Genomic DNA, 57671 nt, shown 5'->3' on the forward strand with positions numbered 1-57671 from the left:
CATCGGCGCTACTTCGGGAATACTAGCAAAGTTTCGACGAACGCGCTTACAACCGGTAAAAGAGCCGACTGTGGAAACTGTCATCTTGCGACCTCGACCTTAAAACGTGTGACCCAAAAAGAACTTAATAAATCTTCTTTGAGCAAAGCGGTTTATTTATTTTTTAAACTTCTACCAGCATCAAGCAAAAGCATCTTAGCTATACGCTGCGGTATCTTTTCTGCAAGCAAATCTGCTCCATAAGTTAGAGCGTTTTCTAATACACCTTACTAAATACAGATTCAATCGAGAACTTTAGCTGAGAGGTAGGAAGCTAGACTGGGAGTAAATATTAGACCTACAATTCTATCATAAATCTGCGCTAAAAAATTTAACCAGACTACTTAATCTCAATTACAGCGCCAGCTTCCTCCAGTTTGTTTTTGATTTTTTGGGCTTCTTCACCGGAAACAGCGTCTTTGATAAGTTGCGGAGCTCCTTCAACAAGATCCTTGGCATCCTTAAGACCAAGACCTGTAATAGCTCTAATCTCTTTAATAACATTGATTTTTTTTGTACCAGCAACAGAAAGTATAACGTCAAACTCGTTTTTCTCTTCAATTGCTGGAGTAGATGCGCTGTCAGTAACAGTAGCAGTTATCCCGATCGGAGCAGCTGCAGTTACATGCCACTTCTCTTCTAGAATCTTTGATAGTTCAGCTGCCTCAAGGACGGTCAGACTGGATAGATCATCAACCAGCTTCGCAAGGTCAGACATTTTAATTGACTCCACAATTTATAAACTATTGTTAATAGAGTACACTTTTGTTAATAGATATACTCCCTAAATTATACAAACTTTCTTAACCTTAACTATCACTGGTGCTATGAAATCTAAGTACTCGCGTTATTTTACTTGCTGGCGCTCCAATTATAGTTACCGTTTTACGATTTACATTTTGAAGAATACTTACAATATTTTTGCGTGATTCTTCGATTGAGGGGGTTTTAGCAAGAGCGTAAATCTCATTAGCGTTAAGTACTTGTTTTCCTATTCCACCAGCAATAATTGTAATTTTGTCATTTTTATTAGCAAACTCAACAATTACTTTTATCGCCGCTATAGGATTTTTCGATATTGTTAAAGAAGTTGGGCCAATGAAAAACTTACTTAAGTTCATATAGGTTGTACCAAGCAGCGCAAGACGGGCAAGTCGATTTTTGATTACCTTGTAATACCCTCCCACTGAACGTATTTTTGATCGCAAATCGTCGATTTCTTTCACCTTTAGATGAGCATGATGTGTGATAATAAGAACATCAGCACATTTAAGAGCAGAGTGAGTGGATTTGATTAATTCAGACTTTTTGGTTCGGTTCACCTAATTATTCTCCGCAATTTAGAATCTTCTTGTCCGTACGCTGACTTGGAGAGATGGCTCTTTAGGCTAGATGCATGTTAAAGACAGAATAGCAAGATACTGTTTTTACAGCTAACATAACCCAGAAGTTTAATTCAGCAGGCACAACCCAAACAAATGTCAGAGCTTCTTTAATATTGTGTGGGTGGAAATTATAATAGTAGCCCAACCTTAAAGAGTGGCAAACTAGTTAAAGTCACAACAACGAAATGACTCTCCGCTTATAAAATGTTAATCAAAATAGCGCTTGCAGTAAGCCTAACAAGCTCAGTGAAATCAGCCATTTAAAGCAAAAAACCTATGCAATATTTAAAACACCGGAATCAATTTTAATACTTGGTCCCATAGTTGAGCTAATTGATATACGCTTAATATAGCTACCTTTTAAACCTAAAGGTTTGGCAATGATAATAGCATTGACAAATGCCTTCGCATTATCGACCAAATGATTTTCAGGGAAGCGTACCTTCCCGATTCCAGCGTGTACTATACCAGCCTTTTCAACTCGAAATTCCAATTGACCAGCTTTAGCAAATCTAACGGCTTCGGCAGTGTTTTGAGTAACTGTTTTAAATTTCGGATTCGGCATTAATCCACGAGGGCCAAGCACCTTGCCAAGCTTGCTAACCATAACCATCATTTCAGGTGTAGCAATAACTCTATTAAAATCAATACGACCGTTTTGTACTTCTTCTATTAAATCTTCAGCACCAACCACCTCAGCTCCAGCTAAGCGAGCTTCTTTCGCTTCGAAATCTTTCGCAAATACAGCCACCCGAACAGTTTTACCAGTACCATATGGTAGAGATACAACGCCACGTATCATCTGCTCAGAGCGTTTAGGGTTAATGCCCAAATTAACTGACATTTCAACCGTCTCATTAAACTTAACCCTAGAATTAAACTTAATAATTTGTATTGCTTCTGGAATACTACTTAGTTTGGTGCGATCTATACTACTATATATGTCTCTAAGACGCCTACTAGGTTTTACCACGACTATCTCACTCCACAACCTTTATGCCCATAGAACGAGCAGAACCTTTAACCATCTTAACGGCACCTTTTATGTCAATTGCGTTCAGATCAGGCATTTTAATTGCAGCTATCTCCTCGATCTGGGATGAAGACACTTCACCAATAGTAGATCGACTAGGTGTTTGCGAACCTTTTTTCAAACCTAATGCTTTCTTCAAAAAATAAGATACAGGAGGAGTCTTTGTGACAAAAGTAAAAGTACGATCAACATAAGCAGTGATTACTACTGGTACTGGCATTCCATTTTCCATTTTCTCAGTAACAGAATTAAAAGCTTTACAGAATTCCATAATATTAAGTCCGCGTTGACCAAGAGCGGGGCCAATTGGAGGAGATGGGTTGGCCCCTCCTGCTGGTATTTCAAGCTTAAAAGAACTAGCTATCTTCTTGACCATATGCTAACCTTAATGAATAATTTATACCGAGACGGTGTACTTTAAATATTGTATAAAATACCTTAATTACTTTCGGCTTTGGCGCGCTTAACCCTCATTCTACAGCATTGTAGTGTAATCCACAATCAAGAAATCTAATGAAGAACACAATCATTATTAAATCCCTGATTACATAACCGCAATATACAAATCAAAAAGAACTCAATTTTTTTCAACTTGATTAAAATCCAGATCGACCGGCGTCGATCTGCCAAATATTGAAACGGCAACTTTTAAACGAGATCGCTCGTCATCTACATCCTCGACTAAGCCGTTAAATGTTGCAAATGGACCGTCAGCCACGCGAACTTGCTCACCTATTTCAAAAGTAACAGAAGCTTTTGGTCGATCAAGACCTTCAGATACTTGTTTTAGCAAGCGTTCTGCTTCGATTTGAGAGATCGGTGTAGGCTTACTTTTACCGCCAACAAAACCCGCAACCTTGGGCTGTGATTTGACTAAATGCCAAACTTCATCAGTCAACTCCATTCTAATCAATATATAACCAGGGAAAAACTTACGCTCCGTTGTCGCTTTTATGCCACGACGTACTTCAATAATTTCTTCGGTTGGTACAAGAATTTCGGTAATCAAATCCCTAAAATCATTTTGCAAAAGTTGCTCATTAATAGACTGAGCAACTTTTTTCTCATATCCAGAGTAGACTTGAACCACGTACCATCGGTGTGCCATGTTAATTTCCGAGGCCCAAAATGATTTGAACACCCCAAGCGATAACTTGGTCTACCACAAAGAGAAATACTGAGGACAAAAAAACCATAAGTAATACCATGAAAGTAGATAGAAGAACTTCCTTACGACCCGCCCAGGCGACCATAGCCCCCTCTTTTCGAACCTGACGTATAAACTCGGATGGACTTAGTTTAATTACCAATCGTATCCTCCATCACCTAAGCACCAATAGCATAAACTAAAATACTCTCTAGTATTAAAATGCTAGCAAAAGCAATCCCAATTAAAATATAAACGTAAACCTAATGAAAATTTCACTAACTATAGTATTACATACGGCAGGAGTGGAGGGTTTCGAACCCCCAGCCCCCGGTTTTGGAGACCGGTGCTCTACCATTTGAGCTACACTCCTCAATCTCAGAAAACACAATTGTAATACAAAATAGCCAGTAAAAATTATTTCGTCCTAGTCTATAATTTGAGAAACCAAACCAGCACCAACGGTGCGTCCACCTTCACGAACAGCAAAACGTAGACCATCATCCATGGCAATCGGCGCAATTAATTCAACAGACATCGTAACATTGTCGCCTGGCATAACCATGTCAGTGCCCTCCGGCAAAGTAACTGTCCCAGTAACATCTGTTGTGCGAAAATAAAACTGCGGGCGATAGTTAGTAAAAAAAGGTGTGTGACGGCCGCCTTCTTCTTTAGTCAAAATGTAAGATTCGGCTTTGAATTTTGTGTGCGGTGTGATCGTAGCAGGTTTTGCAAGAACTTGGCCTCTTTCAACATCCTCACGTTTAGTGCCACGCAACAAAACTCCTACATTGTCGCCTGCTTCACCTTGATCAAGTAGCTTGCGAAACATCTCCACTCCGGTACAGATAGTCTTGGCAGTTGTTTTAATACCTACAATTTCAATTTCATCGCCAATTCTCACAACACCACGTTCTACACGTCCAGTCACTACAGTACCTCGACCGGAGATTGAAAAGACATCCTCAATCGGCATTAAGAATGGCTGATCCTTTGGCCTCTCGGGCGTTGGAATATAATCATCTACTGTACGCATTAGTTCAAGTATAGCGTTCTTTCCAACTTTATCGTTATCGCCATCTTCCAAAGCTGCAAGGGCAGAACCTCTTGTGATTGGAATTTCTTCACCAGGAAATTCATAAGAAGATAACAGCTCACGAATTTCTAATTCAACTAACTCGAGAAGTTCATCATCGTCTACTTGATCTACTTTATTCATTAGCACGACCAAAGCCGGAACGCCAACTTGGCGTGCCAACAGGATATGTTCTCTAGTCTGAGGCATTGGGCCATCTGCTGCCGATACCACTAAAATAGCACCGTCCATTTGTGCTGCACCTGTAATCATGTTTTTTACGTAATCAGCATGGCCAGGACAGTCCACATGTGCATAATGGCGTTTGGCAGTTTCATATTCTACGTGAGCTGTTGAGATAGTAATGCCGCGCGCCTTTTCTTCTGGAGCTTTATCGATAGCGTCGTACGCCATAAACTTTGCACCACCAATTTCAGCAAGTGTCTTTGTAATCGCTGCTGTCAAAGTAGTTTTACCATGGTCGACGTGACCAATAGTTCCGATATTACAGTGCGGTTTTTTCCGCTCAAATTTCTCCTTGGCCATCTAGTCATTCCCATCGGCTGTATTATTAAGGCACCATATTAAGGAGATGCCAAAAAAAACAAATCCATAAATAATAATATGGAGTTGCTAGTTGATATAGTTTGTAGGTGGCTACAAATGTGTGGTAGTGGGGGTAGGATTCGAACCTACGGACGCACACGCGGGCAGATTTACAGTCTGCTGCCATTAACCACTCGGCCACCCCACCTCAAAAACCTACCGTAAACGTTGCCTTTATCGGCAAGCCCTCATGATATTTAATGAAATTCTCCTATACAGTTAATGGTAAAGATATACAGTTATGAAAGATTTTTAGCGGTAGGCTACAGGATATGTTAGTTTTTAAGTATTTGTCAACGAAGAATACGATAAAAATGCTTCTAAGCTTCACAGCTAAATTTCTTTGATATAAAGAATTAACTCTGTTTCTGGTGTGATTATGATAAAAAAAAAGTATCCTGGTTGCTCTTCACACGCTATAAGAGAGGATGTGGACAATTTAAAGAAAAGATCAGAGAAATTTTTAAAAATCTCTCGAAATGTTAAACATAAGAAGAACGATAATTCTTACTGGTTGTTTGGGTTCCATGCTGTGATGTCTGCTCTAGCCAATCCTTTACGTCGAGTACGCGCACTAGTATGCTCCCCCGAAATTGCTGAGAAAGTATTGATGTTATTATCTAACTTACCAGATGCAAGATATAGGACTTTGCCTAAGCCTAGGTTGAGTAGTGTTAAAGAGATTTCTGCTATGGTGGGCCAAAACGCGGTACATCAGGGGCTAGTAGCTTGGGTTGATTCGCTACGTAGTGTTACTCTTGATGAAGTCCTAACTGTTTCGAGCAAACAAAGACTTCTAATGGTGCTTGATCAAGTTAGCGATCCGCAAAATCTAGGAGCAGTGTTACGCTCTTCAGCTGCATTCGGTGCTGACGCTGTAATTGTTCAGAATCGCTACACGGCTAAAGCAAACGCCTTGGTAGCCAAGATCGCATCTGGTGCACTCGATGTTATTCCACTTGTGCGAGTCAGTAACTTAGTCTATGCTATGCATAAAATTAAAGAAGCTGGCTTTTGCTGTGTGGGTTTCGAAGAAAAAGGCTCGGTAAAGTTAGAAGATCTGCATTTGTCTGGAAAAGTTGCCTTAATTTTAGGTTCAGAAGAAGCTGGTCTTCGTCGATTGACTCGGGAAACTTGCAATCAATTGGCTTACCTTTCAACTAAGTCACCGATTCGATCACTTAATGTTTCAGCTGCCGCGGCGATCGTTTTGCATCACTTTGCCGTTTCTTTGCGAACAGCTGGTAAAATTCCGCCTAAGCTTTAGATTTCTAAATTAGAATTTCTATTTAGAAAAATATTGAGGAATAAATTAGAAAAATTTAAGGATTAAAATTTTAATTTATTAAATATTTTTTAGGTATTATTTTAATATGCTAAAGAGCCCATGTGATACAGCAAGTTTTTTTACTTTATCCGAGTCAAGATATTTCTAGCGTTAGTGTATACTAAAACCTAATTAGTGTATACTAAATTTAGGATATTTTTATTATTAAGTGTGCGTCAAAGGATAGCAGACCATCATCTTGCACTGAGTAGTTCGATGATCATGCTAATCTCAAAGTAAACTTACCTCAAAAAAATTGCTGTGAATATTGTCTTCTAGTGCTAGCATTAAGTTATAGTGTATGCACAAATAAATCAAGTGATTAATGTTCTTCGGCTGGCTGAAATCGCCAGCAATTTCCAACTAATAATAGTGACAAAACCATAATGAAGAATGGTATGTCACCAGTTATGCTAAACATCGGTTTTGCTAAAGCCGTAGGTAGAGGCGTATCAATACTAGCAGTTATACCCATTGATATGCTCGTTACAATTCGACCAGCAGCATCAATTACTGCTGAAATGCCGGTATTAGCTACACGAATCATTGGAAGTCTTTGTTCGATAGCTCTGAGACGAGATATTGCTAAGTGTTGATACGGCCCACTCCAACGGCCAAACCAAGCATCATTGGTGACGTTTAACAGCCAGGATGGCCTGCGCTTCGGATCCACTGTCTTACCAGGAAAGATTGCTTCGTAGCAAACCAGTAAAGAAACTGGTGGTGCGCCTTGCAAATTCATAGTTAGTGGGCCGATTCCCGGTGTAAAGTCCAACTTACTTCGTACCATTCTACTTATCGCGAGTTTACCGCTCAAAGGTGTATATTCACCAAAGGGCACCAGGTGGGTTTTATCGAAAGTCCAAACAACGTTTGCTTGGGAATCCAGCGCAAAAATACGATTATATAGCCTATATTTATTATCCGTTTGGGCTATATAAGGTGCGCCGAAAATTAGGTTACCTTTATGCGGTACGCTTAGGAATAACTCTCTCATCAGATTTGATTTATCATTCATTAAATAAGTAACTGCTGTTTCTGGCCAAACGACTACTGTAGGCATGTAATTACAAACTAAACCTGGAGCGCGAATACTGTCTTTTCGCCTTTGTTTACTCATGCTTAGATAGCGCTTTATGTGTTTTGATTTCAAAAGTGGGTTCCATTTATCGCGCTGAGGCACGTTTCCCTGAACGATTTTAACTACGACGCCAGGTACTACCCCCTTTGGATCGGTTAATTTAGGAATTGTCGCTAGTCGTAATGCACCCCAGCCTATTATTAGTATCAACAACAAGCAACTCGCGGCTGTTATAAGTATTCTTTGTTGAATTGATGTTTTTCGATCAATCCAAATTACAGGCAACATGGTAACTAATAGGACGAGCAAACTGAGTCCGTAGCTTCCGATCACGGATGCAGATTGCAATAGTGGTAACCATCCATCAACCGTAGCTGAAGGTAAGTTCCACGGAAAGCCGCTTAAAGCATGACCGCGGACCCATTCAGCACTTGCGTATGTGGCAGACAAGCCAATCCACAGTTGCCAACCGCACTTAAACAGGTGCTTCGCTAAACCACCTGCTACGGCAGCGTATACAGCTAATATAGCCGGTAGTCCTATATTGGCGAACGGTATTAACCAAGCATCTTCTTTAGGATTAACGAGCATTGCGTTAGCAATCCAATGCAGACCAGAGATATGGTAGCCGAATGCCCACAACCAAGCTCTCCAAGCAGCTAAACGCACGCTAGTAGAGTTAGCGACTAAAACTAGAATAGCAGCGTGCCCAAATGATAAGGGCAATAAGTGTAGAGGAGCTAATGATAAGGATGTAGCTGCTCCAGAAAACAAAGCGATAATTGCAACAATCCAACGATATTCTTTATGGGCATTTTTACTATGCTGCATAATTTGCTGCGTTTATTCCTCATTATGTGACCGTTCGTCTTGAGATGTTTTATTATAAAAAAGATTATTAATCTGATGATATAAAAAAGATTATTAATCTGATGATCAATTTTTTAAAAAGCATGATTATTTAGTGGCAGAAAAATTTTTCTAATCGTAATTGATCTGCTCTAAATAAGGAATAACTACGATATCGTAATTTTTTCGCATAAATGTGAATTTCTCGCCGAAGTGTAAAATTCCCTAAGCAAAAGCCTTAGGGGATTTTACATAAAGATTTTTAAGACATAAAAATTTTTAAGATTTTATTAAAAATTTAAATTTATAAATCTCTATGCAAATTTCATTAAACTCTTGCAAATCTCATATAAAAATACTTAGACTCTTTTTGACTTAATATTGTAACCCAAAGCTATAATGGGTTATTGAACATAGTATTTGATAATACTTGCATCTGATAATACTTGCATCTTTAAGATGAACTCTCTACCTTAGTTCTTGTTCAATAATGTTGTTCAATAATTAAATAGTTGTATCACTGATGAAAAATATATTTTTTAACTTTTGGGCGAGTAATTTAGATACTGTTTTTTTTGTTTAAATGCTAGCTATATAGTAAATTAATGCTCAGATTAGGAGCTTTGTGATTTTTCATTATTTTATTTAATTTTTCCTAAACTTCAATTAATTAACTTTTTAGAAACCTCACATGCCTAATGTGTTACTGAAAATAGAAAGAAATATCCATGTTTATCCAGACAGAAGCAACCCCTAATCCGGCTACTTTAAAGTTTTTACCAGGGCGGACTGTTATGCCGCATGGAACCGCTGAATTTAGGTCAATAGAAGAAGCTATTGGTAGTTCCCCACTTGCTGCCGCGATTTTAGGAGTTGATGGGGTAACTACAGTTTTTCTTGCTAGAGATTTCATTAGTATTAGCAAGAGGGAAGATAAAAATTGGTATGTTATAAAGCCAGCTTTGCTTGGTGTAATTATGGAGCATTTTGTTGCCGAAAAAGCAATAATTTCTGAAGACATTGATCAATCGGTCACTAGTCATATTAAACCTGAAGATCAAAAAGTTGTTTCTCATATTAAGGAACTGCTTGAGACTCGTGTAAGGCCGGCTGTATCGATGGATGGTGGAGATATAATTTTTCATAGATATGAGAATGGCGTGGTTACCCTCACAATGCATGGAGCCTGTTCTGGTTGCCCGAGCTCGACTGCGACTTTGAAAATGGGTATAGAAAACATGTTACGCCACTACATTCCGGAAGTTCAAGAAGTACGAGCTACCAATGAGCTCTATTGATGACTATTAATTTGATCTAAGAATATTGAATACGGACTAGAATATATTATTGCTATATTGGTGCAATGAATATAGTAGATTATTGCTATATTGGTGCAATGAATATAGTAGATTATTGCTATATTGGTGCAATGAATGTAGTAGAAAAAGAAATCGTTTTTTATTGTAGTTGTATGTCGGATAATTAATCACAAACTATTGTATAGTTTTAGCTGTCTTTAAGATATCATATAATGTAGAGCAGATGCTGTGTATCATATAATTCTTCACTTGAGTTATATTATTAGGTTGTAATGAGTGCTATGTCATTAGTAGTTTGTATGGTTTACCGTTGATACATTAGCTTCATACTTACAATGTGCTTTTATAAAACTAGCGATTTGCGCAATAATTTTACATTCTGGATCTTTTCTTAATTAAGACTGCTGGTGATATGGATAACGGAAGCGTTACATGAGCCTTGTTCTTGCCATTTCATGCTATACTAGTTCTTGTTCTGTAGCTGTGGCCAACTCCGGTAAAACGATAGCTTTTAAGACATTACATATAAGCCAGGGCCATGCCGAAGTGGTAATACCTATGATTGAGCTAGTTATGGCTGATGCCGGTTGTAAAGTTAGTGACATTGAAGCAGTTGCTGCTATGGTTGGACCTGGAAGTTTTACCGGCATCAGAATCGGTTTAGCGGCTGCTAAGGGAATTGCCTTGGCAATGGGTATGCCTACTGTGCCGGTAGACTCGATAACAGCTTTAGCCTATACCGCCGGCAACAGCGATATTCCCTTGTTGGTAGCTTTAGATAACAAGAATGGTAATTTAATATGCCAATGGTTTACAGACAACGGTAGCTCTATAAATGATTTGTGTTTATGCACCGCTACTGAGGCAGTATGTTTATCGCCAACTGTTTCTTTCAGAGTAGCGGGAAACGTTAGCGAAAAGGTTGTTTTAGCGGCTACCGAGGCCAAAAAAACTGCATATGTAGTTCAAAGATGCGATGTGCCTGATATTCGTTCGATAGCTATCTTAGCTAACGATCGACTAGCAATCGGAGCGTATGGTCCTTTACTTCCTATTTACTTGCGAAATCCTATATCCTTTAATTAATTGTGTGAAATGCTGTGAGTTATAGCGCGTTTTTTGGGGAGTTTTTTACTGTATTTCCTGTGGCCTTTTATAATCTAGGGTTATGCAATTAAGGGTTATTCCATAACCATTGCAAATACATCTTTGTAAAACGAAGTAAAAATTTATTAGTCCATTATTATTTAAATTTGAGCAATATGTACAGGATTCGTTTTTTTATCTATCTGTATTTTCCGTAGAAATATTCGAGTTGATTGCAATGTGTATAAATTATTGAGTTAATAATAGAAACCATTCTTAGATGATTAATACTTGTTGACTCTTTAGTGTAATTTATGTCAAGCAAGTAATAATTAATTTTTAAATTGACTGAATAACAATATATTATTTCTAACTTTTGTCTTATGCGGGTGCGTTAAGTTGCAGCCATTAGTGCATACTAGTATCTTAGTTATATGTATTTGACTGAATTAGATATTAAGATTTACGACTAACAATATATTACATAAGCTAGGATTTTTTGCGTAACTAGCGGCTAGGAATTTGTACTTGTCATGAAGACATGCAAATATACAATATCGTACAATATCGAGAGTTTATCCACTATCTTAAGTGATGCGAATTTAGGAAAAGGGTTTTGTACAAAACATCACTGTGGATTCTGATAGCAGCACATGATTGACACAAAAGAACACTATGAGATTGCTACGCCTAATCCAGATGCTGCCTTTTCGGCGATCAGCTCAGGCACTCTTGAGGTTCGCTTAGCTCAAAATGTTGAGGAGATCGATGCATCTCAGGCTTTGCGTTATAAAGTCTTTTACGAGGAGCGGGCTGCAAAGCCGATTGGTGATATGGGTGCTCTGAAGCGTGATTTTGATGCTTTTGATTCGATTGCCGATCACTTGCTAGTTCTGGACTATGATAAGGGCTCTGGGTGCAAAGCGGTTGTTGGTACTTATAGGTTGCTTAGACGCTCTCTTCTCCCATCGAACCGAGAATTTTATACAGCAGGTGAATACGATATTTCTAAGATCCTAGCTTATCCTGGGCAAATTATGGAGCTAGGTCGTTCTTGTGTTGATTTGGATCATCGCAACCGACCAACAATGCAGCTTTTGTGGCGTGGCATTGCTGCTTATGTATTCAAGCATAATATAACATTGATGTTTGGATGTGCTTCACTTCCTGGTATTAAACCAGATGCTGTTGGTACTGATCTTAGTTATCTTTATCATTATCATTTAGCTCCAGATTTGTTGCGGGTGCGGGCGCTGGATCATCTTAATCTAAACATGAATCGTGTACCAATTGATCTAATTGATGCTAAGCGTGCGCTTGCTACGTTACCGCCACTAATTAAAGGCTACTTACGACTTGGCGGTTTTGTGGGAGAAGGTGCAGTAATAGATCGCCAATTTAATACTATTGATGTTTGCGTTATTGTTCAGACTAGCTCAGTGACGAATAAATACTACAAACATTATGAACGTGAATCCCGCAGTGTCTAATTGCGATGATAGAAGCTGATCGGATTAACTGTAATATTGCCTAATGCTATTGTTAGGTGAAAAAGCAGTTGTTAATTGAGCTAAGGATATGGCTATTATTTGCTCGGAGACTAGGAGTGTTATACTACTAGTTACTTATGTCCTGTTGACGTTAGCAATAATACCAATTCAACTTATCGCAGTACTGCTGCGGATTCGCTTAGCTGAACTGTTGCCGAGGTTTTATCATCGTATGTGCGCTTCCCTTTTAGGGATCAGGGTTGTGGTGCGTGGTAAGCAAGTACGTGAACGCCCGGTACTATTTGTTGCTAATCACGTTTCTTATCTAGATATTATTGCTCTAGGCTCTGTTGTAAATGGTTGTTTTATAGCGAAAGCTGAAGTTGCTTTTTGGCCATTATTTGGCATTTTAGCAAAACTGCAGCGTACGATTTTTATTGTTCGTAAACGTTTTGCTGTGGTAGAGCATAGTGCTGACATAGCAAATCGCTTAGAGTCTGGTGATAACTTAATATTGTTTCCAGAAGGAACTAGTGGTGATGGTACTCGTGTCATGCCTTTTAAGAGCGCTTTTTTTGCTGTCGCTGAACATTGGTCTCATAGGCAGCCGCTTGTTATTCAGCCGGTATCAATAGCTTACACCATGTTAAACGAGGTTCCTCTTGGACGAAGTTTGCGACCTTTATTCGCCTGGTATGGCGACATGGATTTTTTGCCACATTTGTGGACTGTTGCCGCTATGGGTAAGCTAACTGTAGTTATTGACTTTCATCAGCCTTTGACAGTAGCCGAGGGTGGATCACGTAAAGTTTTAGCTTCCAAAGTTCAGGAGGAGGTAGCCATTGGATTAGCGCGAGCTAATGCTGGACGTTAGGCATTTTAATATAATTATTGGATTATTGTCTGTCATTATAGTAACAGTATGGCTTTTATAGAATTAAACTAGAACTAATTTAGACTATTTATTGGAATATTCTTGCATTGCTTTTAGGTTATTATTAAGTACCTACTCTTTCGTTGTTAATGTAAAAAAATACTTAATTTTGTTAGGTTTTATGTTTATGTAACTAGGAAGAATATTAAAGATTAAGTAAAATACCTTAAATGTTTCAGTACGAACGTTAAAAACTATTTTTATTATATTTTATCTAAAAAAATACCTGTTTATTCGTAAGCAGTAAGTTTTTTGTATATTACATGTCATAATCTAATTTAGATTTTAGCTAAGATAAACTCAACTAGTCTGGATAGTTATCTCTGTAATTAAATATTTATACTAGAGCTTTGTTTATCAAGGTTATGTTTATTTGGTGTGTGTTTCAGTACTTACAGTTAAGATTTATGCTATAAATCTTGTATTATTCTAATTTGTAATTAATAGCGGCAATCTATAATGCACTTGTTGTTTATTGCTTTAAAGTAAGATTTTAATTATTTGTTTGTATTATAAAAATTTAGCTTTAGTATTTTGCATTATCAAAGTTTTGCGATTAACTTTAGAGTTATTAGTTTGACAGCTTTTTAAGCTTTTGGGTTAATTAATTGGATTTATCATCCACTCATTATCAGCTAGAAGAGTAAATTCTTATTTAATTTATTTAAATGCTAGATTAACTATAATTAATTCTAGTCGGAGACTAAAAAGAATAAATTAATCGTAAATTGAGTATGCTGAGTATTTTTATTTTATGTATTGTATTTAAAAGAAAACAGAGTGGTAAAAATAAACTTGGTGTTTAGCTATTGATGTTAAATGAAACATTCATAAAATTACCTTTTTCTTTTATTCCTATCTAAAAATAAGTATGGCAATTTTTAGTATTATAAGATATTTATCTCGAGTACCGTATGAACAAAATCATTCCGTTCTGGTCAGCTTCTACCAAAGCAATACTATGAAGTGCTACATTAATAATACTAATCTTACTAAGCAGTTAGCTAAGAATAAAAATTAGCATGAATAATATACTTCCAAAGATTCTTGTATTATGTGAAGCAAATATGAAGTGTGATATGATTAGTTTTTTTTCTAAAGCTACTTTAATTGTATTAACGGTGGTGTGCATTTTGTGAATAGTGTCTAAATGTAAATTATGTAAAATACGTCTTTGGGTCTCAGATGTTACTTTAGTTGATACTTTTAAATACGAAATTAATTTTATTTTAGGAGTGGCGCAGTGTCCAACATGGCCTTAACTGATGAGTTATTTTTTAATAAAGCTGGCCTAAATAAGACTCGTACACAGGATATGGTGAACGATGCACTCAGGGGGGCTGATGATGGTGAATTATTCTTAGAATATAGTGAGATTGAAAGCCTCACTTTCGATGATGGCTGACTGAAGATTGCTAATTTTGATATTAATCAGGGTTTTGGTTTGCGCGCTATAGTTGGGGAAGCTAGAGCTTTTGCTCATGCAGCTGAACTTTCAGAAGGTAGTATCAAACGTGCCGCTAAGGTTGTGCGCGCCGTTCATGCTGGCCATAATGGTAGGATGCATCTTGGTCCTATAGTTGATAATAAAGCCCTTTATATTTCTGACAATCCGTTGCATGGCTTTTCTACGGAAATAAAAATCAACATCCTGAAAGATATTGATGCCTATGCTAGATCCCAAGATTCGCGGGTGTGCCAGGTCTCAGCTACTCTTGTAGGCTCATGGCAAGCTGTACAGATTATACGTACTGGCGGTCAGCATATTGCGGATGTTCGTCCTTTGGTGCGTATTAATGTTCAGATTGTAGTTGGTGATGGAAAGAAGATGGGATGCGGATATTACGGTTGTGGTGGGCGAATGACTTTCGATCGCTATATTACTTCAGATAGTTGGAAATATGCTACTAATGAGGCCCTGCGTATTGCATTGGTTGATCTTGATGCAATTGAGGCACCAGCTGGTGACATGGAAGTAGTTCTTGGCCCAGGTTGGCCGGGTGTTATGTTGCATGAGGCGGTTGGACACGGATTAGAAGGTGACTTTAATCGTAAGAATACATCAGCCTATTCTGGTATGCTTGGCCAGCAAGTAGCATCTAAGAGTGTAACTGTGATTGATGACGGTACCCTGCCTGATCGGCGTGGATCAATTGCCGTAGACGACGAAGGTACTTCATCTAGGCATAACGTATTAATTGATGAAGGAATACTGGTTGGTTATATGCATGATCGCCAAAACGCGCGGCTTATGGGTGTTCCGACTACAGGAAATGGACGTCGTCAGTCACATGCTTATCCACCAATACCGAGAATGACTAATACCTATATGGCAGCTGGTAGTTTAGAGCCAGAGGAAATATTGAGATCGGTAAAGCGTGGAATCTATGCTGTAAATTTCGCTGGGGGATCGGTTGATATTACCTCTGGCAAGTTTGTATTTTCAATGAATGAGGCTTATCAACTAGAAAACGGTAAAATTGGTCATGCTGTTAAAGGGGCTACCTTGATTGGTAATGGGCCAGATCTTATGGGTAAGATTACCATGATTGCTAATGACATGAAATTTGATGAAGGTATCGGAACTTGCGGTAAGTATGGTCAGGGTATTCCGGTCGGTGTTGGACAGCCAACCTTAAAAACGATAGTGCTAGTAGGCGGAACAGTAAATTAAAATTTACAGCTATTCTTTTTTTTTGGGTAAATCAAATTTTGAATTAAATATTAACTTAAGTAGTATTTTAGACTTTTAGTGCGATTGATTAAATTTATTCACTAAATATTAGCAGAATTTATCTGTGATAATTATTATTTGCGTATAGGCAAACTTCAATAAGTGTTTATAAGTTGGTTTCTGCTTCAATCGATCTGTCATATTTCATTAATTAAAAAAACTCTGCTTGGTTTATTGTAGTTTTCCTGCTGTGCTTTATCTATCATAATCTAAAAAGATAGTTAATCTTTACAGAAAGACGTTTATCCTATCTGTCTTGATTTGCTGTACATGCTCTGCGTATTAAGTCTTTAGTACGTTTGTGCGATATATACGTGTACATATAATTTTATACTTTTCCTTTATATAACAGCATGGCAATAAAAACATATGTTTATTTAGTCTTACTAAATTCTTTGCTTAATTGATTTTGGAATCCTTTTGGTAATCTTGTGCGATTTTGTTGACATTGATAGTTTAACAGTATCATTCTAGTTGGTTGTTCGAATAAAAATACAAACAAAATTTGCTAGTTAGCCTTTAAGTCGTTTTGATTATACCGGCGAAATTGTTACTAATTTTCCTTTAGTCAAAAACTTTAATACTTTAAGTAATACTTAAATACTTTAAGTAGTATATCCTACGAACGATTTATTACTGTAGTCAATTAATCCTTGTTGATTAGTGTGCTTAAATGCTTACTTCAAATAGTAATACAATAAGTTTTACAAGGTAAATAAGTTATAAAACTACAAATTTTGCTTAAGTGTTTTTAACTTGATGAATTAAATTTTCTTAAATCATGTAAATTTTAGCTTTTTTGTATGCATTAAGTTTTTCTCTTATATGTAAAATAACAGCAAATATGGTTTTACATACTAAATTATCTCCATTTCATAATAACTATATGGGTATATTCGTAGTTTGTACTATGTTCTAAGATTAAAAACGTATACTCAAACAAATAAAATTTATCTTTATGTAAGTAATATTTTTATGTAAGTAATATTTAAAGAAAGAAATATGGATATCAAATATCCTAAGCTGTTTTTGGAGATTTGCTTACTTGGTTATAATTAAGTAATTTTTGATTTAGCCTAAACTACCTTGAATGAGATTTATTTTTTTTCAGCTGATTATTTCATTTACATCGCTAGTGATAGCTTGTGAGAGCAAAGCAGCTGAGCCTCTTTCTCCATGGGTGCATAATGAATTTGCTGATATTCGCTTAATTTCCTCCTTGTCTGGGACCCAAGGGCGTTTAGAGATTATTCTTGGTTTGGAGTTTCGGCTTGCTTCTGGTTGGAAAGTTTATTGGCGTTCGTCTGGAGAGGTAGGCTATCCCCCAAAAGTAACTTGGGAAGGTTCTGATAATTTAACGGGTAGCGAGATTCTTTATCCATTACCACAACGCTTTAGTTTTTTTGGTTTGGAAACTTTTGGCTATAAGGATCATGTAGTTTACCCGATTATAGTCCATTTGACGAATGAAATGGCGCCATTAAAATTGAAGGCACATGTTAAAGCGCTTGTTTGCAATAAGATATGTATGCCCATTGAAAATACGCTTTTTCTTAATTTACCGAACGTGTTAGCAAGTTCAACGAGATTTACTTATTTGCTTAATCGATGGCTTGCACGAGTACCGCGAGACATGCCTAGTATTGGCTTAGAGGTTTTATCGGTGCAAGCCTTTGCCGATAATCCAATTCCTACATTGACAGTAACTGTTAACTCAATCCAACCAATTAAAAAGTTAGATATATTTCCTGAAGGGCCTAATGGTGTATATTACGGTAAGCCAAATATTGTGTTATCTCATAGTGCTAAGGTAGCTACAGTTCATTTTCCAGTAAAAATTAAAAACAATATTCAGTTAGTAGGATCTAATCTTCGCCTAACTATAACGGAAGGCGATCGCTTTGTGGAGCGGAATGTAATTGTCACTTCCGGTTCTATGTCTAATAGCTTTTGGAGAGTGCTAGGTGCAGCATTGCTTGGCGGTTTGCTTCTGAATTTTATGCCATGCGTTTTGCCTGTTATTTCTCTAAAATTATTTGCACTCCTGCAATGCTCAGGAGCTGAGCGTAGAGAAATTCGTCTTGGATTTTTAGCTTCAGCAGGGGGGATAATAATCTTATTTATCTTCTTTGGAGGATTACTGGTTGGGTTAAAAATAATTGGATTGACTGTTGGTTGGGGTATACATTTTCAGCAGCCATTGTTTTTGGCTAGTATGATAAGTATTTTGTTATTATTCGCGGTTAATTTGTGGGGATGGTTTGAGTTTACTGTACCCCGCTTTTTAGCAAAACTAGACGAGAATACTGGGACGCAAAAGACACATTGCCGTATTAGTTTGATAAAAAATTTTTTTACGGGGATTTTTGCTGCCTTATTGGCTACCCCATGCTCAGTGCCATTTCTAGGCACTGCTGTAGGTTTTGCCTTAGCACAGGGTAGAATAGTAGAGATCTTATTTATCTTTTTATTTATCGGGATCGGATTGGCATTACCTTATCTATTAGTCTCCGCTATCCCATCGATTGCTTATATTTTTCCGCGTCCTGGAATATGGCTGATTGTTTTTAGGCGCATTCTTGCTTTAGGATTATTAGCTACTATCGTATGGTTATTAAGCGTGCTAGCAGGCCATATTGAACAAATCTGGACATTCGTAATTAGTACTTTGCTTATTACCGCTATCTTATTGTTTGCTTTACTACACTACTTTTTTGATTCTAAACATTCCACCTCATTTGCTTTTGTGTTGTTAGTAATGATACCTGCACTAGTCAGTGTATTGCCTGCTCCAAAGAATATTGCAAAGGAATCTTTTGATAGCCTTACGTATACTAGAAATTTAATTCATTGGAAGCCATTTAATTTATCTGAGATTGATCGACTAGTGAAAGATGGCTTATTAGTTTTTGTTAACGTGACTGCCGACTGGTGTCTTGGTTGCAAGGTTAATAAGTCGCTTATTATTGAAGTCGATCCAATACTTAGCTTGTTAACTCATCGTAGGGTGATAGCTATGGAAGCCGATTGGAGCAAATCCGATCCTAAGATTGCCGAATATCTTGCTTCTTTTGGGCGTTATGGGATTCCTTTTAATGCTGTGTATGGCTCATTAGCTCCGGGAGGTATTCTTTTGCCAGAATTGCTTTCAGCTTCAGCTATAAAGAAAGCGATTGATCAAGCTTCAGGCTTGAAATCAGATTAGATTTTGTGCATATTAAGGCTGTTGTTGTTTTGGATTTGGATAGAAGTTTATTATGATGAATTGAATTGTTGCGAGAGAGAACAATGACTATTGCTATTGGTGAAAAACTTCCGGATATTAATTTACAGCACAAGGCAGCAAACGGGATTGTAAATGTTGACAAGGTAACTTTGCTTGCTAATAAGAGAGTGATTATATTTGCTGTTCCTGGCGCCTTCACTCCAACTTGTTCCGATAAGCATTTACCGAGTTTTATACGAAATATTGATAATTTAAAGGCATGTGGCATAGCTACAATAGCTTGTTTAGCTGTGAATGATCCCTTTGTGATGTATGCATGGGGAGAGGTTCAGTGTATTAATGAAAAGATTATGATGCTTGCTGATGGATCGGCTGAGTTTACTAAAAAGATTGGTATGGAGATTGACTTAACTGACCTTGGCCTTGGGATACGTTCTCAACGTTATGCAATGGTGCTTAATGACGGTGTTGTGACTCATCTTTTTATTGATCCTATGGGTAGTTATCAAGTTTCAAGCGCTGAGAACGTACTAAAACACCTTAATTAGAGTTAATTACAACGATACTGGAGTTTTTGTTTTCTTTTTTATATGATAGGAATTTTGTTTTGTACTTTGGTGCTTAGAGTAACTGAGCAATTAAAAGTAGTACGAAATCTAAAGAACGCGTATGCTAATTAGCTTTAGTGGGATTTTCTGCTTAAAATATCTTATTAGGGTGTTTTTTAAAGTGTAATAACATCTAATCTAACTAAATAAACAGCGGTTTGAATTAATTCAGACGCAATGCCTTGATATAAGGGAGCATTATCGCTTGAAATATAACTGTTTTATTTTTTTATGTACACTACTCATATTTTCAAATATATTAATTTCTGCGCTTTTGCATCAAATGATCGATTAATATTGGCTATGTTGTTATTGCTTCTCGAGGAAATATATAATTTTTAGTACTTATTTTACTGTTTGCTTTTCCGGTTCAAATTATGCCTGAAGTAAAGTTCGTGAAATGTGGATTTTATTGTATGTTTTGACAGCTATTGGTAATTTTTAATTAGTTTGTTTTTCTAGTTAATTTGTTTAACAAATTGTTTATTTGTGTTCTAATTTTTTATTAAAATTTTAAAAATATAACGTTTTTTTATTTTTTCATACAAGCAGTTGATTAACGCTTCAATTATCAGAGACAGTAAGCTATCTATTAAAGATAGATCAAGCATGAGATCGCTTTCGCCTTATATGTTATTCTATATTTACTAATCTTACTTAGTCTAATAAGTAAAACAATACAAATTTAATTAACCTAAGAAAGACATTACCCATAAGTTAAAGAAAAGAAATAATCATTTATTGATTTATTACACTTAATCCTAATAATCATACATGATGTCTATTTATATAAGTATAAATCTGATTTTTACTATTAAAAATAGCTCTATCACCAGTAAGATCCCAAGAAAAATTTCTAATCAGAATAGTTGTAACTATTCGAGTAAAATTTACAAACTTACTGCTAGTAACATTCGTCTAACATATTACGATAAAAGCTAATTAAAGATTTGTAGAGTATTGATATATAGCACGAAGAAGCTTTAATTAGCCAAATATCATCCAGCCTCATTAGAAAAAATAATATCGAAAAAGTAAATGATTCTAAACTATTTGCACTAATCGTTGATTTATTACTTCAATAAGTCTACAATAAAATAATATGCGTATTTTAAGCAATACGCAAGAAGTAAATTTTAATGAGAGGATATTATTGTATATAAACGTTGCTTAAATAGCGTCTATTGATATAAAATATAGATGTTTACCCTATCAATAATACTACTTCTTAAGCTTTTTATTTTCCCTAGAAATTTGCTTGAGATATTACAAAACTATGTTTTGTAATGCTGAAGTTATTTTTGGGTTTGTTAATTCAGCTAAGCAAATGAATAAAAAAAACTATTAAAAGCTAAAATAGGTCTAGATTATCGATAAATTAATTGTTGCGGCAAATAGATAAATTTCTATATCCTCCAATAGATTGATTAATCGGTGTATGTATTGCGCAAATCTAATTACGATACTTGCAATCCAAGATTGCCAGCACGCTTAAGCTCTGTATTAATAAAAATATCATTAAGCTATTATATAGTAAGCCGCTAAGTGCTTATGCTAACATTAAAATTGTTGATTACAGGGATCTATCCATTATATAATAAACAATGCTATGGTATATTAAACTTATAAGTAAGAACTTTTAGTCGGTTAGTCGTAGTAACGAAAATACAAGATTGTAATTAGATTATAGCTTTAAAGATAATTTTATTTATGGTTAACAAAAAAATATATTCTTATTGTTGCAAATATATAATTTTACTATGCGCTTTACTATAGAAAAATTGGTTTAACTGCCAAAGATAAATGATTTATGCCTAAATTTGCTAAATCTAATGAAAGCAGCAACGTTGACAAAACTAATAAGTTTGCTCCAAAATTTAAGACGGATGGGCTAATCCCTGCTATAGCAATCGATGTCAAGACCAGTAAGTTGCTAATGATGGCTTGGATGGATGAGAGAGCATTATCTTTAAGTATATTAACTGGTAATGCGCATTACTATTCGCGTTCACGTAAGAAGATTTGGCTAAAGGGTGAGAGCAGCGGTCATATACAGTTAGTGAAAGAAGTTCGTCTTGATTGCGATCAGGATACAGTGTTGTTGTTAGTTGAGCAAATCGGTTTAGGAGCTTGTCACTTGGGATATATGAGTTGCTTTTATCGTAAGGTTGTTAAGGGTGATGGAGGTTTAACTCTCGAGAAGGTAGAAAACAGAGATAAGATTAGCACTTAATTCTTAGCATAATTAAATTTGCTAATTATAGTATAGGGTAATTTTAAGGCTAGTAGTTTGATTATGTTAATTGCTTAAATTTATCAATTTAGTGAGTTATCTTGTCAAGTGACATTTATATGATGGTAGGTTCAAATATGGAGGAGTAGTTATTTATATTAAACAAATTGCTATTGTACCTCTAGCACTGATTGGATTGATAAAAGATTTAGTATTTTTATTGATTGGTTGCTTTACAAGCGTGACTGGATTTTATTGTTTAATTTTTGTTTTTGTTAAAATTTTTTTATTATTCATTGAATGATGGTTTAATGTTTAATATGATGATAATTTTTACTGTTGTCTAAAATTTATTACATAATTGATTATAAAAGCTTGTCCGGGTTTTAGTTAAACATATACACCTTGATTAAGAATTTATTAAAATAATTATCTTATTTCCATTACTGATAACTAAGCTTTTTATCTAATCTAATAAATAAATCTTACGGTATTCGCTTACGCTATAAATAATTTTTTTACGAAAGTAAAATTTTTTGCTTATTACCTAAACTGCAGGTATTTTGGAATACACTTAATGTGCTTTAGTGTATTCCTCTTGCTAGGTATAAATGAATTAACTCTATACTAAATCTAGTAATCTAACGCTTGTTAGCGACAGGTTTCTGCAGTTTGCTATGTGGTGAATAAGTATATACTTATTATACATTTGTACCATTAGTAATAATAGTAGTGGCGAACTTTATATCGCAGATTGATGAGATAGTTGGCAAAATTTTGTATTTTTGCATATAAGCGCAAAGTAGATAAAGCTAAATAATTCCCCGTATAAGGAAATAGTAGTCTTAATTATCGATTAGATTAATTATTTGGCTTTAAAAGTAGGAGGGCCGCTAGAGAGTTACCGTTTTACTTGCGCCAAAGTATTGCTTTAATTTTTCTTAACAAGATTGGTCGTAGTTTGCTGGATTTGTGTTGTGTTATTTAGCTTAAGTAACGACTAGATTAATATGATTTTATATATATTAATTTTTTTTGCGCATATCATGCTTGTGGGCGTTCAGCAATATACTTATTGTTATCAACACTTTATAGATATGCAGTTTGCGTTTTCACCACAATAAATTCACTAAATAATTTTTATAGTTTAGTATTCATTCAGCTGTATTTCTCTGTAAAAACAGAGAACTAGCAATTTTACAGTCATTTCGTTACTAGTTATAGGCTTGATGCCATTGCTTTTTGCCTATTATCGAGCAGCATACTGTTTTGATACTTAAATTATATATGATTATTAGTATCAGCGCAAGAAGAAGTGATGTTTATGTTTGCTCATGCAACCTTATTATTGTTATTTAGATTTCTTTTAAGTTCTAAAGCAATCCTTGTTTATAATAAAACGCATATTGATCTATTCTTAGATAATCCTGTTTTTTATATTGCAATCCTAAAAGATAGTTTTTTATTGTTCTTAATTATTAATACAAGCATAGCGGATGATTATAAATCCTATATTTCTGCGCGCAAATAAAGATAAATTGTATATAAAATTATTTAAAGTCATCAATTATTGGCTATTAGTTTTACTAATTCTTGATGAATAATTAAATGAGTTTTTGATAGTTTGAAGAACTTATATTAGCAGTGCTGCCTTTTGAAAAATGATTTTATATATGATTGCGCCATAGATCAGTAATTTTTATTGGTTCTATCAACCATTCGGTCAATTTATTTGCTTTAAATTGGTTATTAATCTGCATAAGAAGTATTATTTTGATTTTTTAGGATGAATTTATTTATTCTATATAAATAACTAATATTTTTATCTTGGTGCTTAGATTTAGCAATAATTATTTGATTTTGTTTTAACTTAAGCAAACTTTTGGTTTATTTGTTGTCTCATGCTTTTATTAGGATGTATATTATGTTTGATGAATAATTTGTAGGTAAATACTTACTATACACAGGAATAAATTTTATGTAGTATAAATATGATAATTTATTTTTTCTTTAAGCATACTTTTTAATAAGTATTAAATTTTACAAAAATATCTTTTTAACTTTTAGTGAATATTTATAATAAAATTATAATTTTTAATTTACTTTTATAATTCATAATCTTTTAAAATAATTATCCTTTATTGAGATTATATGCAGTTTGATTTGAGTAATAGCTGAATTATAGGAGAACATCGATAATCATGACTAACGTTATTTCGTATGAAGCAACGGCGGTGCTAATTTTAGCGGATGGGACGACGATTTTTGGTCGCGGATTTGGGGCTAATGTAACAAGAGTAGGCGAGATTGTTTTCAATACATCGATGACAGGATACCAGGAGATAATTACTGATCCATCTTATGCTGATCAAATCATTATCTTTACGTTTCCGCACGTGGGAAATGTTGGTACTAACGTCAATGATTATGAAACGGCTTCACCGGCAGCCATTGGTTGTGTGCTGCGTGCAGATATCACAGATTTTTCTAACTACCGTGCTGAGCATACTTTCAGTGACTGGTTAAAGTTCCATAATTTACCATGCATTTCTCGGGTTGATACGCGATGGCTAACTAGACGTATTCGAGATCATGGTATCATATATGGCGCTTTATGCGTTGATTATGACGGAAAATTTAACCTTGATTCACTGAAAAAGCAAATTATTGAATGCTCATGCATGAAAGATATTGATCTTGTTGAGAAAGTGACATGCAGGAACAATTATTCCTGGAATACTACTCTTTGGAATTTTGCTAAAGATGGGTCCCGAGAAGGTTATGGTAAAATGACTGCACCAAAGAAACACGTAGTCGCTATAGATTATGGCGCTAAACGCAATATGTTGCGTAACCTTGCAGCCATATGTTGTAGAGTTACAGTAGTATCGGCCAATGCAACAGCTGAGGAAATTTTTAGTTATAGCCCAGACGGGGTATTTTTAACCAATGGACCGGGCGATCCGGCAATTACGGGTGTTTACGCTGTACCAGAAATAAAAAAACTTATAGAGAGTGATAAGCCTATATTTGGGATTTGTCTTGGGCATCAGCTTTTAGCATTAGCGTTAGGAGCTAAGACTGTAAGGATGAACATTGGGCATCGCGGGTCGAATCATCCTGTTAAATATTTAGAAACTGGCAAAGTAGAGATCACGACTCAAAATCATGGTTTTGTTGTTGTAGAGAATAGCTTGCCAGATGGTTTGACTATTACTCATTGCTCATTGTTTGATACTTCTATAGAGGGAATTAAAGTAGATAATAAGCCGATCTTTAGTGTGCAGTATCATCCCGAAGCTTCACCAGGTCCAACGGATAGCCATTATCTATTTACTAATTTTTTAAAAGCAATGAGCGGGTAAAATATATACAAAGCTTTAATTTTATTTAATGAAATAATTTATTTGCTTTGTCTGCTGCTATAGTAGATTAGTTTATTAAAAGTTATGACTATTAATGCAACTTAATAAAATTTAAATGGATTATTTGATACCCTAGATAATTAATATTTAATTTAAATAATGACTCAGAGTATGAAGTTTTAAAAATAGTTTAAATCTATTTTTAGTAGTAAATTATTAAGTAAAATTAAAAGGTAGAATATATAAAAACGGATTTGTAAACATTTTAATTATTCTACTGTAGAGACGATAAGTACATAGTGTCGGTTATTGCATACTCTTTTTAATTAGAAAATTATCTCATTATTTACAATAGTAAATAAAAATATGAGCTGATTACATTAGCACTGTTTAGAAGAATTTCAAATATTTTTTAATGAAAATACTTAAATTACTATGATATTTAACATTCGTTAAATTTACTTTTACTTTATAATCGATTGGTTACAGCTTAATTATTACTACAAAATAAGTAAATAATTGCCGTACTATCATATTATACTTACTTAAATAATTAGATATGAAGTCATGCTTGCCTTAAAACTTAATCTTGATAATCCTAGCTCTAATTAAATAATTTATTTTTAATTAGAGCTAGGATTACTTAAACACTCGCACACAATGCAATTATAATTATTGCAAAATATAATAAGCTATTATACCATTAATATTTTTAATTTTGCCAAAAGTAGTTCAATAAAGTAATATACATTCTGTGTTTATTTTTAACAGTAATATTTATTGATACATATAACCGAATAAAATTTGCTAAGATCACAATGTACGCTTGAATGATATAGCTCAATAGTTTCTAAAATAATTTAGAAATTTTCTAATATGCCAAAAAATACAAATATCTCATCAATTTTAATTATTGGCGCTGGGCCGATTGTTATTGGTCAAGCTTGCGAGTTTGACTATTCTGGTACTCAGGCTTGTAAAGCGTTGAAAAATGAAGGATATCGGGTAGTATTGGTAAACTCAAATCCAGCTACTATTATGACTGATCCTGATATAGCTGACGCTACTTACATAGAGCCAATTAATCCAAAAGTAGTTGCTAAAGTAATTGAGCGTGAGCGTCCAGACGCTTTGTTACCAACTATGGGCGGTCAAACTGCTTTGAACACTGCCCGCGCCTTATTCCATGACGGAACACTGGAAAAGTTTGGTATTCAACTGATAGGTGCTGACTTAGCAGCTATTGAAAAGGCAGAAAATCGGCAACGATTTTGCGAGGCAATGACTGGCATTGGCCTAGAAACGCCACGTTCTTGTCTAATTAAAGACTTTGCTGAGGCAGCTTCGGTAATTGACCATGTGGGGCTGCCAGTAATTATTCGTCCTTCTTATACCTTAGGTGGACAAGGTGGTGGTATTGCTTATAATCTTGAGGAATTTGAGCAAATTGTTCGTAATGGTATTCGTCTATCGCCAGTTAACGAAGTGCTTATTGAAGAAAGTGTATTGGGGTGGAAAGAATTTGAAATGGAGGTGGTTCGCGACAAGGCAGATAATTGTATGGTTATATGCTCTATAGAAAACGTTGATCCGATGGGAGTTCATACAGGTGATAGTATCACTGTTGCTCCAGCTTTAACGCTAAGTGATAAAGAATATCAGCGTATGCGTAATGCTTCTATTGCTGTTCTGCGTTGTATAGGGGTGGATACTGGCGGTTCAAATGTACAATTTGCTGTTGATCCAGTGACTGGTCGTCAAGTTGTCATTGAAATGAATCCACGTGTATCACGTTCGTCTGCTTTAGCTTCAAAAGCTACTGGCTTTCCTATTGCTAAGATTGCCGCTAAGCTTGCTGTTGGATATACTTTGGATGAACTAAATAATGATATTATTGGGAATATTCCAGCTAGTTTTGAGCCAACTGTTGACTATGTTGTTACTAAGATTCCACGATTTACTTTTGAAAAGTTTCCAGGTAGCGATTCTAATTTAACGACTTCTATGAAGTCGGTAGGAGAAGTTGTTGCTATAGGGCGGACTTTTCAAGAAAGTTTGCAAAAGGCTTTGCGTAGCTTGGATACGGGTCTTAGTGGTCTTGAACCGATAGAGCTGAAGGGAGCTTCAGGAGAAACGGTAGATTGCCAAACAATTACTTCTCAATTGTCTCAGCCGACGGCTGATCGGCTTTTGAATGTGGCTCAGGCATTACGTTTGGGAATATCAGTAGATGAAGTACATAGGGCTTGTTGCATCGATCCATGGTTTTTAAACAGAATTGCTGAAATAATTGCTGCTGAGCGTGCAATCGAAATCGAAGGATTACCTTCTGACGCTGCAGGCTGGCAAAAAATCAAATCAATGGGTTTTTCTGACGCTAGGATTGGTCAGATCTCTGGCAACGAAGAGGATGTGATCGCTGCTCGGCGCCGCAGTTTTGCTGTGCATCCGGTTTTTAAGAGGATTGATACTTGTTCAGCCGAAATTTCATCATATACTCCTTACCTGTATTCTACTTATGAAATCAATATTGGTGCTAATGCCTCAAATAATGAGTCTGATCCAAACTGTTCTAAGAAAATTATCATCCTTGGTAGTGGTCCCAATCGGATAGGTCAAGGTATTGAATTTGACTATTGCTGTGTTCATGCGGCTTATGCCTTGTCAGAAGCTGGATTTGAAACTATAATGATAAATTGCAACCCTGAAACAGTCTCTACTGATTACGATACTGCTGACCGACTATATTTCGAACCGTTAACAGCGGAAGATGTGATCGAGGTGGTTAATATTGAACAGTCTAAGGGAAAAGTTATTGGCTGTGTTGTGCAATTTGGTGGCCAGACTCCTTTAAAGCTAGCTGCTGCGTTGGAAAAGGCACAGATACCCATTCTAGGCACATCACCGGATGCAATTGATTTAGCTGAAGATCGTGATCGCTTCCAGAAATTACTACGTCGCTTGGATTTACGGCATCCTGCTAACGGAATTGCTACTTCTACAGAACAAGCAGAAAAGATTGCTGATCAGATTGGTTATAGGTTAGTGATTCGCCCATCCTATGTGTTAGGCGGTAGAGCCATGGAGATTGTGCATGAAGCAGAGGGTTTGCGTCGTTACATGAATAAGGCTGTATTAGCATCAGGTAATAATCCGGTGCTAATCGATAGTTTTTTGCGTAACGCTATTGAAATTGACGTTGACGCTGTTGCTGATGGTAATGAAGTCTTCATCGCTGGTGTTATGGAGCATATTGAGGAAGCTGGAATTCATTCAGGAGATAGCGCATGCTCTTTACCGCCTATCTCTCTGAAAAAGAGCCTAATTAAAGAGGTCAAGCGTCAGGCTACCATGCTAGCTAAGGGTTTGAATGTTGTTGGATTGATGAATGTGCAATTTGCTGTGCGTGAAGACGAGGTATTTATCTTGGAGGTAAACCCTCGAGCTTCACGAACTGTTCCATTCGTAGCTAAGGCTACTGGTGTACCGATAGCTAAAATAGCGAGTCGGGTAATGGCTGGTGAAAAGCTGACTGCTTTTACTTTGCCAACTAATGATCCCAAGCATGTAGCTGTGAAAGAAGCGGTTTTTCCTTTCTCGCGTTTTCCAGATACTGACATTATTCTTGGACCAGAAATGAAATCAACCGGTGAAGTGATGGGTATTGATAATAGCTTTGATCGTGCTTTTGCTAAGTCGCAACTTGCCGCTGGTATTATTTTGCCATCTAACGGGACGGTATTTGTTTCCGTAAAAGATTCTGATAAGATGGCAATTTTACAAATATCTACTTCGTTAAAGGATCTTGGTTTTACTATTATAGCGACCACAGGCACAGCTTACGCTCTAAAAAATGCTGGTATTGATAGTTATTGTGTAAAGAAAGTTCTCGAAGGAAGACCGCATATTGTTGATAAAATGCTTTCTGGTCATGTTGATTTAGTAATAAATACTACCGAAGGCGCACAGGCAATCCGTGATAGTTTTAGCTTACGTCAGACCGCTTTAACGTACAATATTCCATATTATACAACTGTGGAAGGTGCTAGTGCTGCTGTTCGTGCAATAGCCGCAATGCGAGATGGGAATCTTGAGGTAAATCCGATTCAAAATTATCTCAACAAATTTTTCTAATTATCTTATAAAACTGAGTAAGAGGAGTAAGAAGAAATAATAGAATCGTGGTTTTTAGTTTGTATTAAGCCTTTTTTTGGCTTGTTTAAGGAGTAATAAAAATTATTTTATAATAGGTTGATAAGTCAATGGAAAAGGTGCCAATGACCTCAGAAGGTTATATTCGTTTGAGGGATGAATTAAAGAATTTAAAGTTTGTAGAGCGTCCTGCGGTAGTTAAGGCGATCGCTGAAGCCAGAGGGCATGGTGATCTTTCTGAAAATGCTGAGTACTATGCCGCAAGAGATCGTCAAAGTTTCATAGAAGGTCGTCTTGCAGAACTTGAAGATATAATTAGTCGTTGTGAGGTGATTGATATAAGGAAGTTAAAAGGTGAGACTGTTACTTTCGGAGTAATTGTTGAGATCGTTGATGAAGAAACAAACGAGGTGACTAGCTACAAGATTGTTGGGCCATATGAAGCTGATATTTCTCGAGGTTTTATATCAACTGCTTCTCCTATTGCGCGTGCTTTGATCGGTAAGCGAGTTGGAGAATCTGTAGAAGTAACAACACCGAATGGCGCGAAAGTATTTAACATTATATCTATTGCAATTGCTTAGTGCAATCTGACTACGTGATAAACAATTATTTTAAAAATCTTAGCGTAAGTTTTTACCCTTTATTGCCTTCTAGCTTTGACTATAAATTGAAATATAATCAAGCTATTTTGAGTGAGATTATTTTCAGTATTAAAATATTTATTTTTATGTATCCATGGATTTTTCTGCTCTTAGAGCAAATTAGATAATTATTAAAAGGGTGAATATCTAATGAACAACAAATAAATAACGAGCATGTACCAATATGAAAGATTCATTATTGACTTTTTAAATCTATTAAACAAAAGTAATTCATCGGTTATAATATATAATTTCGATGAATTACTACTGATATGTATACAGATTTTTTCATTATTTTTAATGAAATTAATATGCTATCTATTTTTAAGGACTTTTCTCATTCAGTGACGATAATTGATTGGAATGATTTTATTGTTACTGCTGGCAAAGAAATTCAAAAAAATCTAAAAATTTCGAGGACATTGCATATGTGTACAATTTTATTCTCTTAAAGGCACTAGCTGGGCTATTTGAGTTGTTGCTTGAGCTCTTATATGAGAGAGAGTAACTTATTTTTTAGCCAAATTTTGTAGTTGTGCAGCTAATGCGGATCTATCTAACGAACATTTTAATCGCTAGAAGCTTAACCAAGGTATCTACTTAGCGCCTGGTATCATTCTATCTAGACTCTAAGTGTTAACTAAAATCAATTTGTTACGTAGCCAATCACATCAGTTTTTGCTTGATATTTCTCTCATCCGTCTGTTTGCTATTTTGCTCTTGGTAAAATTGAGCGAGATCAGCTGGAGGACCATGTGCGACAGAAGGAAATGCCAATAAAAAATTACTAAAGCTGTTGGCTAGTTCATCCCTTTTTAGAATATGAGAAAGCTAGATTCATCTTCTAGCTAAAACTTACAAATATTATCAAGCGGTAGCTTTAAACTAAATCTTCGCCGAAGAGCACAAACTTTAATTTGGACCCTTAATACAAACTTCTAAAGTAATACATTGACCACTATTATTAAAACGCTCTATTGATTTGCATTATTTTTAACACTGAGATACGATTTTTAATCGTAGTTACATTGCTCGCTTGTTGTAGATATAGCTCTTATTTAAATAATGTTTTGCTCTACTTTTTAATAAAAGAGCTAAATAAACTTTAGATAATTGTATGAGAGTATGAATTATAGAAGAATGTATCTAAATTTATCTTTCTACGTGAAAATGGCATTAAAGAAAAATATTGCGATTATCTAATTATATAGTTTTCAATTTATAATTACTTGTGTATTATTTAGTTGGATAAAATATTATTTATAATATTTGAATTATTATTAGTTATTTATATAATCTAGGTGTTTATTTTATTAAATTTCTTTTTAATTATACTATTATTATAGTAATTAACAGCCAAATTATTTTGAGGTCTTCTTTTATAAAAGATAATTCTAAATAATTAATTATAAAACTATTTACTTATTCTGCTAATGTCGGCGGTTATTCCATTGTTAATTATTCAATTACTGACAATTTATAAGGTTTTTTGCGTTTGCTATATTAGATTGTTAATAAATTAATATAATTAATCATGTATAACCATATGATTAATTATATTAATTCAATTTGATATAAGAAAAGATAAACGGTGGACCAAGTATTCTTTAGTGCTTAAAGTAAAATTTAACAAAGATTATGTATTTTCTTATGATGCCAATTTGTGTATTAGCTATAAAGTTAGTTTAAAGATAGAAAAACTTTTTTGCTTTGATTTAGAATAAAATATAATTAGAACGCTAATTTTATGCCTTCTATTATGTATTTATATTATTCTTTAATAAAGTTAGATATTGTGTAGGGTTAATATAACCGAATATTATTACACTCGATGAGTATTTATTAAGTGCATACTTACTCTACATATAAGTTATACAGTATTCTTCAAAGTATTATTGTTGTTGACTTGTTGATGTTTTAATTAATTGAAATTATGCTTTTTTAAAGCGGTAATTTACTAATAATGGATTTTATATTAGGTTAGCAAAAATTTAATCCTCGATTATATTTATTTCTAATGTAGAAAAGCAGTATACATGTGATTTAATTATTTAATTTAAACTGATAATTAACAATTTTACTGGAGCTTAATTACATCAATGAGTATACATTATTTGGAGTAAATAATAGAATATAACTTACTTTCAGCTCATTAAGTTAGCTAGATTTTTTTTTGAGAGAAGTGCGCTATTTATGGGGAGATGGAATTAACATTTCATAGCAATGTACAAGTTTACAGTGAATAAGATATGATTGGATAATAATTAATATAGATTAATACTATAAATTAGCTATTAATCTATATTAATTAAGGATAAACTTAAAATTTTTAAGTGAAGTAAATATTTTATTGTTGTTGCCATACTTAACAAAAGTATCGAAGGTGTCAATAAATTATCAGAAAAATAATTCATTATACGAATGGTATTCAAAAATTAACTGCTAATACTTTTAAAAAGTAAAACATAAACTTTAAGAGGTATCACTTTAATTTGTATTATTCTTTAAGTAGCTCTGTTACATAAAATATTAATATTTATTTGCAATCAAGGAACAAAATTAATTAAAAAATATTTAATATGCTCTTAAGAAGTTTTTCTGGCAAAATCTGCCAATATTTTGAAGATTTTTAATTTATTATTTTTTTTTTTGTATTTAATTTTTCTAATACAGTTCTCATTTAGTCAATAATTTTAAATAAATATTAATTTAAAGGATATTTAGTTTTCGAGCTATATAATGACTTTGCTAAATATAATTTAGTAGTTTATAAATTAAAATAGTTGATTTATTATTGTTAGTTTATTGACACACTAGTGTGATAATTTGCTGTACAGTGTGAGATTTCTTCCTTACTTTAAAAATTGCTTTAGCGATTACTAGTTATTGGACTGTGCTTTTAATGCCCAAATTCATGATCGATAAAAATGTTACTTAATTATTATATTGTTATCAGGTAATTTGGTTAATAAGATTCCGTAAATACTGCAAAAAAGATTATATATTATTTATTCTATATTAATTTTTTTAGTCTATGGGTTTATAAGGGTTAGTGTAGAAAATAATCTATAATATTGCATAGACGATAAAATTAGATAAGCAGGATTGTTTAAATGTGGTTGTAATACAGGATAGCATTTATCAATTAAACTCATAAATAAGAAATAACCCTAGCATTATTTAAGTAATGCTAGGGTTATTTTAGCTATCTAGAGGATTAAGTCAAATTCGCTTATAGTTCTATAAATAAAGTCAGCTATTGCTTTTTTATTTTAGTGGATAAATAGAAATACTCATAAATAATAAACATAATCATTATTTATTCTTAACTTACAATACCTATAATCAATTACACACTTGTTTTCTTTTAATTTTAAATTGCTTACTAAGGTCTAGCAAAAACTGGGTTAAGCAAATAAATAAACGAATAATTTGATTATTAATGCTATGTTTTTAACACATTATTCCTACCAATAGAAATTTTGCTAAATGGTATAATTTAAACTTCAATAGCAACAATTTAAAACGCTATAATTAAAATTATAATTTAATACTTCTTGGGCGGGGGTCTCCATAATAATAATATTTATTTAGAATCTAACTAAAATTTCATCTATAGTTCTAGAAATAAGCTTTTTATGAGTATTAGTATTAATGTTTTCTGTAATCAATCTTGCGGTAGCGGCGATTGCAAGATCGACCATTTGATCTTGCACCTCTTGAAAAGCTCTAATTTCATCCACCTTGATCATTTTCATAGCAAAATTTTCTTGATTAGCCATGTATCTAGCCAAACTTATCTCAGCATCTTTTTGCATTTTTATAGCTTCAGATTTAGCTTGATTTATAATGATTTCTGATTCATTTAGCGCGTTACGCTGATGATATCGACAATCTTCATTAATTGCTTGAGTCTTTTTACGAAGTGCTCGAGCCTCCTCGATAGAGGAATAAATTTTTTTAGTTCTTTCATCAATAATGGCCGCAATCACAGGCCAAGCCTTCCAATATGCAATCACTACAAATATGAAAAAAGCGATTGCTCCCCAAAAAGTTGGATCAAGTAACATTAAGTATTCTTTCTCATTATTGCCGTTACAACTTTTGTAACTTTACTCTTACTTATCTGAGTACCAATCAATTTTCTTGTTGCGGCAGCGGCAGCTTCGCAAGCTACGAAGTCTAAGCTATTAAGAGCCTTAGTTTTTTGCTCGATTATAATGGCTTCAGCTGATTTAATTTTTTCTGATGACTTTAATGCTTCCTTTGCATGAGCTCGTTGATTAGCAATTTGGTTAATTGAATTACAAATTATCTCATTAGCTTGCGACCTAGATTCAGCCAAAAATCTTTCGTATTTAATTCTTATTTCATCGGCTTCTTCGCGTAAACTATTAGCTTTATTTATATCACCTTCAATTCGCTTTTGCCTTTCTCTAAGAACAAAAGCTATTCGTGGAATAGCTTTTGTTGACATAATAAAATAAAACAGCAAAAAACTTATAATTAGCCAGAAAATTTGGCTTGAGTATGTACTTGTATCAAATTGCGGTAAACCACTGCTATCGCTTTGTTTTTTTGAAGCTGCCCAAGCTGGGAGTTTGTAAGCAATGCCTGATAAAGCAACCAGCCAGAGGTTGCGGAGATAGTAGATTATTTTGCTGACAATCATATTTGATGATGTTCTTCCTGAGGACTGTCTTTAAGATTAACTAGGAAATTAGCAATTAATTAATTTAAGTAAATAGGATTAAAAATGCAATTAACAGCGCAAACAATGCAACAGCTTCTGTTAGAGCAAACCCTAAAATACCTATGCTGAATACCTCTCCACGAGCTGCTGGGTTGCGCGCTACTGAAGCAATTAGCGTGGAGAATATATTACCGATACCAATACCTACACCCATTAGGGCAACAACAGCGAGACCGGCACCGATCATCTTAGCAGATTCAAGTTCCATTAGCATATTCCTTTTCTAAACAACTTTAATATGTTACAGGGAGAGTACTTTAATGCAAGTAAAGAGCGTCGGATAAATAAATGCAGGTAATGATCGTAAACACATAAGCCTGAAGTACCGCTACAAGCACCTCAAAAGCAGTCAAGGCTACCAAGAATAGCAATGGTACAAAACCAGCTGCACCAAGAGAGATTACAAATCCGCCAAAGACTTTCATCATTGTATGCCCAGCCACCATGTTCGCAAACAATCTTACAGATAGGCTTATCGGACGCGAAAGATAAGATAAAATTTCGATGGGAATCAGCAAAGGAGCCATATATACAGGTGTCCCTGATGGTAAAAAGAATCTGAAGAACTTTGTACCATGCTTAATAATAGCGATAACAGTTATGCCTAAGAAGATTGCTATCGAGATAGCGAAGGTAACAATGATTTGACTAGTGAAAGTATAAGCGTACGGTAGTATACCTAACAAGTTACCCGCCAGAATAAACATAAATAATGAAAAGATCAAAGGAAAGTAAGCCATTCCTTCTATGCCTACATTTTCGGATACTATCTTAGTGGTAAATTCATAAGTCATTTCTGCGAGTGATTGAATTCGATTAGGAATCGTATAACTACTCTTTACCGATTGGGTAAGAAATGCGCTCACTAAAATGGTAGCTATGATCATAAATAGTGCGGAATTGTTAAAGGATATGTCTATGCCAAATAGATGAAGTTCCGCACCAATCGGTTTAATCTGAAACTGTGCAATTGAAGAGACCAACTAAAAACCCCCTTTTCGTTTTAGTTTGCGTTAGGATGGAGCTAAGTGAATCTAAAGTCTTTAGAAAAAGCATTTCGATCAGAAACCTAATGAAAAATAATAAATCAGCAAGCTAGTCAATAAAGTTCTTTCACTTCAGCAGTAGCATTTAAATAATAAAGATTTAACATTTGATCAACTAGCATTTAATCTATATTAATCTGCTTAATCATTTCAGAAATTTTGTTCTCATCTAATAGTTTCCCAACAGACAAATATAACATTTGTTGGCAATTACAGTAATATTAAAAATTAATTACTACTTTAATAAACTTGCTATCGATGGGCAACAAGACAATTATGCAAATTTACCATAAGGTCCTAGAACATTCATTAGCTATGCTAGCTGCTTTCATAAAACGAAATTGTAAGTAGCATCATAGCATACACGAGTTTAAGTAGCATCATAGCATACACGAGTTATGACTTTATGCGCGGAAAATTCTAAAGTCAAGAACGAGATTGCAAAAATAGTCCACGAGATTTATATCCGGATTTGTATTATTCTATTTTACAAAGACAGTTTATTATACAAAGCATACTATTAGTAATACAAAGCATACTATTAGTAGGTTTGTATTACCTTACTAAGGAGTGCGTTATCTCACTAACATAAAATAAAATTTTTTATGTTTAGAGACTACTTTAGCATCGATTGTATTTTTATTAGTAGCTCTTGCTTCAAAAAAGTGAAACGGTATTGGCATTACAGATAGCAAATTTTTTTAAAAACAAAGATGTACTTTGGCAAACCAGAAAAAGCATAATAGTTATGCTGCTAGCTTTCGCTTTTGCTAATAAAATCAACCTGTTGAATGTTAGGTAATTTATTTAAGATTTCTTAATCTTGTTTCTTGAATCCTTTCAAAATTAATAAGTACGATTGATTATGGAGGGGTCTAGTTATTATGTGTATTTAATCTAATATAATAATATCCTAATTTTAGTTGATTTTATCCTGAATTTTTACTAAAGATTGATCCTAATATTAATCGCTCAAGAATAGATTTTCTCGCAGTGTCTTCTACGTTAATGGGTTATCAGTGTAGCTTTCGGCTAGTTATTTTCCTTACAGTCATTGTTTTTTTAAGTTTAAGGTGAAGATCGAAACTTTCTCGAGCAGAGAGTTTATGTTGAGGTGATTATTTAAAACCATTATAGTCTAGAATTCGATATTTTACGATATCTCTCTCTCGTAGAGATTATTCTTTAATTATATCTTAAAAGTTTATTATCAACGATAAAATTAGCATAAAAATATGAACAGATTTACAATCTATCGATTTGTCTCTTTGGGCAGAAATTTGATTCTGATTTAACTACAGTATTGGTTATTTGATTATAAAAGTTATTCAATAAAGCTAAAAGAGAAATATTAGAGAGAGTAATATTCTAAGCTGAGTAATTATTACAATATTTTAGTTTACAATATTTTAGTATAGCTATTTATTATTAAATTGTTTGTAATCAATAATGTTAAATTTATTTGGACTACTAAGTAATATTTATTGAGACTACTAAGTAATATAATAACTTTTGATGTATTTCTTATATCCTTAATATAATGCTGATATGACTTAGGTAATCGACCATTACATCAAAATGCATCGAAGAATGCCATAACGTTAATTGTGTATAAAAGATTAATTTTATTTTTGCATGTATTATATCGCATTCTGAAGTAACTTTAGTGTCCATCCCCGTAAGCTGATCCTTTTTAGTATTGCTTTGATTAGTCAAAATAAGTATCCTGCTTATTATCATCAGTTAACTTGTTGCGTGCGATAATTGCTTCACCTAAAGACCTAAGATGATTTCGTAGATTCATATCACGTATGCCGGTTACCTGAGCGTGAACAGCTGTTTTGTCGCTTTTTTCTAATGTAACCAAGGTTGATCGGTGTAATTTTGGTGATTTTAGTAGCACACCTTGCCGAATTTGTATTCTTGCCACTGTGGCACAGCCTAAGTAACTGTTTATTTTGTCAATGATTTGAGTAGATAAATACTGTATTTCTAGGGCATTACCAGATAGGGAGACAATTTTTAGTATAGCTCCATGACTTTTACCGTATGGGAAATGGAGTGATTCAGGAGCACAGCATTGCGCTAGATTATTGCCAACGATTTGTCTCCACCGCTTAGGTATAATTCCTTTTACGAATCCACGCTTATGAAACAGTGGATCAATTAATTCTGGTGCAAAGTAGGAAAATGGACGTAAGCCGCTACGACGAAGCTTTCTTGTTCTATCCCTTTTTTTTCTAACATTTTGCATGCTTTTGCAGTTAATAAATTAAAGCTTAATAGTTATTATAGAATGTTGAATTTTACTGTTTGTGTTGATGATATCATTTATAATTGAAAATTGTTTAATATCTTCTATAGATTTAGACTGGTAGTTTACCCCAAGGCAATGATTATTTTTGTACGCTTTTAAGCGTATATTCGCTTAGCCAATATTAATTGAAATCATGCTATATTTTTATTCTATATCTAAATATTATCTATATCTAAATATTAAGAACGTAGTATAATAATTGCATCTATATTATAGAGCCAGAAATTAGCAGCAATTTTTGCTAAAAATTTAATTTTGTTTTTTTTAAATAATTGTAGTTTACTAAGCGTTATATTAGTTTTACTCATAATAAAATAATTTTAGCTATAAATATCTACATCACCGGTATCGATTGCTAGTTTACTTATTTTAATTTGCTATTCAAGTTCGTCGAATAGAGCAAAATACTATATAGAAGTCTTCTTATCAACCACAGTGCTGTAGTTTTATTCATTTGTTTCCATAATGTAGATATTTATGTTGTCTTGAAGGTTGCTCCAAGCAGTACCCAGAGAATTTTATTTGCATTCACGTTCAATAGGCATGATATATTTTCTATATTGGACATCGCATAGTGCCTAGCATTTATTATACTTACTCCTAGTAAGTATTGTCTATAAGTTAATTTGATTATTAACGATCCTTTATTTGTTGCATTTAATTTTACTGACTGTATTCAGATTTTATATATAAAATTGTATAAATAAGTAATATTATCTATAAATAAGTAATATTATCAATTAATATTATGGAAAAATTGTATTTTCTATACATAATACTTAAACGTATACTACTAATATTTGCTAATTTGCAGAATACTGAATTTACTAAATACTACTATAATTAATTTATCGTATTTAGGCATTTCATAGATAAATCTTTTAACTATTTTATAATCTACTGGCCAATTGAGAAATTAGGATGTTAATATTTTGCATGCCTATAATATTTGTATATTGCTAAACAATATCCATTTAAACGTTAATTTTGGGTGTGCATTAATGAATGAGCGAATAATATTTTTTAATTTTTATTGTCATAGAGTAAGGAATGATATAGAATAGCGTTAGCTAAATTGATTTTAGCAGATAGTTTTTGAATTATATACATTTTGATCAATTTCTCGTGCAATAATTTTGCTGTTAAGCTTTAAGTAATAAATTAATTTAGCAAGCAGATGATTTATATTTTTGTCTGCTTTTTGCGTGGTATATCTTGCTCAAGTGCGTGTTGATAAAATGAAGTTGAATAATCTTGAGTCGTTCTGGATGCCGTTTACCTCTAATCGCGACTTTAAGCATAATCCTCGCCTACTTGTAAGGGCCGAGGGTGTGTATTATACCACAACAGATGGTAGACAAGTGCTAGATGGTACCTCAGGATTATGGTGTTCTAATGCTGGACACTGCCGCAAGTCAATTGTTGATGCAATTAAAAAACAGGCGGAACTTCTTGACTTTGCTCCAACGTTTCAGATAGGACATCCTTTATCATTCGAGTTTGCTGAACGTTTAATCCATATGGTCCAGGGATTTAGTCACATTTTTTTTACTAATTCTGGATCAGAATCTATTGATACTGCACTGAAGATCGCTTTAGCATATCATTATTCTCGTGGAAGTACGACACGTACTAGATTTATTGCTCGTGAGCGAAGCTATCATGGGGTTAATTTTGGGGGTGTTTCGATTGGTGGAATTTCAGCTAATCGAAAGCAATTTTCTAGCTTGTTAAATGGTGTTGATTATATATGTCATACTCATAATATCAAACATAATGCTTATAGCAAAGGTGAACCGGAATGGGGTATGCATCTAGCCGATGATTTAGAACGGTTGTTTGTTTTGCATGATTCATCTACCATAGCTGCTGTTATTGTCGAACCATTAGCAGGATCTACTGGCGTGCTTGTACCTCCGAAGGGATATCTGGGTCGTTTACGAGAGATTTGTGATGCGCACGACATATTACTGATTTTTGATGAGGTGATTACTGGTTTTGGACGTATCGGTACAGCGTTCGCTAGTGATTATTTTGCTGTAAAACCTGATATCTTTACTACGGCTAAAGGCATTACGAATGCTACAGTCCCCATGGGGGCAGTGTTTTGCCGAAATGGTATTTATGAAGCTTTTATGGATGCGCCGGAAGGTGCTATTGAGTTATTTCATGGATATACATGTTCTGGTCACCCGGTTGCTTGCGCAGCAGGCCTTGCTACTATTGAATTGTACCAAAATGAAGAACTATTCAAGAGATCAGCTGAATTAGCACCTTACTTGGAAGAAGCCGTGCATTCCTTAAAAGGCAATAAACATGTTGTTGATATTCGCAATCTTGGCATGATTGCTGCGATTGAATTAGAAGGCGTCAATAATAAACCCACTGTGCGTGCAATGGAAGCCTTTAAGCAATGTTATGATAAAGGTTTATTGATTCGCACTACCGGTGATACCATTGCATTATCACCTCCGTTAATCATTGAAAAGAATCAGATTGACTTTATTATCGATGTCATTCGCAGAGTACTACGAAGTATAAATTAATTTCTATTAATGACATCGTTGTATTTTTACTTTTGTTTTTTACTGTAATTTATTAGAAAAATTAATTTTTTTTAGAAAAATTTTATAAATAACATAGCATTTGAATAGAGATAATATAGCTTATGGGGTACTACTGCTATTTAGTTTAAGGTTCATATGGTATTCGAAGTTGTTTAATTTAATTAAAAATTCATGCAATTTAGAAAATTGCTCTTTCTCAGAAATAACGCAGATAGTAGTTGATTAAGCTATTAGTTAAGATCTTATAATAATTGTACATTGTAGCTATTTTTGTGTAACAATTTGTATTGTTGAGGTAATTTCATTGGTAAGGCGGTTTGCTTTATGCAGGGATAATTTTTATTGTTAGTTAATGCATAATAGCTCCTAGTGTTGATCGGTTTTTGAGCAAAGTTACATGCATGTTACCTTAATCGGGGAGAGAGGATTTGAACCTCCGGCCCCTGCCTCCCGAAGACAGTGCTCTACCATGCTGAGCTACTCCCCGACTAAATTAGCTATCAAACTTGTTTTTATCGATTATTAAATATTCAATAATTTAACTATACAATATTAAATTTTTTCTTGTTAGCTAAAGCCATCTTCTATAAAAATTTAGTCTCTAATGTATTAAAAGAGAGCTTTTATTATCTGAATAACGTGAATTTTTATTCATTTTTGTAGATTATCATTTGATCATTTCAGATATTATATAGTTTTAGAATATCTATTCAATATGATTTTTATCACGAAAGAATTTTTGCTAGTTTATAAAAATTGATCAGTCTAGAGCTTAATCTTTCGATTAATGAATAATATTTTTCTTTGTTACCTTCTAGCATTAGAATGATAAATTTAGCACATGCTTACATAATTAATAATCTCAAATGATTGTCCAAAGTTTAATACTACCTTTTGTTAATACGCGTAGCAAAAAAAAATTATCGGCATAAACGTTATGCTTAAAGTAAATGAAGAATGTAACTTAGCTTAAAAAAGTATTGAATTGTTAAAAATAATCCAAAATTGATAGACCACTCCGTAACCATAGTTACTAGTCTATTATTTTAGATTTTGTGTTAGGTTTGCAGATCAAAGCTTGTGCGATTTCAATCAGTATAGGTAAGTAGTTTAAAGCTAGGTACTGAGAGTGCTGTAATTTTTGGTTAAACTTCTGATCTCATTTTCTCCGTATCGTAGGCTAGCGATGAAGCTAACCAACGCTCTACTGATTTTGTTGGCATTCCCTTTCGCTGAGCATAATCTTCAACTTGATCTCGTTCAATTTTACCGAGGCCAAAATAGCGAGCAGATGGATGAGAAAAATACCAACCAGAAACTGATGAGGCTGGCCACATAGCAAATGATTTAGTTAGGTTAACACCTACTTGCTTTTCAGCGTCCAGTAAATCAAATAGGGTTTTCTTTTCAGTGTGATCTGGACAGGCTGGGTAGCCAGGCGCTGGGCGAATTCCTCGGTAGTCTTCTGCGATGAGACGTTCGTTGGATAGATCCTCATCGGGCGCATAACCCCAAAATTCGCGACGTACTCTCTCATGTAAACGTTCAGCAAAAGCTTCTGCGAGACGGTCTGCTAGTGCTTTTAATAGAATAGAATTGTATACATCTCCAATTTCTTCAAAATTTTTGGCCTTTTCTTGAATTTCTTTGCCGGCAGTAACAGCAAATCCTCCTAACCAATCGTTGCCACTAGGCGATATGTAGTCAGATAAAGCTAGATTTGCTCTATTTGAATCGCGTGGAATTTGTTGGCGTAAAGTGTGAACAACAAACTCCCCATCACTAGTCGTCAGTAGGATATCATCCATCTCAGCTTTTGCTGCCCAAAAACCTATCACTGCACGAGGTCTAGCCCATTCGTTATCTATTATTTGTTTTAACATATCTTTAGCGTCGTTCCATAACGAGCTAGCGGTCTTGCCAACAACTGGATCATCAATGATATCAGGAAAACGTCCTCGCAGCTCCCAAGTAGCGAAGAAGGGGTGCCAATCGATTCTATTGATCAATTCTTGTAGTGGATAATTATCAAACACCTTAATACCTTCAAAAGTAGGCTTGGGTGGTTGATAGTTGATCCATTCAAATTTCGATCTGTTAGACCGAGCCGCATCGATTGTAATTCTATTACGATCGATGCGGCTAATGTATCTTTTCTCAGCTATACTATGATATTCGGCGCGGATACTTTTCGCATAAGCGAAGCGTCTATTGGACGATAGCAATTCCTGAACTACTCCTACTGAACGGCTAGCATCTGTCACATGCACAACTGGCCCATTATATGTTGGATCAATTTTTACTGCTGTATGTATCTTCGAAGTTGTGGCTCCACCAATCAGTAATGGCAATTCTAGTTTTTCACGCTGCATTTCAGATGCGACATACACCATCTCATCTAAGCTCGGAGTAATTAGACCCGAAAGACCAATAATATCTACTTTTTCTTTAACAGCAACTTCTAATATTTTCGCGCAAGGCACCATTACTCCTAAGTCAATAACTTTATAGTTATTACATTGCAATACAACACCAACGATATTTTTGCCTATGTCGTGAACATCGCCATTGACAGTAGCCATTAAGATCGTACCCTTCCCAGGGCGCCCCGCATCTTTTTTCTTTTCGATATAAGGCAGCAAGATAGAGACAGCCTTTTTCATAACACGGGCTGATTTTACTACTTGAGGCAAGAACATCTTTCCTGCGCCAAACAAATCACCTACTAAGTTCATGCCGTTCATTAGCGGGATTTCAATGACTTGAATTGGCTGGTCGTATTTTTTTCGCGCTTCCTCTACATCTATATCAACAAAATCGCTAATGCCGTGTACTAAAGCATGCTCTAGACGTTTATCTACGGTCTGTTCACGCCATGTATGATCAATTATCTTGGTAATTCCGCTAGAACCGCGATACCTTTCAGCAATCTCTAGCATTCGATCAGTAGCATTATTGGATCGGTTTAGTAAAACATCCTCAATTCGTTCTCGCAAATCCTCAGGGATATTCTGATACACAGGCAGAGATCCTGCATTAACGATAGCCATATCTAGCCCAGCTTTGATTGCATGGTACAAAAAGCAAGCGTGCATAGCTTCACGCACCACGTTATTACCGCGGAATGCAAAAGATACGTTGGATACACCCCCTGAAACATGAGCGTATGGCAGGTTTTTTTTAATTAACTTAGTACCTTCGAAGAAGGCTCGTGCATAATCGTTATGCTCATCGATACCAGTTGCTACAGCAAAAATGTTTGGGTCAAAGATGATATCTTCGGGAGGAAAATCAATTTCTTTTAATAGGATGTCGTAGGCTCGCTTGCAGATCGCATATTTGCGTTCAGCGGTCTCAGCCTGACCTTGTTCATCAAAAGCCATAACTACCATAGCCGCTCCATAACGGCGTACTAATCTCGCCTGCTTAAGAAACTGTTCTTTACCTTCTTTCAGGCTTATTGAATTAACAATGCTTTTACCCTGTAGGCATTTTAAACCAGCCTCTATTACTGACCATTTAGAGCTATCTATCATTATCGGTACGCGGCTAATGTCTGGCTCACTAGCGATCAAGTTTAAGTATGTGGACATTTCAGCTTCGCTGTTAAGCAAGCCTTCATCCATATTCACGTCAAGGATTTGAGCACCGCCGTCCACCTGTTGTCGGGCAATTTCAAGAGCAATATCATATTGACTTTCAGAGATTAGTTTGCGAAAACGCGCCGAGCCAGTAACGTTAGTTCGCTCTCCTATGTTGACAAATGTACTAGTGATTCTTGTCACAATGTGCTCCTTAGGTCAAATGGTTCCAGACCAGATAAGCGTAGTCGGCGCGATAGATGAGGTACAACACGTGGGGTTATGCCACGCACACGATTAGAAATCGCTGCTATATGTGCTGGAGTTGTCCCACAACAACCGCCGACTATATTTACTAATCCTTCTTTTGCCCATTGAGCAATATGGGAAGCGGTCTGTTCTGGTTTCTCATCATAACCACCAAATTCGTTCGGTAAGCCAGCATTGGGGTGTGCTGAAATCATGACATCAGCTACTCGAGATAGCTCAGCTATATGTGGGCGTAGATCTTTAGCTCCTAGCGCGCAGTTAAAGCCAACGCTAAAAGGATTGACATGACGTAGCGAATTCCAGAACGCTTCTGGTGTTTGCCCAGAGAGGGTACGACCAGAAAGATCAGTAATAGTACCACTCAGCATAATCGGTAGTTTAACATCTAATTTGTCAAAAGCCTGCTCGATTGCAAACAAAGCCGCTTTTGCATTAAGTGTATCGAAGATAGTCTCAACCAGGATTATATCAACGCCGCCTTCGATGAGTGCTAAAGTTGCTTCAAGATAAGCATCGCGAAGCTTATCAAAAGTGATATTACGTGCTCCTGGATCAGAAACGTTTGGTGAGATTGATGCGGTGCGATTAGTTGGTCCAAGACATCCGGCTACGAAAGTTCTTACTCCTTTTGCAACACATACTTTATCAGCGGCACGGCGGGCTATTCGCGCACCTTCGAAATTAATTTCTCTTGCTAAATGAGCAAGGCCATAATCCGCTTGGCTGATCGATGTTGCATTGAAAGTATTAGTTTGAGCAATATCAGAGCCCGCATTAAAATATTGAAGATGTATATCTTCAATTTTATCTGGTTGAGATAAGTTCAATATATCATTGTCCCCCTTTAGCGCATGGCTCGCATCAGTGAAACGCTCTCCGCGAAAATCATTCTCTGTTAAGCTCATTTTTTGAATCATAGTACCCATAGCACCGTCTAAGATAACGATTCTCTGTTTAGTAAGATGCGAAAGTTGCAATGCATCTGCAGTCATCCACTCTCTCCAAATTTATCAATAACCACAAGCAATATTCCACATCTCCGTTTAGTTTTTAGTATTTCAGACATAATATAGTTACTTTGAGTTTCCTTAGCCACCAGCAGCGATATCTTCTATCAGAGATAAGGCAGAGATAAGGATGCTGCGGAAATAAGGATAGATTTGTAATGACATATTATTGTTCCAAGCTACACCAAAGTCTTTTTGTATTCTAAACATCCCTAATACCACAACACAAGCAGCAAAATTACATAAAAACACTTCGAGTTAGCTTTTGTTTGTTTCATATTCAATATCTTAAAATTATTTTTATTGGTTAATATCGCTAAGCTAATCAATAAAATTCACTTAATAAGATTACAGCGCTATTTGCTAGCTTCTACAAAATCATGCTATGATTAGATTAAGGTTAAAAATAGAATTTTACTGATTCATGTTCTGCTGTTGAACTAAAACTAATTGATAATATCTTAATATATAATATCTTAATATATTAGATAACATCACAGTGATAACAAACATCACAGTGATAACATCACAGTTTTTCATTATTAGCTTTATAACTCTTAGTTTTATTAGCAAGGATATTTTTGTTTAAAACTATGTTTCAGCATATTCAAAGAAGAACTATTCATCATTCAGCAAAAAACTGGCAAGCCAGGGATGAAAGACCATTACTTATAGTCTTTTGCTTATTGCGTAGCTCGAACTAGCTATTACTCAAGTTACATTTTGCATTATGGGGTCGTCGCCCAAGACGACGACAAATGGCGCTGGTAAGTTGTGAACGGTTTAATGTGTAAAAGTGGAAGTCTTCTACTCCTTCTGTCATGAGTTTCATGCACAGGTCACTAGCAGTGGCAGCGGCGACAAGCTGACTAGTTTCTGGATCTTCGTCTAAGCCGTCAAATAGATCCACGATCCATTTAGGTATTACAGCACCACAAGACTTAGAAAAATGTAAGACCGTCTTAAATTTTATGATCGGTAATATACCAGGCACGATTGGTACGTTGATTCCAGCTTTAGTACAAAGGTCACGAAATCGTAGGAAAGTATCAGCTTCAAAAAAATACTGTGTAATAGCCCGATTTGCCCCTTCATCGATTTTGCGTTTTAAGTTTTCCAGATCAGCGGCAACACTTGGACTATCCGGATGAACGTCCGGATATGCCCCGACAGAAATTTCGAAATCGCCCATCTTACGTAAACCAGCAGTTAATTCTGCTGCATTTGCATATCCATTTGGATGCGGTTGGTATTTCTCAGCTCCTGCTGGGGCGTCGCCTCGTAGAGCGACGATGTGCTTAATACCTGCTGCTTGCCAGGCACGAACAATTTCGTTAATTTCTTCCCGAGTTGCTCCGACGCAGGTAAGATGGGCTGCTGGAGTCAGTGTGCTTTCTTCTGCTAAGCGCTTAATAATACGGCTGGTACCTTCGCGTGTACTGCCGCCTGCTCCATACGTTACTGAGGCAAATGAAGGACGATATGCCTCCAGACAGGATACAGTACGCAATAAATTTGCTTCACCTTCTTTATCCTTTGGTGGGAAGAACTCAAAGCTAACGTTTGGCGTGTTAAACATAACGCTTATACCTTCGATATACCGCCATTCAATCACTTGGCAGTTATGTTTTTGATTATTAGTTTAGTTGCCAAATATAGTTTCGCATAAAGATTAGGAATATTTAGTTAATGTGATAAAAATAACTAACGATCCTTTAACTTAGAAGGCGATATTATTCCTTCGGTTAATAGCTGTAACCGAAAAATTTTGTTGATTATTTTGTTTATAAAATTTTTTGCGGAGTGAGGTAATATCATAAAAATATAACGCTTAAGCCAACATAATATTATAATATTCGGTGGCATAGACGATAAAGATGCAAAAGTTCTCATGCTTTACTGCAAATTAAATGTATTGCTAAGAATCACAATACATAACATTGTCACAGTGATGCTTTGTGATTTTAAGTATTGACTTTAGCTATGTTTTGGCCACAAGTAATATCATTGGCAAGTATGCCGACTATATATAATTCCCTAATTAGGTTGTTTGGTCAAAAATACTTCAAGTTACAGGAGTTTTATACTCCTGTGTTGTGCGTTTAACAACAAGGTTGATTTGTATTTAATCAATCATAAAACAGTCTAAGCATACTACTGCGTAGATAAAATACATTTTTTACATTAGTCTTAGCCATTCGGGAAGAATGACTAAGACTAATGAGATATTTTCCCAAAACTATTCATTTTTGTTTATCTTGACAATTGCGGATTACGTATTCTCCAGTAAGTTTATCATATATTAGTTCGATCGTATCACTTTGATCCTGCCGGCTAGATTTACGGCTAGTCATGTTGTTCGTTAAAATGCGATTTTTACATTCGCGGTAAATCCAACAAATCGCATATAATACGCCCGACACAACGCCAATAATAATCGTTAAAGTGAGAAATTTTAACATATTAAAAATAATTATATCTTAAAATTAATCTAGCAAAATAATAGCAATTTTATTGTTCCCTCACCAGAGTTATGGTTTAATTGATGCAATAAATAATTAGTTTGCTTACACTCTCTCATCCATTAACTATTTTAGGTTGAGCGGTAATAGTTATCAGTACGCACTATAATTTAAGTAACACTTATTATAATTGCTAGATACCTTGTTAGTTATTACTATATAACAGTAGTAATCATAATTTAGCTAATGCTATCCTGGCCAAGCGTTCGCTTCTATAATTTTATCGCGCAAATTTATAATTTTTATATTATTCAATGGTGTTTTAGTTAATGTTTAATGTAATTTGTGCACTTTATGAAAAGTATAACTAATACATCCTAAGTAAAGATTAATATCATTCAAGATATAGATGATTTCTTACTGTTATTCTAAAATCTAGTTTATTTATCATATTGTACAATTTTTTATATAATTAAGCCTTATCTACATACGATAACTGGATATATTATGGTTATATAATTTTAGGCTAATTGTTAATTTACTTGCTAATTGAAATTATCGGAGATATAGAGCATTATATGTTAAGGTAATTACACATTAAGAGCATAGATTGATGTATTTTAATGTTAAGGTAATTACACATTAAGAGCATAGATTGATGTATTTTATCTTATTGGCTAGCTTTTTTCTAAAGATTGATAGGTGCACCACGTAAAATGGCTTCTACTTTTGAGGTGTAATTCCCATTGGGTTCATGAAGAAGAAGACCTGAAGTAAGTCGCATGGGCGCCCGGCTGCTGCGAACAGCTTGAACTAGTACTCGCCTAGCATCACGACCTGCTTTGGGAAAGAGGGGAAATACAACAATTGACCCAAATCCGTGGGTTAACGTACTCAAAATTTCATTAAGGCGATCTGCGCGATTTATTAAAGTTATCGTCCCTTTATGTCTCAGGCAACGCTGTGCGACAATAATCCAATCGGCTAATCTTGCCCAAATCTCCACACGTGATGTCGATCTTTTAGTGTTCGGTGAAGGATATCCACGATTGGTTGGCATATATGGCGGATTTGCAACGACATGATCAATCTGACCAGTTTCCCAGGTGCATGGGAGGTTAGTTAAATCATTTGTTTCGATACGTCCTGTAAGACCGTTTGCTGACATAGTTCGTCGCGCCATATCAGCCATTGCCGGATCGCGTTCTACGCCAATCACTTCTACACCATTGACGCGTTCAGCTATACAAGCACAAACTGCACATGCACCACAGCCCAAATCAACTACCTTATCACCTGTTCTTGCGGGTACTGCGGCAGCAAGCAAGACTGAATCAATAGCCACTCTATATCCATTCTTTGGTTGAACTAGTCGTACTCGTTTGTTAAGCAAAAAGCTCTCAATAGTTTCTACCTTTGTGGTATCGATCACCTAAAATTTACTTCCTTTATGCTCTAAACTTATTTCACAAAGATAACCCGCAATATAAAATAAAATCCCAGCATAAAAATTAATTAGAGCGCAATCTGCCAAGTTAAAAAAAATGAATAATTGAAAAAGATTTTTATTCTATAGAACTTAATAGTGCAAAAAATAATTCTTACTAATCTTAGAATCATCTATGTATGCTATACATAGCAATTTCCTTATACCCATTTCGATAATCTTTAATGGTTTTTGAAAATAGCAAGTTTTACTAGATGTGTCTGCTTAATGTGTCTGCTTATTAGCTTTTTCTCAAAAAAAATGAGTACGACTGATTGGAATTACGTTAATATAATACTGAGTCTTAACGTTAATATAATACTGAGTCTTAATTATTCCCGATTGATTTACTCCTTATCGTTTTTTCTATGCAAGCATTTATAGTATGCAATTTAAGTTAACGTCGCATGAGGAAAACGTGTCAGTTATTACCTCCATAGCACCCCAGTTTGGGCTATATAATCACTGCTGTAGGTCCAATTTTGACGCTTTGCATACGCTTGTCAAGGATGATCTTCTAGATGTTAACAGTACTATAATCAGCAAAATGCAAAGCTCAATAGAATTAATTCCTCAAATCGCCGGACATATTGTTACTTCAGGGGGCAAAAGACTGCGCCCTATGCTAACTTTAGCATCGGCTGGTTTGGTGGGATACGAGGGTACTCGACATATAGATCTTGCTGCTTGCGTTGAGTTTATTCATACTGCTACTCTCTTGCATGATGATGTAGTAGACCAAAGCAATTTGCGTCGTGGTCAAGGTACTGCTAACGCTGTTTGGGGCAATCAGGCTAGCGTGTTAGTCGGTGACTTTTTATTGAGCCGTGCTTTTCAGATTATGGTGGCAGATGGCTCTTTGAAGGTTCTGAAGATTTTATCTGATGCGTCCGCAGTGATTGCGGAAGGCGAAGTGCATCAAACAATAATCAAGAACGACCTTGAAACTGCTGAAACTGCTTATTTTCAAATTATCGAAAATAAAACCGCTGTACTTTTTGCCGCTGCAGCCCAGATAGGCGCAGTAATTGCTGAGCGCCCAGAACGAGAAGAGCGAGCGCTGGAAGCATTCGGTCGTAATCTGGGGGTAGCATTTCAACTTACGGATGATGTGCTTGACTATTCTGCTGAGCAGCTTATACGCGGCGACGATTTTCGAGATGGCAAGATCACTTTGCCAGTTATATTGGCTTATGCAGCTGGCAATGATGAAGAGCGTGCATTTTGGCGTCGCACAATCGGCGATCTGAAACAGAATGAGGAAGATTTGACTCACGCTCAGTCATTAATGTTACATCATGGTACTTTATCGAAAACCTTAAAAAGGGCTCGTGAGTATGCAAATGCTGCGCATCGCAATTTAAGCTTATTTGCACCTACCGCGCATCGTATAGCTATGAACGAAGTAATTGATTTTTGTGTTGATCGTGTTTATTGATGGCTCTTGGTGAGTCATAAAATCTAATTTCGCTTAAAAGCAAGATTAATTTTGCTGCTTTAGGAGAGATTAGATTGTATGTTAAACTTGTACTTTAATACATTTGCTTATACATCAAAATCATTACGGGGTAAGTTTTTATTGTGACAATTATTTTGCTATTTTAGTCTTAATCTTGTAACCTTACTCGCACAAATCTGTCATGGACAATTTTATGTAATGTTTATAAACTATCGCTTATAATTAGATATTGATCATGTTGCCGCTGTTCTTTTAAGTTCCTTAAAAACAATATTTTTATTAACTTAAATATTCAGTATTAGAGTATTCTTGCTGAACAAGATACTTAGATAATTATACCACCTAATGATATGGCTTAGCGCTAAATATCGCAACTACGCTTATAGTCTTGGGTATAACTGTTTTTAATTAGAACACTATAGATTAAGTTTGTTGCGCCGGATTCGCTGTATATTAAAAGCGCATATCTGATGCTTTAAGTAAAGCTAAAAGAAATCGCACAGTTTTAATCTAAGTAAAAAAGTTTGGTTAGCAAAGGAAAAGACTATGCTATTTTGCTTAGCAATTTACCAACAACTCGCCGTCTTAAGAAAATCATCTACCATCAATTTATGTATAGCTTTTCCTGTAACATTAATACAATTTATTTATTTTTGCATATCATTTAGAATTGGGAGCATAATTCACCTGCGGTTCTTTTTCATTAGAAATCTCGCAATTTTATCGAAATAATTCAAGGTTATATTTGATAGATTTAACCCGTTAACTTAATTAGGAAGAGTATGACGTAAACTTTTTTAATCTTTTTAGAATATTTGCTTGCTTCAATGATACAGATTACTTACTTAACGAACTTTTGTTGTATCTTAAATATTGACAAATAAAATATCAATAACTTGGCTCCTTCTAGTAAACTAGATAAAAATTTTAGGTTTTTAGGGAGTAAAGAATGAACTTGAGATGCACTTTTCCGAAAAAGGCTGCTGCTAATACAGTCGCAGTAGCATTCGTATTACTTATTTTTGTTTGTATGCAATCAAAAGCCTACGCTGAAATAATTTTGCGTGCAGTCATGCATTCGGATCTGAAGATTATCGATCCAATATGGACTACGGCATATATGTCGACCAACTATGGATACATGGTTTATGATACTTTATTTGCGATGGATAGTAAAAATATAGTCCATCCTCAGATGGTTGATACTTATGTCGTAAGCGATGACAAGTTAACATACACTTTGACTTTGCGTGAAGGTTTGAAATGGCACGATGGAACACCGGTAACTTCTGATGATTGCATCGCTTCAATCAAGCGTTGGGGTTATAAGGATTCTATGGGCCAGAAATTGATGGAGTTTATTGCTAAATTTAATGTAGTTAACAACAAAACCTTTGAGATCAAGCTTAAAGAACCTTACGGATTGGTATTGGACTCGCTTGCTAAGCCAAGTGCAAACGTTCCTTTTATTATGCCCAAAAGGGTAGCAGCTATTCCAGCTAGCGAACAGATTACTGACTATACTGGATCTGGTCCATTTGTTTTTGCATTTGACGAATGGAGGCCGGGTGATGTGACGGTTTTCAAGAAGTTTAATGGTTATGTTCCGCGTATCGAACCTGCAGACTGGGGATCGGGTGGTAAAGTTGTAAACGTAGATCGGGTTGAATGGCATTCAATAAAAGATCACCAGACTGCGGTAACCGCCCTAATTGAGGGAGAAGTTGATTATATTGAATCACCCCCTGCCGAATTACTACCTTTGTTTGAAACAGAGAAGAATATTACTACAAGAATTTTGAACCCACTTGGCAATCAATTTATGTTTAGACTTAACTGGTTGCATCCCCCTTTTAATAATGTAAAAGCGCGCCGAGCAGCGCTGGCAGCGATAGATCAGCTGAGCTTTTTACAGGCGACTGTTGGTAACCCGAAATATTACGAGGAATGCCCAGCAATATTTTCCTGCCGCAGTGAACTAGCAACTGATAAAGGTGCTAATATTTTGATGAAGTCGGATATTAAACTGGCTAATAAGTTGCTAGCAGAGTCTGGATACGATGGTAGGCCTATAGTAGTGATGCATTCGACTGACGTAGATATTTTGAATAATTTAGGACCAGTAGTTGCAGATAAGCTGCGTTCAGCTGGATTTAACGTCGATCTTCAAGCTATGGATTGGCAAACGATTGTAGCACGTCGTGCAAAAAGAGATAAGCCAGCTGATGGTGGATGGAATATTTTTATGACCTCCTGGGCTACGGCTGACATTATGAACCCGATCGTATCAGCCGGCCTTAATGCAAGCTGTGACAAAGCCTGGTTTGGTTGGCCTTGCGATGATAAGGTGGAGCAATTGCGGGATAGATTTGTTCGTGCAACTAATCGTGAAGCTCAGAAGAGTATCGCTGAGGAATTGCAAGTTCGCGCGATGGAAATCGTCACTCATGCTCACGGCGGCCAGTACTATAGGCCCTCCTCCTGGAGGAACGATAAGTTGTCTAATGTGATCGGCGGGCCATTCCCAATTTTTTGGAACTTAACAAAGGCCAAATAGCCTCTCACCTTTGACCAAGTGGGGACTGCATGTTCGGTTTTGTCGTCAATCGATTGCTTGCCACAATTCCAGTTATGATGATAGTGACGATATTTGTATTTTTGTTTTTGCGTTTAGCACCTGGCGACCCAGCAGCAGTACTGGCCGGGGATAACGGATCACCACAGCAGATCATTGAAATTCGTGAGAGACTTGGCCTTAATCAGCCAGTTTTAGTACAATTTGGAACCTGGATACTTGGAATTGCTAAAGGAGATTTTGGAAAATCTTACTTTTTTAAAAAGCAAGTTTCAGAACTAATACTTTTACGTGTTGAGCCTACTATAGCTTTGGCAACTACTACTCTTATTATAACAATCTTAGTGGCAATTCCTATAGGTGTAATTGCAGCTTATAAGCATGATACATGGATTGACTGGATAATTATGACTTTATCAGTTGTTGGTTTTTCGATTCCCGCTTTTGTGCTTGGTTACATACTAATCTATTTGTTTGCTATTGAGATCAATCTATTTCCTGTTCAAGGATACAAACCGCTTGCCGAAGGCTTTTGGCCATTTTTGCACCAATTAATTCTTCCTAGCTTAACGATCAGTGCAATATATATTGCACTGATCGCTCGCATAACTCGCGCAAGTATACTTGAGGTTTTAGGCGAAGATTATATTCGTACTGCTTATGCAAAGGGCCTGAAGCCTAACAGCGTGCTTCTTAAGCACGCTCTACGTAACGCAGCAGTGCCAATAGTTACTGTAATCGGTATTGGCATAGCTCTTCTAACAGGTGGAGTTATAGTAACTGAAAGTGTCTACAATATACCTGGCATTGGTCGTCTAATTGTGGATGCGGTTCTGAATCGCGATTATCCAACAATTCAAGCGATTGTTATATTGTTTTCTTTTTTCTATGTGATAGTCAACTTACTAGTTGATTTAACCTATAGTTTACTTGACCCAAGGATCCGATATTGACCGAAGGCATAGAAAAAATAGTACCTCCTGCTGGATCAGCTTATGTCGTTATGCGTATAGCGAAGATCTGCCAACAGCTTACTCGCAATTACAGTGTCATGTTTGGTGCAATAGTGCTTGGATTTGTGATATTCATTGCTATTTTTGCTCCTTATTTGGATACTATGGATCCAGGTGCTATTGACCTAGCTTGGCGAAATAATAAACCAGGAGTAAAGCATTTTACGATTCTTCCTGATGGGACAGTGCAAGAGTGGACCTACCGAATGGGTACCGATACTTTAGGTCGCGACACCTACAGTCGAGTAATTTATGGCGCACAGGTTTCGCTTGCTGTTGGTTTCCTGGTAGCTATGTTATCGCTTGCTATCGGTTTGGTTATTGGTCTTGTTGCGGGTTATATTCGTTGGCTTGACGCTATTGTTTTGCGATTAATGGATGGGTTAATGGCTATTCCAGGCATATTGCTAGCCATCACTATGGTTTCTTTAGTTAATGCAAGCTTACTAACCTTGATTTTAGCCATTGCTATTCCAGAAATTCCTCGAGTAGTAAGGCTGGTTCGTTCAATTGTGTTGTCGATAAGAGATGAACCCTATGTGGAGGCTGCAGTATCTGTTGGTACAAGATTGCCTATGATTCTTCTTCGCCATTTGTTGCCAAATATTGTTGCACCTTTGATTGTTATGGGTACATATATTTGTGGTTCAGCGATTTTGGTAGAAGCAGTTTTAAGCTTTTTGGGTGTAGGTATTTCACCAGAAACTCCTACATGGGGCAATATCATGGCTGAGGGGCGATTACTCTTTCGTATTTATCCACACAACATATTATTTCCTGGAATTTTTCTTGCAGCTACTCTGTTGGCGATAAATATGCTGGGTGATGGATTGAGGGATACTCTTGATCCACGTATGCGTAAGCGATTATAAACATGACAGATGAAAGTAAAATTCAACCAATATTAGAAATTAAAAATCTTACGGTTGATTTGCCGAATGATAGCGATCGTATCCATGCAATAGAGGAAATTTCTATTTATGTTGATCCTTGTGAAATACTTTGCCTTGTAGGAGAGTCTGGTTCTGGTAAATCAGTAACTGCCTTTAGTGTCATGGGGTTGCTTCCTAAAGACCAGCTTACTCCTAGTAGCGGTACTATTGATTTGATGGGTGAAAACCTACTTGAAGTAAGCGCTAAACGTTTACGTGAATTGCGTGGTGCACGCATGTCGATGATTTTTCAGGAGCCGATGACAGCTTTAAATCCAACTATGACATGTGGTGATCAAATAAACGAAGTACTAGTCACTCATACTTCTATGAATTATGCAATGCGGAGAGCTAAGGTTATCAATATCTTGGGACAAATGCAGCTTACTGACTTATCAAGTATAGCTGATAGTTATCCGCATCAGTTGTCTGGAGGCCAACGTCAACGCATAATGATAGCAATGGCGCTAGTCTTGGATCCGGTTTTGCTAATTGCAGACGAGCCGACTACTGCACTCGACGTTACTACGCAAGAACAGATTCTTAGGCTAATTAAGGAAATCCAGCATAATCATGAGACAGCCGTGCTTTTTATCACACATGATTTTGGTGTGGTAGCTGAGATTGCTGATCGTGTGGTTGTTATGCAAGCGGGGAGAGTAATTGAGCAGGGGCCAGCGAAATTAGTTTTAAAACAGCCTAACTCACCTTATACAAAGATGTTGATCAGCTCAGTGCCAAACTTTGTTTCGCATTGTCGACCGCTTACAAAGAATGCGCCAATAGTCTTAGCAACTAAAAATCTTTGTAAGACATATGTAAGAAGAGGACTGTTTCAAAAAACTCGCGAAATTCGTGCTGCTCATAGTGTTAATTTAGAAATTCGACGTGGGGCAACTTTAGGCATAGTTGGTGAATCAGGTTCCGGTAAGTCTACAGTTGCACGCTGCATTGCTCGATTGATTGATCCTACTTCCGGTCACATATATTTGGAAAGTTATGATATTGCTCAAGTTTCCCAGAATAGTTTGCGTGCTTTACGCAGTCGGGTTCAGATAATCTTTCAAGATCCATATCGCTCTCTCAATCCACGTCGTACCGTTGGTGCATCAATTATCGAAGGACTGGTTAACTATGGTATGAGTAAAAAAGAAGCATATAATCGTGCCTGTTTATTGATGCCTCTAGTTCGGATTGATCCAGATGTGCTAAATCGCTTTCCTCATCAATTTTCTGGTGGGCAGCGTCAGCGTATTTGCATAGCTCGCGCACTGGCTATGGAACCAGATTTAATCATTGCCGACGAAGCTGTTTCTGCTCTAGACGTATCAGTTCAATCTCAGGTGCTAGAATTGCTCGATGATGTTCGGCGCAGGTTAAATTTAGCTGTCTTATTTATTACACACGATTTGCGTGTAGCTGCGCAAGTTTGCGATACAGTTGCAGTAATGCATCGTGGTGAAGTAGTCGAATATGGTGAAGCCACGAGAGTATTTGATAATCCACAGCATGAATATACTCGCGCATTGTTTGCTGCCGCGCCCGGCCGCGGTTTTGATTTTGCTAATGTCTCTATATCCACATGAATGATTTTTTATAAAAATTTAATTATTAATATAAAAATAAGTTATTTGATTTCTTTTACTAGAGAAAAATTTATTAGGGAACAATGCAAAATATTAGTTTTGCATCAATATTTTTTTAGCATGTTTTGTATTAACGCTTAAAGATCATTGTATTTTGGTTAGCTTTACCTCTAAGTATATAGAGGTGATAGCATTTTTTTTTGAGTAGAGATAAATTTATCTAGCCGCTAGATTTTTACTCATTAATTTAATTATGTTTTATTAGTCTGCTATAGACTGTCTTA

General features: G+C 35.5%; 36 protein-coding genes, 3 tRNA genes and 2 pseudogenes (1 of these 41 cut by a window edge). 19 read left to right on the forward strand and 22 right to left on the reverse strand.

Annotated elements, in window-relative coordinates; translation table 11 throughout:
• The 10 genes from rpoB to P856_RS00795 form a co-directional block, all read right to left on the reverse strand.
• Positions 1-84, reverse strand: the 5' portion of a protein-coding gene (gene rpoB, locus P856_RS00750) for a DNA-directed RNA polymerase subunit beta (protein WP_025300275.1). It extends 4095 nt beyond the left edge of the window; 84 of the gene's 4179 nt are visible here — the first part of the coding sequence; its start codon is at positions 82-84; its stop codon lies beyond the left edge, outside the window.
• A 295-nt stretch (positions 85-379) separates the two neighbouring features.
• Positions 380-757: a 50S ribosomal protein L7/L12 gene (gene rplL, locus P856_RS00755; protein WP_025300276.1), complete on the reverse strand. Its 378-nt coding sequence runs from the start codon at positions 755-757 to the stop codon at positions 380-382.
• A 91-nt stretch (positions 758-848) separates the two neighbouring features.
• Positions 849-1361 (reverse strand): 50S ribosomal protein L10, encoded by a 513-nt coding sequence (rplJ, locus tag P856_RS00760; protein ID WP_025300277.1) that lies wholly within the window; start codon positions 1359-1361, stop codon positions 849-851.
• A 337-nt stretch (positions 1362-1698) separates the two neighbouring features.
• Entirely contained in the window at positions 1699-2397 is a 699-nt protein-coding gene (rplA, locus tag P856_RS00765; RefSeq protein WP_025300278.1) for a 50S ribosomal protein L1, read from the reverse strand.
• Between the two features lie 7 nt (positions 2398-2404).
• Entirely contained in the window at positions 2405-2833 is a 429-nt protein-coding gene (gene rplK, locus P856_RS00770) for a 50S ribosomal protein L11 (RefSeq protein ID WP_025300279.1), read from the reverse strand.
• Positions 2834-3034: 201 nt separating this feature from the next.
• A complete protein-coding gene (gene nusG, locus P856_RS00775; protein WP_025300280.1) occupies positions 3035-3565 on the reverse strand; it encodes a transcription termination/antitermination protein NusG in 531 nt (176 codons plus the stop codon).
• 1 nt (position 3566) lies between these two features.
• Positions 3567-3767 carry a preprotein translocase subunit SecE gene (gene secE / locus P856_RS00780; RefSeq protein WP_025300281.1) on the reverse strand — a complete coding sequence of 67 codons (201 nt, stop codon included), beginning with the start codon at positions 3765-3767 and terminating at the stop codon, positions 3567-3569.
• Between the two features lie 137 nt (positions 3768-3904).
• A tRNA-Trp gene (locus P856_RS00785) sits at positions 3905-3977 on the reverse strand.
• A gap of 54 nt (positions 3978-4031) precedes the next feature.
• A complete protein-coding gene (tuf, locus tag P856_RS00790; RefSeq protein ID WP_025300282.1) occupies positions 4032-5225 on the reverse strand; it encodes an elongation factor Tu in 1194 nt (397 codons plus the stop codon).
• A 122-nt stretch (positions 5226-5347) separates the two neighbouring features.
• Positions 5348-5433 (reverse strand) — tRNA-Tyr (locus tag P856_RS00795).
• A gap of 231 nt (positions 5434-5664) precedes the next feature.
• On the opposite strand from P856_RS00795, the gene rlmB reads away from it, so the two are divergent.
• Complete coding sequence (gene rlmB / locus P856_RS00800) at positions 5665-6552, forward strand: 23S rRNA (guanosine(2251)-2'-O)-methyltransferase RlmB (protein WP_025300283.1); 888 nt, start codon at positions 5665-5667, stop codon at positions 6550-6552.
• Between the two features lie 382 nt (positions 6553-6934).
• Here rlmB and lnt read toward each other — a convergent pair whose 3' ends face one another.
• Positions 6935-8524 (reverse strand): apolipoprotein N-acyltransferase, encoded by a 1590-nt coding sequence (gene lnt / locus P856_RS00805; RefSeq protein WP_025300284.1) that lies wholly within the window; start codon positions 8522-8524, stop codon positions 6935-6937.
• Positions 8525-9270: 746 nt separating this feature from the next.
• On the opposite strand from lnt, the gene P856_RS00810 reads away from it, so the two are divergent.
• The 12 genes and pseudogenes from P856_RS00810 to P856_RS04535 form a co-directional block, all read left to right on the forward strand.
• A complete protein-coding gene (locus P856_RS00810; protein WP_025300285.1) occupies positions 9271-9840 on the forward strand; it encodes a NifU family protein in 570 nt (189 codons plus the stop codon).
• Positions 9841-10293: 453 nt separating this feature from the next.
• The gene (gene tsaB / locus P856_RS04140) at positions 10294-10947 is read left to right on the forward strand and encodes a tRNA (adenosine(37)-N6)-threonylcarbamoyltransferase complex dimerization subunit type 1 TsaB (RefSeq protein WP_025300286.1); all 654 of its coding nucleotides are present in this window, start codon (positions 10294-10296) and stop codon (positions 10945-10947) included.
• A gap of 653 nt (positions 10948-11600) precedes the next feature.
• Complete coding sequence (locus P856_RS00820; RefSeq protein WP_025300287.1) at positions 11601-12437, forward strand: GNAT family N-acetyltransferase; 837 nt, start codon at positions 11601-11603, stop codon at positions 12435-12437.
• An 88-nt stretch (positions 12438-12525) separates the two neighbouring features.
• Complete coding sequence (locus P856_RS00825) at positions 12526-13311, forward strand: lysophospholipid acyltransferase family protein (RefSeq protein WP_044214829.1); 786 nt, start codon at positions 12526-12528, stop codon at positions 13309-13311.
• 1303 nt (positions 13312-14614) lie between these two features.
• Positions 14615-16045, forward strand: a pseudogene (tldD, locus tag P856_RS04110) (metalloprotease TldD).
• A gap of 1150 nt (positions 16046-17195) precedes the next feature.
• On the forward strand, positions 17196-19310 hold the full coding sequence (locus tag P856_RS00835) for a protein-disulfide reductase DsbD family protein (protein WP_025300289.1): 2115 nt from the start codon (positions 17196-17198) through the stop codon (positions 19308-19310).
• 83 nt (positions 19311-19393) lie between these two features.
• Positions 19394-19879 (forward strand): peroxiredoxin, encoded by a 486-nt coding sequence (locus tag P856_RS00840; protein WP_025300290.1) that lies wholly within the window; start codon positions 19394-19396, stop codon positions 19877-19879.
• 1870 nt (positions 19880-21749) lie between these two features.
• Complete coding sequence (hisI, locus tag P856_RS00845) at positions 21750-22172, forward strand: phosphoribosyl-AMP cyclohydrolase (RefSeq protein ID WP_025300291.1); 423 nt, start codon at positions 21750-21752, stop codon at positions 22170-22172.
• Positions 22173-24373: 2201 nt separating this feature from the next.
• Complete coding sequence (gene carA, locus P856_RS00850) at positions 24374-25537, forward strand: glutamine-hydrolyzing carbamoyl-phosphate synthase small subunit (protein WP_044214830.1); 1164 nt, start codon at positions 24374-24376, stop codon at positions 25535-25537.
• Between the two features lie 876 nt (positions 25538-26413).
• Positions 26414-29671 (forward strand): carbamoyl-phosphate synthase large subunit, encoded by a 3258-nt coding sequence (carB, locus tag P856_RS00855; RefSeq protein ID WP_025300293.1) that lies wholly within the window; start codon positions 26414-26416, stop codon positions 29669-29671.
• Positions 29672-29799: 128 nt separating this feature from the next.
• The gene (gene greA, locus P856_RS00860; protein ID WP_025300294.1) at positions 29800-30273 is read left to right on the forward strand and encodes a transcription elongation factor GreA; all 474 of its coding nucleotides are present in this window, start codon (positions 29800-29802) and stop codon (positions 30271-30273) included.
• Positions 30274-31055: 782 nt separating this feature from the next.
• A pseudogene (locus P856_RS04535) lies at positions 31056-31124 on the forward strand (hypothetical protein); the annotation flags it as partial.
• Between the two features lie 2799 nt (positions 31125-33923).
• Here P856_RS04535 and P856_RS00865 read toward each other — a convergent pair.
• The 5 genes from P856_RS00865 to P856_RS00890 all read right to left on the reverse strand — a co-directional run bounded on the left by P856_RS00865 (position 33924) and on the right by P856_RS00890 (position 38386).
• Complete coding sequence (locus tag P856_RS00865; protein WP_025300295.1) at positions 33924-34403, reverse strand: F0F1 ATP synthase subunit B family protein; 480 nt, start codon at positions 34401-34403, stop codon at positions 33924-33926.
• Positions 34403-35005, reverse strand: a complete 603-nt coding sequence (locus tag P856_RS00870) for a F0F1 ATP synthase subunit B family protein (protein WP_025300296.1) — start codon at positions 35003-35005, stop codon at positions 34403-34405. Before P856_RS00870 ends, P856_RS00865 begins: the two co-directional genes overlap by 1 nt.
• Positions 35006-35069: 64 nt before the next feature.
• Complete coding sequence (locus P856_RS00875) at positions 35070-35294, reverse strand: ATP synthase subunit C family protein (RefSeq protein ID WP_015087984.1); 225 nt, start codon at positions 35292-35294, stop codon at positions 35070-35072.
• A 49-nt stretch (positions 35295-35343) separates the two neighbouring features.
• Positions 35344-36069, reverse strand: coding sequence for a F0F1 ATP synthase subunit A (locus P856_RS00880; protein WP_025300297.1), 726 nt, complete (start codon positions 36067-36069; stop codon positions 35344-35346).
• A gap of 1771 nt (positions 36070-37840) precedes the next feature.
• A complete protein-coding gene (locus P856_RS00890; RefSeq protein ID WP_025300299.1) occupies positions 37841-38386 on the reverse strand; it encodes a DUF721 domain-containing protein in 546 nt (181 codons plus the stop codon).
• Positions 38387-39687: 1301 nt separating this feature from the next.
• Here P856_RS00890 and aptA point away from each other — a divergent pair.
• Positions 39688-40995 (forward strand): omega-aminotransferase AptA, encoded by a 1308-nt coding sequence (gene aptA, locus P856_RS00895; RefSeq protein ID WP_227028692.1) that lies wholly within the window; start codon positions 39688-39690, stop codon positions 40993-40995.
• Positions 40996-41429: 434 nt separating this feature from the next.
• Here aptA and P856_RS00900 read toward each other — a convergent pair.
• The 6 genes from P856_RS00900 to P856_RS00920 all read right to left on the reverse strand — a co-directional run bounded on the left by P856_RS00900 (position 41430) and on the right by P856_RS00920 (position 49768).
• Positions 41430-41503: transfer RNA gene (locus P856_RS00900), tRNA-Pro, on the reverse strand.
• A 658-nt stretch (positions 41504-42161) separates the two neighbouring features.
• A complete protein-coding gene (gene metH, locus P856_RS00905; RefSeq protein WP_025300301.1) occupies positions 42162-44801 on the reverse strand; it encodes a methionine synthase in 2640 nt (879 codons plus the stop codon).
• A complete protein-coding gene (locus P856_RS00910) occupies positions 44798-45859 on the reverse strand; it encodes a homocysteine S-methyltransferase family protein (RefSeq protein WP_025300302.1) in 1062 nt (353 codons plus the stop codon). Before P856_RS00910 ends, metH begins: the two co-directional genes overlap by 4 nt.
• A gap of 96 nt (positions 45860-45955) precedes the next feature.
• Entirely contained in the window at positions 45956-46126 is a 171-nt protein-coding gene (locus P856_RS04455) for a hypothetical protein (RefSeq protein ID WP_158380567.1), read from the reverse strand.
• A gap of 448 nt (positions 46127-46574) precedes the next feature.
• Positions 46575-47453, reverse strand: a complete 879-nt coding sequence (metF, locus tag P856_RS00915) for a methylenetetrahydrofolate reductase [NAD(P)H] (RefSeq protein ID WP_025300303.1) — start codon at positions 47451-47453, stop codon at positions 46575-46577.
• A 1571-nt stretch (positions 47454-49024) separates the two neighbouring features.
• Positions 49025-49768 (reverse strand): tRNA1(Val) (adenine(37)-N6)-methyltransferase, encoded by a 744-nt coding sequence (locus P856_RS00920; protein WP_025300304.1) that lies wholly within the window; start codon positions 49766-49768, stop codon positions 49025-49027.
• A 472-nt stretch (positions 49769-50240) separates the two neighbouring features.
• Between P856_RS00920 and P856_RS00925 the strand changes: the two genes are divergently transcribed.
• From P856_RS00925 to P856_RS00945, 5 genes are all read left to right on the forward strand, one after another.
• Complete coding sequence (locus P856_RS00925) at positions 50241-51260, forward strand: polyprenyl synthetase family protein (RefSeq protein WP_025300305.1); 1020 nt, start codon at positions 50241-50243, stop codon at positions 51258-51260.
• A 970-nt stretch (positions 51261-52230) separates the two neighbouring features.
• The gene (locus tag P856_RS00930) at positions 52231-53838 is read left to right on the forward strand and encodes an ABC transporter substrate-binding protein (RefSeq protein WP_025300306.1); all 1608 of its coding nucleotides are present in this window, start codon (positions 52231-52233) and stop codon (positions 53836-53838) included.
• Positions 53839-53867: 29 nt separating this feature from the next.
• On the forward strand, positions 53868-54809 hold the full coding sequence (locus tag P856_RS00935) for an ABC transporter permease (protein WP_025300307.1): 942 nt from the start codon (positions 53868-53870) through the stop codon (positions 54807-54809).
• Complete coding sequence (locus P856_RS00940; protein WP_025300308.1) at positions 54806-55741, forward strand: ABC transporter permease; 936 nt, start codon at positions 54806-54808, stop codon at positions 55739-55741. The genes P856_RS00935 and P856_RS00940 overlap by 4 nt, the downstream gene beginning before the upstream one ends.
• Positions 55742-55743: 2 nt before the next feature.
• Positions 55744-57387: an ABC transporter ATP-binding protein gene (locus P856_RS00945; RefSeq protein ID WP_025300309.1), complete on the forward strand. Its 1644-nt coding sequence runs from the start codon at positions 55744-55746 to the stop codon at positions 57385-57387.
• The last annotated feature ends 284 nt before the right edge of the window (positions 57388-57671 follow it).

This window comes from Candidatus Endolissoclinum faulkneri L5, assembly GCF_000510265.1.
Classification (GTDB): Bacteria; Pseudomonadota; Alphaproteobacteria; order Thalassobaculales; family Thalassobaculaceae; genus Thalassobaculum; species Thalassobaculum faulkneri_A.

What these genes read in the sequence shown, in the direction of transcription:
- rplL (WP_025300276.1), bottom strand. Translation starts at nt 757, where the DNA reads ATGTCTGACCTTGCGAAGCTGGTTGATGATCTATCCAGTCTGACCGTC.
- rplK (WP_025300279.1), bottom strand. Translation starts at nt 2,833, where the DNA reads ATGGTCAAGAAGATAGCTAGTTCTTTTAAGCTTGAAATACCAGCAGGA.
- nusG (WP_025300280.1), bottom strand. Translation starts at nt 3,565, where the DNA reads ATGGCACACCGATGGTACGTGGTTCAAGTCTACTCTGGATATGAGAAA.
- tuf (WP_025300282.1), bottom strand. Translation starts at nt 5,225, where the DNA reads ATGGCCAAGGAGAAATTTGAGCGGAAAAAACCGCACTGTAATATCGGA.
- rlmB (WP_025300283.1), top strand. Translation starts at nt 5,665, where the DNA reads ATGATAAAAAAAAAGTATCCTGGTTGCTCTTCACACGCTATAAGAGAG.
- lnt (WP_025300284.1), bottom strand. Translation starts at nt 8,524, where the DNA reads ATGCAGCATAGTAAAAATGCCCATAAAGAATATCGTTGGATTGTTGCA.
- P856_RS00810 (WP_025300285.1), top strand. Translation starts at nt 9,271, where the DNA reads ATGTTTATCCAGACAGAAGCAACCCCTAATCCGGCTACTTTAAAGTTT.
- tsaB (WP_025300286.1), top strand. Translation starts at nt 10,294, where the DNA reads ATGAGCCTTGTTCTTGCCATTTCATGCTATACTAGTTCTTGTTCTGTA.
- P856_RS00820 (WP_025300287.1), top strand. Translation starts at nt 11,601, where the DNA reads ATGATTGACACAAAAGAACACTATGAGATTGCTACGCCTAATCCAGAT.
- P856_RS00825 (WP_044214829.1), top strand. Translation starts at nt 12,526, where the DNA reads ATGGCTATTATTTGCTCGGAGACTAGGAGTGTTATACTACTAGTTACT.
- P856_RS00835 (WP_025300289.1), top strand. Translation starts at nt 17,196, where the DNA reads ATGAGATTTATTTTTTTTCAGCTGATTATTTCATTTACATCGCTAGTG.
- P856_RS00840 (WP_025300290.1), top strand. Translation starts at nt 19,394, where the DNA reads ATGACTATTGCTATTGGTGAAAAACTTCCGGATATTAATTTACAGCAC.
- hisI (WP_025300291.1), top strand. Translation starts at nt 21,750, where the DNA reads ATGCCTAAATTTGCTAAATCTAATGAAAGCAGCAACGTTGACAAAACT.
- carA (WP_044214830.1), top strand. Translation starts at nt 24,374, where the DNA reads ATGACTAACGTTATTTCGTATGAAGCAACGGCGGTGCTAATTTTAGCG.
- carB (WP_025300293.1), top strand. Translation starts at nt 26,414, where the DNA reads ATGCCAAAAAATACAAATATCTCATCAATTTTAATTATTGGCGCTGGG.
- greA (WP_025300294.1), top strand. Translation starts at nt 29,800, where the DNA reads ATGGAAAAGGTGCCAATGACCTCAGAAGGTTATATTCGTTTGAGGGAT.
- P856_RS00865 (WP_025300295.1), bottom strand. Translation starts at nt 34,403, where the DNA reads ATGTTACTTGATCCAACTTTTTGGGGAGCAATCGCTTTTTTCATATTT.
- P856_RS00870 (WP_025300296.1), bottom strand. Translation starts at nt 35,005, where the DNA reads ATGATTGTCAGCAAAATAATCTACTATCTCCGCAACCTCTGGCTGGTT.
- P856_RS00875 (WP_015087984.1), bottom strand. Translation starts at nt 35,294, where the DNA reads ATGGAACTTGAATCTGCTAAGATGATCGGTGCCGGTCTCGCTGTTGTT.
- P856_RS00890 (WP_025300299.1), bottom strand. Translation starts at nt 38,386, where the DNA reads ATGCAAAATGTTAGAAAAAAAAGGGATAGAACAAGAAAGCTTCGTCGT.
- aptA (WP_227028692.1), top strand. Translation starts at nt 39,688, where the DNA reads ATGAAGTTGAATAATCTTGAGTCGTTCTGGATGCCGTTTACCTCTAAT.
- P856_RS00910 (WP_025300302.1), bottom strand. Translation starts at nt 45,859, where the DNA reads ATGACTGCAGATGCATTGCAACTTTCGCATCTTACTAAACAGAGAATC.
- metF (WP_025300303.1), bottom strand. Translation starts at nt 47,453, where the DNA reads ATGTTTAACACGCCAAACGTTAGCTTTGAGTTCTTCCCACCAAAGGAT.
- P856_RS00930 (WP_025300306.1), top strand. Translation starts at nt 52,231, where the DNA reads ATGAACTTGAGATGCACTTTTCCGAAAAAGGCTGCTGCTAATACAGTC.
- P856_RS00935 (WP_025300307.1), top strand. Translation starts at nt 53,868, where the DNA reads ATGTTCGGTTTTGTCGTCAATCGATTGCTTGCCACAATTCCAGTTATG.
- P856_RS00945 (WP_025300309.1), top strand. Translation starts at nt 55,744, where the DNA reads ATGACAGATGAAAGTAAAATTCAACCAATATTAGAAATTAAAAATCTT.